The organism is Sphaerothrix gracilis Ecp01, assembly GCF_030405905.1.
GTDB classification, from domain to species: Bacteria; Cyanobacteriota; Cyanobacteriia; order Phormidesmidales; family Phormidesmidaceae; genus Sphaerothrix; species Sphaerothrix gracilis.
Genome location: NZ_JASATW010000027.1, coordinates 33,805 through 79,553, shown reverse-complemented (window position 1 = coordinate 79,553; position 45,749 = coordinate 33,805). Strand labels below are relative to the sequence as shown.

Annotated in this window: 44 protein-coding genes and 2 pseudogenes; 25 read left to right on the top strand and 21 right to left on the bottom strand. The window is 54.1% G+C overall.

Annotated elements, in window-relative coordinates:
• Nucleotides 1-291 (top strand): annotated as a pseudogene (locus tag QJQ48_RS22890) (hypothetical protein); the annotation flags it as partial.
• 119 nt (nt 292-410) lie between these two features.
• Here QJQ48_RS22890 and QJQ48_RS22885 read toward each other — a convergent pair.
• Nucleotides 411-1,709 carry an ABC transporter substrate-binding protein gene (locus QJQ48_RS22885; protein WP_346293566.1) on the bottom strand — a complete coding sequence of 433 codons (1,299 nt, stop codon included), beginning with the start codon at nt 1,707-1,709 and terminating at the stop codon, nt 411-413.
• Between the two features lie 123 nt (nt 1,710-1,832).
• A complete protein-coding gene (gene purT / locus QJQ48_RS22880; protein ID WP_346293565.1) occupies nt 1,833-3,056 on the bottom strand; it encodes a formate-dependent phosphoribosylglycinamide formyltransferase in 1,224 nt (407 codons plus the stop codon).
• Nucleotides 3,057-3,407: 351 nt separating this feature from the next.
• Between purT and pilM the strand changes: the two genes are divergently transcribed.
• The 8 genes from pilM (at nt 3,408) to QJQ48_RS22840 (ending at nt 12,813) form a co-directional block, all read left to right on the top strand.
• On the top strand, nt 3,408-4,508 hold the full coding sequence (gene pilM, locus QJQ48_RS22875) for a type IV pilus assembly protein PilM (protein WP_346293564.1): 1,101 nt from the start codon (nt 3,408-3,410) through the stop codon (nt 4,506-4,508).
• Between the two features lie 3 nt (nt 4,509-4,511).
• Nucleotides 4,512-5,285, top strand: a complete 774-nt coding sequence (locus tag QJQ48_RS22870) for a PilN domain-containing protein (RefSeq protein WP_346293563.1) — start codon at nt 4,512-4,514, stop codon at nt 5,283-5,285.
• Nucleotides 5,282-6,187 carry a hypothetical protein gene (locus QJQ48_RS22865; RefSeq protein ID WP_346293562.1) on the top strand — a complete coding sequence of 302 codons (906 nt, stop codon included), beginning with the start codon at nt 5,282-5,284 and terminating at the stop codon, nt 6,185-6,187. Before QJQ48_RS22870 ends, QJQ48_RS22865 begins: the two co-directional genes overlap by 4 nt.
• Before the next feature lie 91 nt (nt 6,188-6,278).
• Entirely contained in the window at nt 6,279-8,468 is a 2,190-nt protein-coding gene (locus QJQ48_RS22860; protein WP_346293561.1) for an AMIN domain-containing protein, read from the top strand.
• A 341-nt stretch (nt 8,469-8,809) separates the two neighbouring features.
• Nucleotides 8,810-9,088 (top strand): HU family DNA-binding protein, encoded by a 279-nt coding sequence (locus QJQ48_RS22855; protein ID WP_346293560.1) that lies wholly within the window; start codon nt 8,810-8,812, stop codon nt 9,086-9,088.
• Nucleotides 9,089-9,099: 11 nt separating this feature from the next.
• Nucleotides 9,100-10,206, top strand: coding sequence for a threonine-phosphate decarboxylase CobD (cobD, locus tag QJQ48_RS22850; protein ID WP_428843080.1), 1,107 nt, complete (start codon nt 9,100-9,102; stop codon nt 10,204-10,206).
• 321 nt (nt 10,207-10,527) lie between these two features.
• Nucleotides 10,528-11,454, top strand: coding sequence for a glycosyltransferase family 2 protein (locus QJQ48_RS22845; protein WP_346293559.1), 927 nt, complete (start codon nt 10,528-10,530; stop codon nt 11,452-11,454).
• Nucleotides 11,455-11,583: 129 nt separating this feature from the next.
• The gene (locus QJQ48_RS22840) at nt 11,584-12,813 is read left to right on the top strand and encodes an MFS transporter (protein WP_346293558.1); all 1,230 of its coding nucleotides are present in this window, start codon (nt 11,584-11,586) and stop codon (nt 12,811-12,813) included.
• Between the two features lie 122 nt (nt 12,814-12,935).
• On the opposite strand, the gene QJQ48_RS22835 is transcribed toward QJQ48_RS22840, so the two are convergent.
• Entirely contained in the window at nt 12,936-13,982 is a 1,047-nt protein-coding gene (locus tag QJQ48_RS22835) for a spore photoproduct lyase family protein (RefSeq protein ID WP_346293568.1), read from the bottom strand.
• Between the two features lie 583 nt (nt 13,983-14,565).
• On the opposite strand from QJQ48_RS22835, the gene QJQ48_RS22830 reads away from it, so the two are divergent.
• The 3 genes from QJQ48_RS22830 (at nt 14,566) to QJQ48_RS22820 (ending at nt 17,181) form a co-directional block, all read left to right on the top strand.
• Nucleotides 14,566-15,903, top strand: coding sequence for an AAA family ATPase (locus tag QJQ48_RS22830; RefSeq protein ID WP_346293557.1), 1,338 nt, complete (start codon nt 14,566-14,568; stop codon nt 15,901-15,903).
• A 2-nt stretch (nt 15,904-15,905) separates the two neighbouring features.
• Nucleotides 15,906-16,589: a Rho termination factor N-terminal domain-containing protein gene (locus QJQ48_RS22825; protein WP_346293556.1), complete on the top strand. Its 684-nt coding sequence runs from the start codon at nt 15,906-15,908 to the stop codon at nt 16,587-16,589.
• Nucleotides 16,590-16,941: 352 nt separating this feature from the next.
• Nucleotides 16,942-17,181: a hypothetical protein gene (locus tag QJQ48_RS22820; RefSeq protein WP_346293555.1), complete on the top strand. Its 240-nt coding sequence runs from the start codon at nt 16,942-16,944 to the stop codon at nt 17,179-17,181.
• Nucleotides 17,182-17,320: 139 nt separating this feature from the next.
• On the opposite strand, the gene QJQ48_RS22815 is transcribed toward QJQ48_RS22820, so the two are convergent.
• Nucleotides 17,321-18,127 carry a peptidylprolyl isomerase gene (locus tag QJQ48_RS22815; RefSeq protein ID WP_346293554.1) on the bottom strand — a complete coding sequence of 269 codons (807 nt, stop codon included), beginning with the start codon at nt 18,125-18,127 and terminating at the stop codon, nt 17,321-17,323.
• 454 nt (nt 18,128-18,581) lie between these two features.
• On the opposite strand from QJQ48_RS22815, the gene QJQ48_RS22810 reads away from it, so the two are divergent.
• From QJQ48_RS22810 to QJQ48_RS22800, 3 genes are all read left to right on the top strand, one after another.
• On the top strand, nt 18,582-18,803 hold the full coding sequence (locus QJQ48_RS22810; RefSeq protein WP_346293553.1) for a hypothetical protein: 222 nt from the start codon (nt 18,582-18,584) through the stop codon (nt 18,801-18,803).
• Between the two features lie 123 nt (nt 18,804-18,926).
• Complete coding sequence (locus QJQ48_RS22805; protein WP_346293552.1) at nt 18,927-20,621, top strand: ABC transporter permease; 1,695 nt, start codon at nt 18,927-18,929, stop codon at nt 20,619-20,621.
• Nucleotides 20,622-20,820: 199 nt separating this feature from the next.
• Nucleotides 20,821-21,015 carry a hypothetical protein gene (locus QJQ48_RS22800; RefSeq protein WP_346293551.1) on the top strand — a complete coding sequence of 65 codons (195 nt, stop codon included), beginning with the start codon at nt 20,821-20,823 and terminating at the stop codon, nt 21,013-21,015.
• 40 nt (nt 21,016-21,055) lie between these two features.
• Here QJQ48_RS22800 and QJQ48_RS22795 read toward each other — a convergent pair whose 3' ends face one another.
• From QJQ48_RS22795 to QJQ48_RS22760, 8 genes are all read right to left on the bottom strand, one after another.
• Nucleotides 21,056-21,514, bottom strand: a complete 459-nt coding sequence (locus QJQ48_RS22795) for a GatB/YqeY domain-containing protein (protein WP_346293550.1) — start codon at nt 21,512-21,514, stop codon at nt 21,056-21,058.
• A gap of 69 nt (nt 21,515-21,583) precedes the next feature.
• Entirely contained in the window at nt 21,584-21,868 is a 285-nt protein-coding gene (locus tag QJQ48_RS22790) for an MSMEG_0570 family nitrogen starvation response protein (RefSeq protein ID WP_346293549.1), read from the bottom strand.
• Nucleotides 21,869-21,876: 8 nt separating this feature from the next.
• The gene (locus tag QJQ48_RS22785; protein ID WP_346293548.1) at nt 21,877-23,040 is read right to left on the bottom strand and encodes an MSMEG_0565 family glycosyltransferase; all 1,164 of its coding nucleotides are present in this window, start codon (nt 23,038-23,040) and stop codon (nt 21,877-21,879) included.
• Nucleotides 23,033-23,998 (bottom strand): sll0787 family AIR synthase-like protein, encoded by a 966-nt coding sequence (locus QJQ48_RS22780; protein WP_346293547.1) that lies wholly within the window; start codon nt 23,996-23,998, stop codon nt 23,033-23,035. Before QJQ48_RS22780 ends, QJQ48_RS22785 begins: the two co-directional genes overlap by 8 nt.
• The gene (locus QJQ48_RS22775; RefSeq protein WP_346293546.1) at nt 23,998-24,525 is read right to left on the bottom strand and encodes an MSMEG_0567/Sll0786 family nitrogen starvation N-acetyltransferase; all 528 of its coding nucleotides are present in this window, start codon (nt 24,523-24,525) and stop codon (nt 23,998-24,000) included. Before QJQ48_RS22775 ends, QJQ48_RS22780 begins: the two co-directional genes overlap by 1 nt.
• 64 nt (nt 24,526-24,589) lie before the next feature.
• Entirely contained in the window at nt 24,590-25,687 is a 1,098-nt protein-coding gene (locus QJQ48_RS22770) for an MSMEG_0568 family radical SAM protein (RefSeq protein ID WP_346293545.1), read from the bottom strand.
• 102 nt (nt 25,688-25,789) lie between these two features.
• A complete protein-coding gene (locus QJQ48_RS22765) occupies nt 25,790-26,827 on the bottom strand; it encodes a Nit6803 family nitrilase (protein WP_346293544.1) in 1,038 nt (345 codons plus the stop codon).
• 116 nt (nt 26,828-26,943) lie between these two features.
• On the bottom strand, nt 26,944-27,426 hold the full coding sequence (locus tag QJQ48_RS22760) for an MSMEG_0572/Sll0783 family nitrogen starvation response protein (protein WP_346293543.1): 483 nt from the start codon (nt 27,424-27,426) through the stop codon (nt 26,944-26,946).
• A gap of 516 nt (nt 27,427-27,942) precedes the next feature.
• On the opposite strand from QJQ48_RS22760, the gene QJQ48_RS22755 reads away from it, so the two are divergent.
• Entirely contained in the window at nt 27,943-29,217 is a 1,275-nt protein-coding gene (locus QJQ48_RS22755; protein WP_346293542.1) for an MSMEG_0569 family flavin-dependent oxidoreductase, read from the top strand.
• 13 nt (nt 29,218-29,230) lie between these two features.
• Here QJQ48_RS22755 and QJQ48_RS22750 read toward each other — a convergent pair whose 3' ends face one another.
• From QJQ48_RS22750 to QJQ48_RS22740, 3 genes are all read right to left on the bottom strand, one after another.
• Nucleotides 29,231-30,325, bottom strand: coding sequence for a hypothetical protein (locus QJQ48_RS22750; protein ID WP_346293541.1), 1,095 nt, complete (start codon nt 30,323-30,325; stop codon nt 29,231-29,233).
• 534 nt (nt 30,326-30,859) lie between these two features.
• Nucleotides 30,860-31,333 (bottom strand): C6orf136 family protein, encoded by a 474-nt coding sequence (locus QJQ48_RS22745; RefSeq protein ID WP_346293540.1) that lies wholly within the window; start codon nt 31,331-31,333, stop codon nt 30,860-30,862.
• A gap of 33 nt (nt 31,334-31,366) precedes the next feature.
• On the bottom strand, nt 31,367-32,248 hold the full coding sequence (locus tag QJQ48_RS22740) for a tetratricopeptide repeat protein (RefSeq protein WP_346293539.1): 882 nt from the start codon (nt 32,246-32,248) through the stop codon (nt 31,367-31,369).
• Nucleotides 32,249-32,743: 495 nt separating this feature from the next.
• Between QJQ48_RS22740 and QJQ48_RS22735 the strand changes: the two genes are divergently transcribed.
• Nucleotides 32,744-33,901: a hypothetical protein gene (locus QJQ48_RS22735; protein ID WP_346293538.1), complete on the top strand. Its 1,158-nt coding sequence runs from the start codon at nt 32,744-32,746 to the stop codon at nt 33,899-33,901.
• 14 nt (nt 33,902-33,915) lie between these two features.
• On the opposite strand, the gene QJQ48_RS22730 is transcribed toward QJQ48_RS22735, so the two are convergent.
• Genes QJQ48_RS22730 through serA form a run of 4 tightly spaced genes read right to left on the bottom strand, consistent with a single transcriptional unit; the run spans nt 33,916 to nt 37,836 of the window.
• Nucleotides 33,916-35,115, bottom strand: a complete 1,200-nt coding sequence (locus tag QJQ48_RS22730) for a homocysteine biosynthesis protein (protein ID WP_346293537.1) — start codon at nt 35,113-35,115, stop codon at nt 33,916-33,918.
• 3 nt (nt 35,116-35,118) lie between these two features.
• Nucleotides 35,119-35,307, bottom strand: a complete 189-nt coding sequence (locus tag QJQ48_RS22725) for a hypothetical protein (RefSeq protein ID WP_346293536.1) — start codon at nt 35,305-35,307, stop codon at nt 35,119-35,121.
• 3 nt (nt 35,308-35,310) lie between these two features.
• A complete protein-coding gene (gene prmA / locus QJQ48_RS22720) occupies nt 35,311-36,201 on the bottom strand; it encodes a 50S ribosomal protein L11 methyltransferase (protein WP_346293535.1) in 891 nt (296 codons plus the stop codon).
• 54 nt (nt 36,202-36,255) lie between these two features.
• Complete coding sequence (gene serA, locus QJQ48_RS22715) at nt 36,256-37,836, bottom strand: phosphoglycerate dehydrogenase (protein ID WP_346293534.1); 1,581 nt, start codon at nt 37,834-37,836, stop codon at nt 36,256-36,258.
• A gap of 222 nt (nt 37,837-38,058) precedes the next feature.
• Here serA and QJQ48_RS22710 point away from each other — a divergent pair, with 222 nt between their 5' ends.
• Nucleotides 38,059-38,490 (top strand): hypothetical protein, encoded by a 432-nt coding sequence (locus tag QJQ48_RS22710; RefSeq protein WP_346293533.1) that lies wholly within the window; start codon nt 38,059-38,061, stop codon nt 38,488-38,490.
• A gap of 64 nt (nt 38,491-38,554) precedes the next feature.
• On the opposite strand, the gene QJQ48_RS22705 is transcribed toward QJQ48_RS22710, so the two are convergent.
• Together QJQ48_RS22705 and QJQ48_RS22700 are read right to left on the bottom strand one after the other, a co-directional pair.
• Entirely contained in the window at nt 38,555-39,688 is a 1,134-nt protein-coding gene (locus QJQ48_RS22705; RefSeq protein WP_346293532.1) for a geranylgeranyl reductase family protein, read from the bottom strand.
• Nucleotides 39,689-39,806: 118 nt separating this feature from the next.
• The gene (locus QJQ48_RS22700) at nt 39,807-41,048 is read right to left on the bottom strand and encodes a BaiN/RdsA family NAD(P)/FAD-dependent oxidoreductase (RefSeq protein ID WP_346293531.1); all 1,242 of its coding nucleotides are present in this window, start codon (nt 41,046-41,048) and stop codon (nt 39,807-39,809) included.
• Between the two features lie 191 nt (nt 41,049-41,239).
• On the opposite strand from QJQ48_RS22700, the gene QJQ48_RS22695 reads away from it, so the two are divergent.
• The 7 genes and pseudogenes from QJQ48_RS22695 to QJQ48_RS22665 form a co-directional block, all read left to right on the top strand.
• Nucleotides 41,240-41,374, top strand: coding sequence for a hypothetical protein (locus QJQ48_RS22695; protein WP_346293530.1), 135 nt, complete (start codon nt 41,240-41,242; stop codon nt 41,372-41,374).
• 146 nt (nt 41,375-41,520) lie between these two features.
• Complete coding sequence (gene ald / locus QJQ48_RS22690) at nt 41,521-42,603, top strand: alanine dehydrogenase (RefSeq protein ID WP_346293529.1); 1,083 nt, start codon at nt 41,521-41,523, stop codon at nt 42,601-42,603.
• An 87-nt stretch (nt 42,604-42,690) separates the two neighbouring features.
• Nucleotides 42,691-43,788, top strand: coding sequence for a TIR domain-containing protein (locus QJQ48_RS22685; RefSeq protein WP_346293528.1), 1,098 nt, complete (start codon nt 42,691-42,693; stop codon nt 43,786-43,788).
• Between the two features lie 50 nt (nt 43,789-43,838).
• On the top strand, nt 43,839-44,717 hold the full coding sequence (locus QJQ48_RS22680) for an AAA family ATPase (RefSeq protein WP_346293527.1): 879 nt from the start codon (nt 43,839-43,841) through the stop codon (nt 44,715-44,717).
• Nucleotides 44,689-44,955, top strand: a complete 267-nt coding sequence (locus tag QJQ48_RS22675) for a hypothetical protein (RefSeq protein ID WP_346293526.1) — start codon at nt 44,689-44,691, stop codon at nt 44,953-44,955. Before QJQ48_RS22680 ends, QJQ48_RS22675 begins: the two co-directional genes overlap by 29 nt.
• A gap of 9 nt (nt 44,956-44,964) precedes the next feature.
• A complete protein-coding gene (locus tag QJQ48_RS22670; RefSeq protein ID WP_346293525.1) occupies nt 44,965-45,414 on the top strand; it encodes an HNH endonuclease in 450 nt (149 codons plus the stop codon).
• A pseudogene (locus tag QJQ48_RS22665) lies at nt 45,411-45,749 on the top strand (AAA family ATPase); the annotation flags it as partial. The gene QJQ48_RS22670 and the pseudogene QJQ48_RS22665, both read left to right, overlap by 4 nt.

The window sequence follows — 45,749 nt, the reverse complement described above, 5'->3', positions numbered from 1 at the left end:
AGCGTTCCCTATGTATTCGTCTCGGCGGAGCCAGGGGGCAGCGCTGCTGACCCGCCGCCACCGCCCTCGCGAGCCACAGCATTGGGCCTGTACTACCGGGTGATTGTCGAGGCCACTGATGCTGCTACCCAGGCTCAGGTGCGATCGCTGGTACCAGATGCCTTTCGAGTTCGCTATCAGGATCGAGTCATGATGCAGGCAGGGGCTTTTGAAGACCAGGCAACCGCTGATGACATTGTCCAGATGCTGGCGAATAGCGGTCTGCGAGCCTGGGTTGACAATCTACAGTAATCCGCGCCCAAATCCGCGCCCAGGAGAAATAGCGGCCTATACGCACTGGCAGCCAGAAGTTTGTCAGTGCGTCAAACCGCTATTGCCTTAACCTCAGTCAAGCCAGTAAAAATCCGAGTCTAGCGGCTGTTATTCCACTCAGCGGCGGCATCTGTCACCGCCTGATCAACCTCTTTTTGGCCCAGCATGGCAGCCTGTAGGTTGTTGTAAATAATCTTCTGCAGGGTTTTAATATCTGCCATTGCCGGAATCAGGACTTCGGCGTCCTCCATTTGGCCGGCGCTGACAACTTTAGCGGCCTCAACCGGGCTCGCCTCAGCCGGTAGTTCGGTGAAGTAGCTATCTTCTAGCGCAGCTACCGTAGAGGGCAGCACGTTGGCGGCTTTAGCAAAAGCTAGCTGATTGGCATCATTCGTCACGTACAGAGCAAACTCTAGCGCGGCCTCCGGCTGATCGGTGGCGCGAGGAATAACCAAATTCATCACGGCTACGTTCTTTTTGCCCGTTTCTCCCGTAATTTGAGGCGCGCTGGCTGTTACCTGAGCAATTTCAGGCGCATTGGTGGCGATGGAGTCTAAGAATTCGCCGCCAGAGGTCAAAATAGCGGTTTCGCCAGCCTGATAGAGTTCAATCCCCCGTCGATGCCCCTGGGTGAGCACTTCGCGGGGTAGTAACTCCTGCTGGTAGAGATCAGTCCAGTATTGAAAGACGGCGCGCCCAGCAGGCGTATCAAAGGCCGCCTGTCCTTGCTGATCGACTAAAGGCACCCCCATTTGAATAAACGACTGCAGCACGTCAGCCGCATCTTCAGGCACAAAGGTGACGAAAAAGGCATACTTGCCGGTTTCATCCTTAACCTGTTGGGCAACTTCTGCCAGTTCCGCGTAGGTGCTGGGGGGCTGATCGATACCTGCTTGCTCAAATAAATCCTGGTTGTACAAAGTGATCCGCGTGGTCAGGTACCAGGGAATGCCAAAGCTGAGATCGTCTAAGGTGCTGGCCTGCCAGATCTTGGGTAAGTAGATCTGCTTATCGGCCTCAGAGATGCGATCGTCCAGCGGCAGCCAGGCGTTCTTGCTGGCAAGCTGAGAGGCAAAATCTGGGTTGAGATTAACCACATCCGGCGCGGTACCTGCCGACACGGCAGTCAGAATTTTCCGCTGCATATCAGCCCAGGGCACGTCTACCCACCGCACCGTCAGGTCAGGGTGTTCGGCTTCAAAACTGGCGATTAGGTCGTTGAAATAGTCGGTGAACTGAGGCTGGAGCTGCATCGTCCAAAACTCAACCTCGACCTTGCCGTCGGCAGTTGAGTTCGCGGCTGGCTCAGAGCTACAGCTCACCGACCAGCTCAGCAATAGGCCCAGTAGCGCCAGCAAGCAGAAGCGCGTCCAACGTCGCAGTTTGGGGATAGCCATTTTTAGGGAATCGGCGAGAATCAGCAGTATTCTCAACAGATTAGCGGCGATCGCGGCTTTTAGCCTATCAATCTTGAAAATTCATTTGCTCTGGTTGGGACAAAGCGAATTGAGAGACAGTTTTTACAGCATTACCTGCACCTGCTGGGCGCAGGCAGTAGCCCTTTCTCTAGCCTGTTCTACGCTGTCTCCCAGGGCCAGGGCTACCCCCATCCGCCGATTTTGATGGCAGCGGGGTTTGCCAAAGAGCCGCAGTTGGCTGGTCGGTACGGCTAGAGCCTCGGCCACGCCGGTGAATCGAGGATTTTCGCTGCTGCCAGGGGCCAGGATAACGGCCGAGGCTCCCGGCTGCAAGAGCTGAATTTCGCCAATGGGCAAGCCGGCGATCGCCCGCAGGTGTAGCTCGAATTCTGACATATTCTGGCTCACCATCGTCACCATTCCCGTGTCGTGGGGGCGAGGACTGACCTCGCTGAAGTAGACCGTTTGCGGCTGTTGGGGGGGGCCAGCAATAAACAGCTCGACCCCGAACAGCCCCCATCCGCCCAGAGCGGCGGTGATCTTTTGGGCGATCGCTTGGGCCTGCTGCAGCGTCTCAGGATGCAGCGGGCAGGGCTGCCAAGATTCCTGATAGTCGCCTCCGGCTTGGCGATGTCCAATCGGAGGGCAAAAGTGAGTGCCGTCTTTAGCCCGAACGGTGAGCAGCGTAATCTCCGTTTCAAACTCAACCAAGCCCTCTACGATAACGCTCTGAGCTTTGCCCCGCCCCCCGCTATGAGCATACTCCCAAGCGGCCTCGACATCGGCATCGCTGCGCAGCGTGCTCTGCCCTTTCCCCGAAGAACTCATTACTGGCTTGACCACGCAGGGAAAGCCTAGAGCCGCGATCGCCTGCCGATATTGCGCTAGGGTATTGGCAAAGCGATAGGGAGAGGTGCGCAAGCCCAATTCTTCTGCTGCTAGGCGACGAATCCCTTCCCGGTTCATGGTTAGACGAGTTGCCTGGGCCGTCGGAATCACTCGCCAGCCTTCCTGCTCTAAGGCCAAAAGCATATCTGTGGCGATCGCTTCCACCTCCGGCACAATCAGGCTGGGCTTCACCGTTTCGACAAGCCAACGCACCTTAGCCCCATCGAGCATATCAATCACGTGGGCCTGATGGGCTACCTGCATCGCTGGAGCATTGGCGTAGGCATCAGCAGCTACAACCTCTAGCCCCAGGCGGATAGCTTCAATCGCCACCTCTCGGCCCAGCTCGCCTGACCCCAGCAGCAATATCCGCTGAGCCGCCTCAGAAAGCGGTGCCCCCCACGATGTAAGGGTTTGAGGTGAAGAAAATGTATTCATTTGAGTGCTGTCACCCATAAATTTGAACTTTTTTTGAAAAAATCATGCTCAATTCTCTCAATTGTGTGTACCATCGCTGGTAAAAATTCATTGATTCTTCGCCCAGCCGTCAGTAGGCACTCAGTTGCAAATCCGTCAGCTAGATTTACCATCAGGTTCATATAGAGTTACGAAACCATTGATTTTCCTTAAGCTTTGTATCTTCTGAGTAGGAGTAGCCAATCTGACCTAAATTGTGTACCATGCGTTAGCACAATTTCTGAAAACTCACAATTCACCTTGGGTAATTCGCTATTTTTCTTCACTTTCAAGCCGCTTTAGACTTTCACTCATTGCGATAGCAGAACAGCCGTGGACACTCTCAAATCTCTATTTTCGCGAAAACCGCGGGGCGTTGGTGTCGAGCTAACACCGGAGCGAGTTAACGTTGCGCGTTTGCGCAAGCAAGGTCAAAAATTTCGACTGGATACTTTAGCTTCGGTGGAGGTACCTGAAGGCGCCTTTGAGGAGGGAGAGATTCGAGATTCTGCTTCTGTCGCAGAAGCTATTCAGGCAGCTTTGGTAGAAAGCAAGCTGAAGGTCAAACGAGCCACAACCGCCATTCCCGGACGGGCCGTTACGCGAGTCATCCCGGTGCCGGCTGAGCTAGACGATCAGGAACTGCGGGAGATGGTGCTAAATCAGGAAGCCAGTCTCTACCTGCCTTTCCCGCGTGAAGAAGCCGACGTGGATTATCAGAAACTTGGCTTTTTTGTCGATGAAGACGGTATTGAGAAGGTCAGGGTTTTGCTAGTGGCGATTCGCCGCGAGATTACCGATAGCTACGTTGAAACTTTTCAGCAGGCTGGGCTGGCCCTCAATGTCCTCGAAACCACCAGCTTTGCCCTCATTCGTACTATTCGCGAGCAGCTCCGGCAGTTCACGCCGCAGGAAGCCGCTGCCATCGTCGATATCGAGTTTGAGAGCACCGAAATCTCAATTGTGGTAGACGGCATTCCCCATTTTTCGCGGACAGTGCCCATCGGCACCTACCAGATTCAAAGTGCTCTCAGCCGCGCGATGAACCTGCCCCCTTCCCGCAATACGGACTTGCTGCAGGGGATGACGGTACCCGCGATTCCGATGGACAGTGTTGGAGCGCCTCAGGTGGGCGGCACCAATCCAGGAACCGCAGCGATGCTGAGAGTGTTAGGAGAGCTAGCTGATGAGCTGAGGCGATCGCTCGACTTCTACCTCAACCAGGAAGAAGACATGGAAGTGGCCCAGCTTTTGCTGGCAGGCCCCGGTGGGTCAATCGGTCAGCTAGATGAGTTCTTCTCCCAGCGGCTCAGCTTACCGGCCAGCCAGATTGATCCGATTTCAGCGCTATCGCTAGAGGTAGAAAACGACGTACCGATGACCCAGCGCCCCGGACTGGCGACGGTTCTCGGCCTAGGGTTGCGGGAGGCATAAGCTATGTATGGCATTGACATCAATTTTCTCAACGACCGCGAGGTCAGACCTGCAGAAGTCCAAACCCGATCGCCTCAGGCAACCCCGGTGGGCGATCGCCGGCCGCTCTACGTAGGGCTAGCCGTAGCTCTAGTCGCGCTGGCTGGCGTAGGGGGTTATTGGCTCGCTCTGCAGCATCAGATCCGCCAAATGCAGGCTAGAGAGGCGGAGTTAGATATTCAAATCAGCGAGCTGCAGAGTCAGGTTCAAGAGGTCAACAACATTCAGGCGCAAATTGGCATCATTGAGGCGGAAAATCAGGCCATCGTTTCTTTAATGAACGATATTGTGCCCTGGTCAGCCCTGCTGCGAGAGCTGCAAACCCGCATCCCTGAGCGCATTCAAATTGAGTCTCTCAGTCAAACAGGCGGCGTTGCCCCACCGAATCAGCCTGAGGCAACTCCCCCACCGGCTGGCGGCATCGAAATTCAGGGACAGGCTTGCTCCTTTGACGATGTCAATGATTTTGTTTTGCTGCTGCAGCGTTCTGGTTTGCTCGATGGCGAGACGGTGCAGCTAACAGGGGCCAGCCTGCAGGACGATCCGCTTCCTGCCGAGGATGGCCGCTGTCCCGGAAGTCCAGCCAACCAGAGAGAAAGCTTAGTTGACTACACGGTGCGAGGGAACATTACCTCTCTTCCGGCTGTTGAGCTAATTGAGGAATTTAACCGCAACGGCACTGTTGGCTTAGTTAGTCGCCTCAATGCCATACGAGATACAGGAGTCACCCAGCCATGACCGTCAGTGAAGACTTTATCCCAGTAGAAAATAACCAGGACTTAGAGGCTGGCCCTAGCTATCCGGTTGCGTTTGGCGTCGAGCTAAATCCTCGAATTCAGGGCATCTTGATCGCCATTTTGGGCCTCATCGGTGCCTTTGCTCTCTTTAACTATTTGGTCAAGCCTGTTCAAGAAACTAAGCAAGCTCTCCAGGCAACCATTGAAGAGAAAGAAGCGCAGCTAGCGCAGCAGCAGGCGAGTGTAGAGCAGCTAGAAGAGTTGAGAGCTGAGCTAGATCAGACGATTCAGCAGCGGGTCGAGCTCTACGGCTTGCTAGGCGATCCGGAAAGCTTAGACACCCTCCTGCTGGATACTAACCGCCTGGTCAAGGACAGCAACAGCAACCTGAACAGCATCATTGAGGACAATCTGAGGGCGCTCTATGTGCCCAACGTTCTGCAACAGTTTGGGTTCAGTCAGGGACAGATTCAGCAGGTACTCAATAAAATTCTCACCAGTCCGGGGCTGCGCTCTTGGTACGAAGCTGAGCTTTATCAGTTTGATCCCTCAGAAGCTCAAATCGTCCAAGACGAGTCCTTAGGGCCTGAACTCGCTGGCAAGCTAGAGCGACAGACGATCAACGTTGGCATCCAGGGACTTTATGGTCAGACTCAGGCTGTCATTCGCAACTTAGAGCGGTTAGAGCCGCTGGTGCTAATTCGCAACTTACAGCAGGAGATTGCCCCCCTAGATTCAGATATTTCTGAAGACGATGTTAAGGGGCTGTTTAGGCCGCTGAATACGACTTTCACCCTTGAGGTACTCGTACCTGTTGGCGATCCAACCGAGGTGCCGCCACCGCCGCCACCGCCGCCGGAAGAAGGTGAACAGCCTGCTGAGGGTGAACCTGCAGAAGGCTAGAAACTTTCAAAATCTGACGGCGGCTATCTGCCTGCTAGCTCTGATGCCCTGACCTGGCCCATGACTACCATTTTTTATGAAGGAGTGAACTGTGAAACGCCACCTTGGACTTGCCAGCTTATTATTTAGTAGCAGCGCCGTCGTTGCGATCGCCGCTCAGCCCGCTCAGGCGGCCGCTACCCTCATTACCAATGTTGAGATCAGCTCAACGGCTGACGGTGTGGCTTTGGTAATGGAAACAGAAGCGGGCAACGAGCCGCGCATCTTTACCATCAACCAGGGCAATGAGTTCCGGGCTGATTTGGTGAACACGCAGCTACGACTGCCTGAAAGCACTCGCTTCTTCCAAGACAATCCGGCGCCGGGCGTTGCTTCAGTCGATATTACCCCCCTCGATACCAATAGCGTTCGGATCACCGTTACTGGAACAGATACAGCTCCGGTGGGTGAAGTCCGACAGGCCCCCGGCGATCGCCTAGTCATCAGCCTAGCCACAGATCCAGGTGCGGCGGCTCAGCAGCCCGTCATTATTCCTACTGAAATTGAAACGGTACCGGGGCCAGTCGCTCAGCTTGAGGAAGAAATCGAAGAAGACGTTGAAGTCGAGGTTGAGCCTGAAGTTGACGTTGACGTTGAAGAAACGCCCATTCAAAGCGAACAGCGCCCTGACGTACTAGTCCCTAATCCGGAAGTGACGATTGATGGCGTTGTAGTGCCAGGGCCTGTAATTCAGGTGGCGCCGCCTTTCTTGCCTAGGGCCGTAGCCCCACCTGTCGGCGACATTGCCGTTTCGACTATCGATGCGACGCCTCCTTCAGTTGATTTAGGGACGGCTGAGCGGGTACCGCGCCTCGTGTTGCGCAATGCGCCGACGCGGGACGTCCTTTCCCTTTTAGCCCGGGCGGCTGGACTCAACCTAGCATTTACGGCGGAAGGAGACGGGCCGCGCATTTCTTTAGACATTGAAGATGAGCCGGTGCAGAATGTCTTCAACTACGTCCTGCGTCTCAGCGGCCTAGATGCCAACCGGGTCGGTCGGACTATCTTTGCCGGGCCTGATCTGCCGACGGGAGCGCGGGACATTGTCAGCCGCACCTACCGGATGAATCAAGTATCTGCCGATGCTGCTGCGGGCTTCTTAGCCACGATGGGGGCGGAAACCACTCAGACCATCACCACCGAAGAAACTGAAATCTTTCAGATCGATCAGGGGGTTGAAGGCGCGCCGCCCATCTCTAGAGCCACCACCCGAACTCAAACCACAATTCAAGAACTGACCTATACGCCGACGGAAGCCGCGCCCGTACTACAGGGGCTACAGGCGATCGCTGATAGCCGCCTCAACTCGGTCACGCTAATTGGTGAACCGAGACTGGTGGAACTGGCGTCCCGCTTTTTGGTGCAGCTAGATCTGCGCCGCCGCCAAGCTGCCATCAACGTCAAGATCGTCGATATCAATCTGCTGGCGATTGATGAGTTTGGCACTAGCTTCTCCTTTGGCGTGGATGACACCAGCGTTGTGGGTAACAGCGGCGCCGCGCTCATCAACTTTGGCAATAGAACACCCAACTCGATTCCTTCTGGCGATCTCTTTTCTCCAGGTTCAATCATTAACCCAGCCGGGGGAGGCGTACTCAACCTGCCGCTGCGCTTCTTTACGCAGCTCAGAGCGCAAATTACGAACGGCAACGCTAAAATCCTCACCGATCCGACCCTGATTGTGCAAGAGGGACAAACAGCCAGCGTCAACTTAACGGCGGATGTCGTGACCAACGTAGATATTGAAACGACCAATACCGACCCACCGACAACAAACGTCAGCGTTGAGCTAGAAGAAGCTGGCTTGATTCTGGCCTTACAGGTAGACCGGATTGACGATAACGGATTTGTCACTTTGAACGTATCCCCGTCGGTCACGGCTCCCTCTGGGCGAACGGTCAACGTACCCACAGGCCAAGGCACTGTCACCATTACCCTGCTCAATCGCCGCGAGCTGAGTTCCGGCGCTGTTCGTTTGCGAGATGGTCAAACGCTCGTCCTAGCCGGAATTATTCAGGATCAGGACACCACGAATGTCAATAAAGTGCCGATATTGGGCGATATTCCTATTATTGGAGCTTTGTTTAGGAGCACATCGCGTAACAACACGCGGGCAGAGGTGGTCGTCTTAGTGACGCCGCAAATTTTGGATGATTCGGATCAGTCAGTCTATGGCTACAGCTATACGCCGAGTGAGGAAGTCCAGGACCTGATAGAGCGTTCTCAGGTGGAAGCGCCTTAACTCAGTATTGAGTCTGGCATTTGAGTTACATAGATCACTCTTCTACAGAAAGGCTGAGGTGACTGAAAAAACGTCATTTTCGGCCTTTTTTCTTGCGTAATGTTGCGTTTTGTAAGCAGAAAGGGGATTTCTTCTTAAAAAACCCCGAAATCCATATAAATTCAAGCTTTCATCGATCCATATTGGCTAAGTACCTTCTAGAATAGGGCAGTGAAATTCTCCGATTTTCAGGGGTTTCAGCGATCGCGATTGAGGATCCTCAAACTAAGATCCAAATTCCATCGCTTCCCTACGGAGAAAGCCTATTTAGAACCCACATACTCCATGAGGAGCAAAATCATATGAACAAAGGTGAACTCGTTGATAAAGTGGCAGAAAAAGCTTCTGTAACCAAGAAGCAAGCTGATGCCGTCATCACTGCCACCATCGAATCCATTATGGAAGCCGTTTCCGACGGGGAAAAAGTTACGCTAGTTGGCTTTGGCTCTTTCGAGCCGCGTGAGCGCAAAGAGCGTGAAGGCCGTAACCCTAAAACGGGTGACACAATGGTGATTCCCGCGACGGTAGTTCCCGCTTTCTCTGCCGGAAAACTTTTCAAAGAAAAAGTTGCTCCCGACTAAATCAAACAACGTTGTCAATCGACTTTAAGACTCGACCTGTTCACGGGGGAAACTTAGCCTGGGCAGCTTCGCTGGCCGGCTGTTCCCCCGACCAGCTTTTAGATTTTTCAGCCAGCATCAATCCTTGGGGGCCACCCCAGTCGGCGATCGCGGCGATTATGGCCCACCTGGCAGATCTACGACACTACCCCGATCCAAATTATTTAGCCCTGCGATCGCGTCTAGCTCAGCTTCACGCCATTTCTGCTGACCAGGTTTTACCCGGCAACGGAGCCGCCGAACTGCTGACCTGGGCCATTCGTGACTGTTCTAGTTTAGAGGCCGTCTATTTGCCGACGCCTGCCTTTAGCGACTATCAGCGATCGCTACAAGCGGCCTCAGTGCCCTGCATAGAATGTCCGCTGGCCCTGGATCAGCCGCCAGCGATCGCCCTTGAAACTGCTCTCAGCACCGCCTTGCAGCTAGGCCCACCGCCGGAACGCTGCGCTCTGCTACTCAACAATCCCCACAATCCGACAGGCTGGCTATTTCCCCGAACAGCTTTGCGCCCTTATTTGAATCGCTTCGGGCTGGTGATCGTAGACGAGGCCTTCATGGATTTTTTGCCGCCGCTGCAGCAGCAAAGCCTGATTGCGCTGGTCGCTGACTCTGCAAATCTGGTCATCTTGCGATCGCTGACTAAGTTTTACAGCCTGCCCGGACTGCGCATTGGCTATGCAATTGCTCAGCCAGAGCGACTCCAGCGCTGGCAGCAGTGGCGCGATCCTTGGCCCGTCAACGTGCTCGCCGCCGCCGCCACGCTAGCGGTTCTAGACGATACCCCATTTCAAAACCAGACCTGGCAGTGGCTAGCGCCAGCGCGATCGCAGCTACAGCATAGTCTTGCCCAGCATTCTCAGCTCAGTCCTTTGGCCGGACAAGCGAATTTTCTGCTGGTAGCCTGCGATCGCTCGGTCACAGAGCTGCAGCTACAGCTTTTGCAACAAGCGCATATTCTAATCCGGGACTGCCTGAGCTTTAAGGAACTGGGCGATCGCTATTTTCGCATTGCCGTGCGGACGGATGACGATAACCAGCGCTTGCTCACGGCGATCGCTGCCTGCTTAGCGCAGGCATAGCCGCAACAGTTCGCCCTAAATTTCATGTCCTATTCATTTACCCAGCGCAACAGATTAAGTTTCAAGCTGACTGAGCCAGCCAGTTTATCAAAAGGAGCTGCTGGGGCTTAATAAAATAATGGGCTTAACGGCAACTTTTAAGAGACGGCCGCGTACTATTTTTGGCTGCCGTAGAATCACAGATTCTTTTGAAACGCGGTCACCCGATAATGGCGTCAGCGATTTTTAAGGGTAAACCTCGGCAGACTTCGGCTTTCACTGACAGACATTTAGCTGCTCTAAGCTAACTCAATAGGCGCTTTACCAAAGCATGAATGGGTTATGATTTCGATTTATATTCTGACTTACAACGAAGAAGTTGATATTGCCGCCTGCATTGAATCCGCTTTGCTGTCAGATGACATCATCGTTGTAGACTCTTTCAGCCGCGATCGCACCGTTGAAATTGCCTCTCAGTACCCAGTGCGGGTTGTTCAGCACGCCTTTGAGAGCCACGGCCAGCAGCGCACCTGGATGCTAGAGCAGGTGCCCACCCGCTACGAATGGGCGTATCTTTTAGAAGCAGATGAGCGGATGACGCCGGCCCTGTTTGAGGAATGTTTAGCGGCGGCGCGGTCTGGAGAACATATCGGCTACTATGTGGCCGAGCGGGTGATGTTTATGGGCCGCTGGATTCGCCACAGCACCCAGTATCCGCGCTATCAGCTTCGTTTATTGCAGAAAGGGCAGGTCTGGTTCACCGACTACGGCCATACCGAGCGCGAAGTCTGCCAGGGCAGCACCGGCTTTTTGCAAGAAACCTATCCTCACTACACCAGCGGCAAAGGACTCAGCCGCTGGATCGAAAAGCATAACCGCTACTCCACTGACGAAGCGAAGGAAACTCTGAAGCAGATTGAAAGCGGGCGAGTAGATTGGTCTTTGGTGTTGTTTGGGCAGACGGAGGTTGAGCGCCGCCGGGCCTTGAAAGACTTGTCTCTGCGTATTCCCTTTCGCCCGCTGATTCGCTGGTTTTACATGTATTTTGGTCTGCGCGGCTTTTTAGACGGTCAGGCGGGATTTGCCTGGTGTACGCTGCAGGCTTTTTATGAATATCTGATTGTGCTAAAGACGCGAGAAATGCAGGAGCAGCAGGCATCGTATGGCGCTGGCGTGTCTGCGGGCCGACAGCAGCACCCGCACTTATCCCAGTCTGATCAGCTTGAGTCTCCTAGATTTGAAGCGAGTCTGTTTGAAGACAGGGCTTGAGACAGATAGTGTAAAGTTTTGAAAAGACTTAAAATACGCAAGGATTTGAGTTGACGCCTAGAAACGGCAAAAGGCTGTTGAGAACTGCTATCAGTCAACTTTGTCCGCTGCCGTAATCACTCAGATGGAATGCTGAAACGAGATTTTCTAGGGCTACCCCTGCAGTTTTGGGTTGTGGCCCTTGTGGCCTTCATCAACGCCGTCAGCTTTACCATCATTATTCCGATTATTTATCCCTACGCCAAACAGTTTGGCCTCAGCGATTTTCAGGCAAGCCTGCTCACAACTGCTTACGCTGCGGCCCAGTTTATTGGCACACCAATTTTGGGCAGTCTCTCCGATCGCTTGGGTCGCAAGCCTCTGCTGATTTTGAGTTTGCTGGGCACCGTTGCGGCCAGTTTAGTTGCCGCTTTTGCGGGCGTAGCCTGGCTGCTATTTGCCGCTCGCATCTTAGACGGCCTCACCGGAGGCAACACCTCAATTGCCAGAGCCATCATCAGCGATACCACCACCCCAGAGCGGCGGACGAAAGCTTTCGGTATTTTTGGGGCCACTTTTCGTCTAGGGTTTGTGGCGGGCCCGCCCCTAAGCTATCTGGCCCAGACGGTACCACCGCTGCCGGGCATGACCTCGCTGGGCATGAGCTTTTTGGTGGGAGGGGCGATCGCGGCGATCGCGACGCTGCTTTGCCTGTTTGTCCTGCCCGAAACTCTCAAAGACAAAGAAGCTGGCAAGCTTCAGCTCCGGTGGCGCGACTTTGGCATCGTTAAAGTCCTTCGCTCTCTGCAGCGACCTCAGTTTGGCCGCATTTTTGTCCTCACTTTCTTTAGCGGCTTTACGTTTACAATTTTCACCTTTGCGTTTCAGCCATTCTTTCTCAACGTGCTGAATCAGGACGCCAAAGCCTTAGCGATTGTCTTCGCCGCCATCGGGGTAGTAGGCTTTGTCACTCAGGTGTTTGCGCTCAATCCGCTGAAGACGAGATTGGGCCTGATTACGCTGCTGGCCGGATCTCTGGCCGTTCGAGGCGTATTGTTTTTAGCAATTCCCACCTTTCCCGGCATTGCTGCCTTCGGCCTGATTGCCCTGCTGTTTGGGGCGGTGAACTCTTTCCCGATGCCCATTATTGACTCCATTTTGTCTCTGCGCAGCGGCGATCGCGAACAGGGCGAAGTTTTAGGGATTAACAGCTCTTATTTAAGTATGTCTAACGCCATCGGCCCGGCAGTGGCTGGCCTACTGGTCACGACCTTGGGCTACAAAGCTCCCTTTTGGATTACGGGAGTGCTAACGCTGCTGACAGCTGGATTTGCCCTCACTATTCACTGCCCGCAGCCCCAAAAAGCTAAAGCAAAATAGCCACGCCTTGCTGCATGTCGGTTTGGCAATAACGGAAAACTTAGCAGCAGCCTTGCCGCTGTTGGGTTTCGCTATGCGCAACGCCAACCTACAAAAGCTCCGATTTTAGCTATGTCACACCACTACGTCCAGTAGAGAATTTGGGCTTGGGGAAACTTCTGGGCGATCGCGCTTTCAAAGAACTGGCGCAGCTCTTTCATCGTGTCCTTATCGTAAACATACTTCACCCCGCCAAACTTATTGCGCTTGACGCTGCGATTGGCTTCATCTAAATCGAGCCTGCTGTTGGGATACCACTGCTGCAGAATACCCTTAGAACCGGGGGTGAAGCGATGGGAAATCAGTTCAAAGGTGAGATCGCAGTCGAAATTGAGGGCCGTTGCGGCTTTGTCCAACAGGGCGGTGTACGCCTCGCGCCAATTTTCAATCGGCATGATCGGTGCGATCACAAACCCTACCGGATAGCCGCCGCCCCCCTGAGCGGTCGGCAATGCCAGTTTGCACACAGCCTGCAGACGCTGCTCAACTGTGGCCGTCCCTCCTTCTAGAGTCCGGGCGATCGCGTCGGCGTTGATACTGAAGCGGCAGCGGGTGTGGCCGTTGTGGGGCAGGTTGACCAGGTCATCGACGGCGTCAAATTTGGAAACCCAGCGCAAGCGGGCGCGATCGCGGTTGCCAAAGTAGCGGATGCAGGCGGCGAGGCTGCCTGTGAGGTGCTCAATCCCCAGCGGATCGGTGTAGCAGCTTACTTCATAAGTGGTGATTTTCTCAGGATCTTCGTAGTGCTGCAGGTTGTCTAGGATTTGGGGCAGGTTGGCGTAGACCTTGATGACGGGGGGGCCTTGCAGGCTGCCTGCCAGGTAGCAGTATTGGCAGTGGGCCGGACAGCCCTGAGCAATATGGAACTGCCAGTCTGCTGAGGGGGGAATGGGGCTGAGCTTGAGCTGGCTGGCGGGGGCAGTGACGACGGCGAGGGTGCGCTTAGCAATGCCGTAGGTTTCGCGCTCGGTTTCGCCTCGCAGTCCGGTGAGACGATTTTGGGTCTTTACGGGCAGTCCCAGCGCTTCTACGCGCTGCAAAATCTGCTGGCCCCATTCTTCTTCTAGGGCGGCAGGGGTGAAGATGACCTGCTCTGGCTGCCAGGGGCGATGACGGTAGGCAGTGGCGATCGCGGCAGGCTGCGTGGTGGGTACGGTGGGGGCGGAGGATAAGGACTGAGACAAGGGATTAGGTGCGGCAGTGTGGACAGTTGCTTCCTTAGTCTGACAAACCTAAAACTGGGTTGAACTCTGCTCTATGGCAGGGATGGGTGAATCAGAAGGGATAAAGCAGGGCTGCTGTTGTATAAACCGTAGGATGGGCAAAGGATGATAATCCGTGCTCATCGACCTGCATATTTACGCGCTGATGGGCACGCTTTGCTTTACCCATCCTACAAACTCTGCTCTATGACAGGGATGGGTGAATCAGAAGAGATAAAGACAGAGCGGCTGTCGCATAGAAACTATTATTTTTACGGAATCTGGTAGGGCGGGCAATGCCCACGCTACGAGAGGTTCACTTCGCTTTTTCAAAAGTGCAAATATTGGATAGACAGCTCATTTTAACTGCAAGTTAGATCAATAAAGCATTGATAAACATTCTCTTGAATTATGTGAAATTCCGGACGTATAAACCGCAGTAGGAAGATAGAGAGTGTACCCATGTGGGCACAATTGACTAGATATTTCTCCAGGCTTTCGCCCCATTATTATGGTCATGGTCTCTCGAAGCCTCAAAACTGAATTTGCAAAGATTCCGGAAAACGCCCCTGAAGCAGTTGTGGAGCAAATGTTTGTTTCACATTTCTTGGATGCTTTAGGGTTTGAACAAGGAGCGACATATCCACAATTTGATACAGGCAATGGCCCGGTTGACTATGCCGCTCGAAAAAACACAGATGGAGAGGATGTTTTCCTGCATAATCCTCACAGTCCATGCTTGCTAATTGAGCTGAAAGGTCGAGATATCAACCTATGTGAAGATAGTTCTGCTTATCGCAAAACTGTTGCTCAATTAAAAAGATACCTGCGAGCTGCCAACTGCAAATCAGCCATGTGGGGAATTATTACTAACTCGTCTCATATTCAGCTTTTTAGAAGACATGGCAAAGTCATTCATCCAGCTACAAAATGCCTAAGCCTGCATTCTGAAAATATTGAAGACGTTGCAAACCTAATCAGACAAAAGATCAACAATCCAGAAAACGCTTTAACGGTAGCAGTCTATAACAATAAAGGAGGCGTTGGGAAGACTACCACAGTTGTCAATCTAGCTGCTTCTCTTACTCTTTTAGGAAAAAAGGTTTTAATCATAGATTTTGATCCTAATCAACAGGATTTAACAAGTTCGTTAGGTATCCCTTTAAGTGAAGATAGTCTTTACAGTACTTTACTTAATAAAAAGGTTAAAGCTGAAGCTATTAAGCCTTTTATCATAACAAGCAAATCTACGGGAAAACAGTTTTCCTTTGATATTATTCCAGCCGACAAAATGCTAGCTGATGCAGAAGACGGAGCAATTCGCAAAAGTATTTCAGTTCGCAATCTTAGTCAAATCTTAAAACCCTTAAAAGCTTTATATGACTATATAATAATTGACTCGCCTCCAAACTGGCGCTTCTTCAGTCAAAGCGCCATATATGCTTCAGATGTTGTGTTGTTTCCAACTAAACACAATAATTTGTTCTCTTTAGAAAATGCGGCAACAGCAATTAAGCAATTTATTCCTGAGATCAAATCTGTTAGAGAAGACGGTGGACCAGTGGCTTTGCCGATCTTCTTTAATGGCGAAAAAATAACTCCTGCACAGGAAGTTTCTGCACAGCAGGAAATTGATGAAATTCTCAAACGAATTAAACGAGAAGATGGGACAGATTTACTAGCATACTTCTATCCATACTACACAAACTCTAGAAAGAATCGTCGAATTTTTGAGTTGCCTAGCTATGCTCATATAGCTAATGCAGCTTTTGCTAGAATCCCTGCTGCATACAAAGACAAAACTGCTCGTGAATACTATAAGTCCTTAGTAAAGGAGTATTTTTTATAATGATGAATAGTCTGACTGACATTGGAAATTTAATGCATCTGCGGCTAGAAGATATTGAACCAGGCGAGGGTACAAATGAGCCTGATTTTTTAATTCAAGCATCTGCAAATTTGCTGCAAAAAAATGATGGACATAATTGGGTTCCTATTATTGTCAAAGAGACTGGAGAAGATCAATACGAAGTTATTAGCAATTCACTTATCTATGCAATTGCTGAAGAAGCTGGACTTGAGAGAGTGTGGTGTATCATTGCAGACGATAAGCCAGAGACTGTTGAAATCAGCAAAGTTTTAGCGGGTGAAGTTATTCCTAAGATAAATCTCTCTAAGGCTTCCAGAGACGAGATTATGTCTGCCTTAGAATACTTGAAGAACAAACCAGCGAGTCCTCTCAACCGCGTTGATGTTCTTAAAGCGGCAAATCGTATTGACGAAGCACCGCGCCGATACTGGAAAAGTTTTACCCCGGCAACTCAGCTTGGCTGCGGTATTACAAAAGGTAAAAAGTTAGATACCTTGAAATCAGTTTTTTATCTCACGCCTGAGCCAATGCCTGAAGTCATCTCAGATGCCAATATTCTCAGAACTCTAACTGCCACTGAACTAAAGAAGATGGCGAAAAAGCGAGAAATTTCAGGCTATTCAAAGATGAAAAAAGCCGATCTGGTAGAAGCTTTAAGCGCTTAAGAGCGTGGGATGGGCAAAGGATGATAATCCGTGCCCATCGGCATAATGTTTCCATTTCGGATGGGCACGCTTCGCTTTGCCCATCCTACGAAATATTACCGAGGTGCACTACGGTTGCCTCTTGGCTCTACTTCCGGTATATTCACCCATTAAGCGCTCGAACAACCCAAGCGCTCCCTAGATGTGCAGCCACACTATCTAGAGAGCTAACCCCCAACGCTGTTACCGGCAGCACGGAGGCTACGGCGATTTTACCCTGTAGCCATCCCGCATTGCCATGCAGTTGCAGCGGGGTGGCTTGTTGGTGTTTGAGCGCTCCTAATCAAACACCAACAAAACGGGAAAAAACACCATGACAGACTCCCCGCGCTCAGCTCTACAGCTCAGCCCCTTCAAGCTGCCCAGCGACGATCGCCCCGAAATTTTGCGGGTCATCGCCATCGGCTCCCTGCTCGTCGTCAACGACCACGTCCTGCAGATGTACCAGCGCCACTACGCCGCCATTCACGAATGGTCAGCGCCGCTACCCCTACCCGAATCTGACAAAATCATGCGGATCTTGACCAAGCGGGTGAATTTGGGCGATCGCTAGCATTCTCTCTATCCCAGGAGGTTGGGCGCTGCGGCGTCCAACCCTCCCCGGTTGCCATTGCACGGGCGGGGTGAGCAGTGCCTAAACTGCTAGCTCCAGATGGTATCCGGTCTGAGAGCGATCGCCGTTGACTGGTTGCTTAGTTTGCCTGCGGCAGATTCGGCTGCTTATGGTTAACCGCCTCGCTCTCACCAAGATCAGGTTCTATCCCTGTCTCCGGCGCCGGCATATTCACCGCCGTCTGCTGTAATTGCTGCTGCAACCAGGCGCTAAACAGCTCATTTAGCAACCGCTGTCGCATAGCGTCATCGAGCTGGGCTGGCAAAAACTTTTCCAACCGCACCACCACAAACCACTCGCCAATCTTAGTGGGAGGCCAAATTTGCCCCGGCTGGCTAATGGAGAGCATCCGGCCCAGCGTCGGGTGCGGCACGCTTAGCTCCACCGGGCCGACCAGTCCTCCCGTCTGCGCTTCCTGCCCTTGGGAATACCTCAGCGCTAGCTCACTGAAGGGTTCATTATCATCACGAATGCGAAAATATAGCTCCTGGGCCAGTCCGGCATCTTCAGTGCGAATCAGAGCATACAGCACCCGGTCAAGCTGGGTTTTGCGCTGCAAGAAATGGGAATCGACCTGACTACCCCAGGTTTCTGCCTTAAACTTGCTCAGCTTTTGCTCGCGGGTGATCATCGCTTCGAGTTGCTGGGATGACAGCGATCGCTGCTGCAGCCAAGCCTGGAGCTGTTCTTCAGAGGTAATCTGCTGGCGATCGCAAAATTCCTGCCGCGCCGCTGCCATTTCGTCTTCGCTCAGCGCAATCGGCTCTAAGGTTTGATCAATCACCACCTCTCGTACCAAGTTCGGCAGTAGCTGGTACTGAGACAGCAGCGGTACAAGCTCGTGGGCCGCAAAAGAGCGATCGCCAATCTGCAAAACAGAATCCATCAGCGCTGGTTCTAGCAAGTCTCTATTAGCTCATTACACACCTTATCGCCTACGAGCCGCGATCGCCACTGGTCATCATCCTTTTCCTGCAAATAATTTAGCAGCGACGAGACTCTACTGAGGTGCAGTCCGATCCTGTACCTGTAACAGATGCAGACATTGCTGATCTCAGCTTCCCAGAGAGAGCTACCGCAGCGCCGCCAAAGCCTAAAACGTACGTGCTATGACACGGGTATCAAGGTTGCGATCGCTACATTAGCAAATCAATAGACGGGTTAATTTTGTCATGCAAACATTGGATGACTCTTAGCCAGAAAAGCCATTCCACCTTCCTCGATCTCATTTATTAAGTTGGGCACGCTATTTAGAGGCAAAGTTCCGAAATCAGTTTTAACAAGCTTGTTGACAAAAGTATCCCTTTGCGCATAAACGTCCTCTATGACTGGCACCTTCAATGACACTGCTTGCTAGACTGCTACAGTTGCTGCAATTTATAGAGCTTTTTCTCGAATTTTTTGAATTTTTAGCCACGCCGACCGGACTGGCTGCGAGTGCTGGAATCTTTAGCTACGTGCCGCTGCTGCAAATGAACTGCGAGGCTCCATCCGCCGCAATCTTGGCCAGTGCGATCGCTTTGACGCTCTATTGTCTCCTAGAGCGCTTCGATTTTTCATAATCTTTTGGTTAAACCTGGCAGACTCCGTCAAGCAGTTCTGGGCCGCAGCGGGGAGAAGACTGCTGTACAGATGCGGCAGAAAGTGGCGAAACTAGAGAGACAGCCACGCCCCCATTATCTGCTATGCCTCTGCTGAAACAACCATCTTTGCAATTATCAAAATGGGTTCGAGACTGGCCTAACCTCTTCAACGGCTGGAGCCTGACGGTTTTGCTGATTGCCTGTCTGGTGGCGCTGCCGATTTTGGTCGTTTTGGGCAGCATCTTTGCCCGCACCGGGGCCATTTGGCAGCACTTGACTTCTACGGTTTTAGCCACCTACGTCACCAACTCCTTTTTGTTACTCATAGGCGTTTCGGGGGGAGTGCTGACGCTGGGGATTGGCACCGCTTGGCTGGTGACGGTCTGCCGGTTTCCGGGGCGGCGTATCTTTGAGTGGGCGCTGCTGCTGCCGCTGGCGGCTCCGGCCTATTTGCTGGCCTATACCTACACGGACTTTTTAGAGTATTTCGGCCCGGTCCAAACGGCGCTGCGATCGCTATTTGGCTGGCAAAGCGCGACAGACTACTGGTTTCCCAATGTGCGCTCGGTGGGCGGCGCGATCGCCATGCTAAGTCTGACGCTGTATCCCTATGTCTATATGCTGACGCGGGTAGCTTTTCTAGAGCAGTCTACGGTGACACTGGAGGCTAGCCGCTCTTTAGGCTGTGGGCCGTGGCGCAGCTTTTTTACGGTGGCGCTGCCCCTGGCCCGTCCGGCGATCATAACGGGACTGTCACTGGCGCTGATGGAGACGCTAAACGATTTTGGGACGGTGCAGTACTTCGGCGTCGGCACGTTCACCACGGGCATCTACCGCACCTGGTTTGGCATGGGGGAGCGGGTAGCGGCGGCGCAGCTGGCGGCGATGCTGCTGCTGTTTATTTTGGCGCTGATTTTGTTAGAGCGCTGGTCGCGGCGGCAGGCACGGTACTACCAGAGCGGCGGGCGTCACCCGCAGGCGGCGGCTCGCAGGCTACGGGGCTGGCGATCGCCTGTGGCTTTTCTGGCCTGTTTTCTGCCGATTGGGCTGGGGCTGCTGCTGCCGGGAGGGCTGCTGCTCAACATGACGGTTCGCCATGCGGCAGAAACTCTAGATGATACTTTCATTGAGCTGGCCTATCACAGCATTGTGCTGGCGGTGATGACGGCGGCGGTGGCGGTCGTTGTCTCCCTGGTGCTGGCCTATGGGGCGCGGCTACATCGCAGCCGGCTGGTGCGCTTCGGGGTGCGGGTGGCGTCAATGGGCTATGCGGTGCCGGGGTCGGTGATTGCGGTGGGAATTTTGATTCCGGTGACGCAGTTAGACAATGCGATCGCAGGCTGGATTAAAGCAGCCACCGGCAGCTCACCGGGACTCCTTTTGAGCGGCACGATCACAGCGCTAGTGTTTGCCTATCTGGTGCGGTTTCTGGCGGTTTCCTTTGGCACAGTAGAGTCCGGGCTAGCCAAGATTCGGCCCAATCTGGACAATGCAGCTCGCAGCTTAGGCTATAACCCAACCGAGACGCTGGCAGAAGTACACGCACCGCTGCTGTGGAGCAGTCTGCTGACGGCGGTGATGCTGGTGTTTGTCGACGTGATGAAGGAGCTGCCTGCCACGATTGTGATGCGGCCTTTCAACTTTGATACGCTGGCGGTGCGAGTGTATCAGTATGCGGCAGATGAGCGGCTGGTAGAAGCAGCCGCACCGGCGCTGATGATTTTGCTGGTGGGGCTGCTGCCAGTGATTTTGCTGAGCTGGCAGATTGCCCGCAGTTCAGGGCGCGATCGGGTTTAGAGACTAACCCCGATCTTTTGCTTCATCTATCTAAAGCTTTGGCAAAAACTTACGTATATTTCCTGAGACTGCTTCCCTCAGACGCATTGAGTAGATAAACAGACTGCCAAACAGTAAATTTAAACTTCCTGTCGTCTTCCTTGCCTCTGGCATAGCCGCGCGATCGCGCGGCTCAAAGTAGTTTCCCTCTGAAAAGATCATGACCTTAGGTTCTCACCATAAGCAACAGCCAAAATTTAGAAATAACAAGCTAGGGCGACTGCGGCAGATCGCGGTCGGCGGACTGGCAACGGTTTGGGTCATGCTGCTTTTATGTGCCGTGAGCAGCGAGGCCCGCAGGCTAGCGCAACAAATTTTGCCAAAAGCCCTGATGGAAACAGTTGCCAGATTTTGACCCCTCCGGCGGAAGCCCTGACAGGCCGGGCCGCCACCGTTTAATCCGCTAGCTTCGCCTTCACCAGTTCCTGCACTTTCTTGCCATCCGCCTTGCCCTTCAGCTTTTGCATCGCTGGCCCCATCACTTTGCCCATATCCTTAGGAGAACTCGCCCCCACCTCAGCAATCACCGCGTCAATCGCCGCCGCAACTTCCGCCTCTGAGAGCTGCTTTGGCAGATATTCCTCTAAAATTGCTAGCTCCTGCGCTTCCTGTTCCGCTAGCTCCTCTCGCCCAGCCTGCTGATACTGCGCGATCGAGTCGCGTCTTTGCTTCGCCAACTGGGTTAGAATCTCTAGCTCCTGGGTTTCATTGAGCGAGTCTTGCCCCTGTGCCCGCACCGTCGATTCTTTTTCAATAATTACCTTTTTAATACTGCGCACCGTTTCCAGGCGAATTTTATCCTTCGCCTTCATAGCCGCTTTGATATCTGCGGTGATCTGCTCTTTCAGGCCCATGAATTTTCTCTCCGCTCCTGCAGTGTCATGAGCCGATCCTACGAGAATTTGGGCGCGACTGGCGAACCCCTAGCGAAACTGCACCACCCGCACCTTCGGATCAGCGAGCTGCTGGTACTGGCTAGCAGTCGCTTCAATCTGCCGGAGCTGTCCCAGTGCGAGGCTGCAGGGACTGCCGTACTTAGCCAAAACGCGATCGCTAGCAATTTGCAAAGCAGCCTGTGACCGGGCCACAAAGTCAGCTAAATCGTAAGTTTTGCCGGGTTCAAAATATTCTTTCACCACCAGCGAAGGGGAATAGCAAAGCGCCTCAGCGCCGTCGGGCCATTGAATTTGAAAGCGAATTTCGGGCATTTTTGGGGCTATTTAGATAGAGCAACGGGCAGCACTTTAGCATAGGCATCGAGATGAAGCTGTGCCGATCGCTGCCAGGAATACTGCGGCCCAATACGCTGGCTGTTGCGGACGAGAAACTGGGCAGCGTGGGGCAGCAGCAACCGCAGCATAGCCTTGGCAATAGCGTCAGTCGCTTGAGGATTCACCAGGCAGGCTTGGCTGGGAGAGAGAAATTCGGTGAAGGGAGCCTGATTGGCCGTGATGACGGGCAGACCAGAGGCGATCGCCTCTAGCACTACCAGTCCCCAGCCCTCCTTAGTCGAGGGCAAGACGAACACATCGGCGCTGCGGTAGAGGTCAGGCAGGTCGGTGGCGGGAATAACGCCCGGCAGAATCAGCGATTCGCCCGTGACAATATCAAGCTGCTCGGCAAGCTGAAAAAACTGCTGCCGATAAGACTGATAGTCAAACAGGGTAGCCCCACCGGCAATTACGAGCTGAGCTGTGGGTACCTGCTGCCGCACTTGGGCAAAGGCCCGCAGCAGACGCAGTGAATTTTTACGCGGTTCAATGCCGCCAACGGTGAGAAAAGTAGGTCGCTGGGTCAGGCCATAGCGCTGACGGATGGCCGCTTCCTGACCGCTAAACTGGGGCGAAAAGCGCTGAAGATTGACGCCATTTAGCACTTTGGGCGCGTCAATCCCATAGTCCTGCCGCAGCACTTGCTGCCAGCGATCGCTGACGCACAGGCACAGATCCGGCAGCTGAATTGACTTGTGCTGACAGCTTTGTAGATACGGACTTTGAAAGTCTTCAATGTGATGCACCGTACGCACAATCGGGCCAAAGTGAGGCCGTCTCTGCCGCAGTTGGATTAGGGCATTGGCGCTGATGCAGTCTTGGGCGTGATAGAGATCGAAGCGGCGATTACCTTGCTGCAGAGCCGCTACAAACTCCTGAATTCGCTGATGGATGAGCTGATCAATAGCGATAGGAGCAGGCCGAGCCAGAATTAGACAGCACTCGCAGGCCAGTTCCTCCTCAAAGCCGCCGCCATCTTTATCGAGCGCATAGATACAGACCTCATGCCCCAGCTTGGTAATTGCATTCGCCAGTTCCAGGGTGTGCACCACGCTGCCCCTGGGCTTAGTAGAATAGGTCAGCAGCGCAATGCGGCGGCGTTCAATCATCGCTAGCAACTCCAAATCCGGTGAGGGTTTCCCAGCGCAGATCCCAAAAGCAGGCAGCTTCGTCAGCTTGGGTCAGGGTCAAAATGCGATCGCCCGTCACCGTCCCCACCTCCGCACAGATCAAAGGGTGGGGCTGAAAAAATTCCTGTACCTGCTCAACGCTGCTGGGCCGCACGCTGAGTAAAAAGCCGTAGCTGGGAAAGCTCAGCAACCAACGTTTTAGCGTCAGTTCCGGCGGACAGGGGACTCGGTCTAAGTCCAGCACCGCGCCGCAGCCGGAAGTCTCTAGGAGCATGAGCAGGGTGCCGATGAGTCCGCCCATGCTAATGTCCTTGCCCGCGTTGCAGAGACCGGCTGCCGCCAGCTGGGGCAGCAGGTTTAAGTGCGATCGCAGCTCCGTCGGATCGGCCTGAGTCGCCGCGTCCCAGAAGGGATAGTCCGGGTGCGCCTTACCGCGAAAATTACTCACCAACAGCAGCTTGTCTCCTGGCTGAGCATCAAAGCTCGTAATCAGCGCCTGCGATCGCCCTAAAATTGCCACTGACAGAGCGTTATAGGGACTTTGACAGCTCGTATGTCCACCCACAATCGGCACTGCAAACGCCTGCGCGGCCGCCACCATCCCCTCCCACAGAGGCGCGGCGGCGGCGGCTGACTGGCTCCACAGGGTATCTACGACAGCTAGCGGTTGTCCCCCCATCGCATAGATATCGCTGACATTCACCAGCACCGAACACCAGCCGGCAAACCAGGGATCTGTCTCCACCAGTTTCGGCCAGATGCCCTCTGCCGCCAGTAGCAGATAGCCCTGACCGTCTGGAATCGCGGCGCAGTCGTCTCCTAGCAAAACAGCTGACTCAGCGTTGATCCCAGCCAGCCGCCGTGCCACCGCCTGAATATCTTGTTTCTGGCGAATACCGAGCGCCTGCCGCAGTTCTATAGTCAGTGCCGCCAGCATCAGGAAACCTGACGCGATCGCAGCATTGCTGCCTGTGGCAGCGGGCGCATTTCACCGCTAGGGGGATAGTAGTTTAGGTCAGCTTCCATCAGGTGATGGGGGCGATTGCAGAGGCTAATTTCTTCTAAGGAAGTCCAGTGCAGCCGTTGGAAGAAGCGCACATTTTGCAACTGGACGGTAGCTAAAAAGCGATCGCAGCCCCAGGCATTGGCGGTTGTGACCGCTTTATGAATCAGCCCTTTGCCGATACGCCCCACGCGCCGATAATTGGGATGCACTCCCAGCCGCCCGCCATACCACTGACGCGGCCCGGTTTCGTAAATGCGAACGACGCCGACTACCTGCTGGCCGGCAATCACCTCATGCTCAACCGCGATAATCGGATAGGCGTGCTCGTCGATGTCATCTGCGTCGTGCCCGCTGAACAAACCTTGTTCTTCGCAGAAAATGGTCTGCCGTAGGTTGAAGTAGGCTCGGATCTGGCTGTGCGATCGCGCTAGTTCAAAGCTGTACCGTCTCAGGGCCATTGAATGCTTTTCCTCCGCATTGCTAAATGTCTATGCTTGATGGGCACGCTTTGCTTTGCCCATCCTACGGGTCTAAACCCTCCTCGAATGTTGATAAGGCGGAACACGCGCCGCACTTGGCGCATCCGGCTTTGATTTCGGCTACTGACATTCCTGCCTGCCGCAGCAGTGCGCCCACCTGCTGATACAGAGCAAACATAAAGTCACTGTCAGGAGCAGGATGGTTAGCCAACGGCGTATCGGTAATGGGGACAAACGGCACCACAAAGGGATAGACACCGAGAGCAATCAGGCGATCGCACGCTGCCACCAGTCCTTCTAAGCTGTCTCCCAGTCCGGCCAGCAGATAGGTACTCACCTGCCCCCGGCCAAACACGTCTACAGCAGCGGCAAAGGCCGCAAAATACTTGCTCAGGGGCACCTCAGCCTTACCGGGCATAATCCGGGCGCGGATCGCTGGGTCTATGGCTTCCAGGTGCATCCCCAAGCTGTCAATGCCCGCCGCCTGCATCCGCTCAAACCAGGTGAAATCGTCCGGCGGCTCACACTGGGCCTGAATTGGCAGATTCACTCGCGCTCGAATGGCCTTAGCACACTCAGTCAGATAGGCCGCGCCGCGATCGGGGGTATGCGGCGTTCCCGTCGTCATCACCATATGCTTCACGCCGTCGAGTCGCACTGCTGCTTCTGCCACTTCCGCAAGCTGCTCCGGCGTTTTGCGGGCCAAAGTGCGGCCCGCTTCTAAAGACTTTTCAATGGCGCAGAACTGGCAGGCAGTGGCCGGATCGCGGTAGCGCTTGCAGGTTTGCAGTACCGTCGTCGCCAGCACGTCATGGCTGTGGAGCAGGGCAATCTGCCAGTAGGGAATGCCGTCAGCAGTGCTGAGGCTGTAGAACTGAGGCTGCTGGGGAAAAGCAAGGGGGGCGATCGCGCTGCTGGCCTGTTCTAGCTGCACCGAGCGATCCGGCTGAATTTGAGCGGTGTAGGGAGACTCGGCAGCCGTTCCGGTATAGATTGGCACCATCACCGTCGTACCCTCAATGGTGACCGCCTTGTGGTCAGATGGCCCCGCCCCACCCTTCCGCCCCGCTGCCCCCACAGTGGCATCGATGAGTTTAAGGCCACGGGTTTGCAATTCTGTAATTAGGCGTTGTTTATTCATAGATGGGGAAGGGAGGGTTTTGCACGGGTCGTAGGCAGGGAAGGATTTTGCCCTAAAAATGGGGAGACAAAGCGCAGTTGCTAGCTAACTCCTCCCGCAGGGTCATTCGGCGTTATTTTCAGCCGCTTGAGATAAAGGTTCTGGGAGCGGCGATGAGAAAGGCAGGGAAGATGGTCTGCCATGATCAGCGTCGAATGAGGTCGCGTCAGCAGCCAGGGGAGACCACCGGCTAGACGTATGTTTGAGCTGCAGCAGATCAGGCCGGGCGTAGTGACCAACAGAATCCATCATGCGTTTGCGCTTGGTAATCAGAGAAAAGTCAAGATCAGCGATCGCCAAGCCTTCCCCTGCCGTAATCGGCTCACAGAGGGGGACACCTTCTGGGCTGATGATGGCCGTGTAGCAGCCGCCACTGAGGACTTTTTGCAGCTTCTCGTCAGGGACAATCTGTTGCTTCTGCTCATCAGAGAGCCAGCCCGTGGCATTCACCACAAAGCAGCCAGATTCCAAAGCGTGATGCCGCATCGTCACTTCCATTTGGTCGCTGAAGACTTGCCCCACCATCGAGCCGGGGAACTGACCGCAGTGAATCTGCTCGTGCTGAGTCATCAAGGCATAGCGGGCTAGCGGATTGTAGTGCTCCCAGCAGGCCAGCGCTCCAACCCGCCCCACAGCGGTTTCCACCACCTGTAGACCCGCGCCATCTCCCTGGCCCCACACCATACGCTCGTGAAAGGTGGGCGTAATTTTGCGTCGCTTCAGCAGCAGCGCACCGTCGGCGTCAAAGATAAGCTGGGTGTTGTAGAGGGAACCCTTGTCGCGTTCATTTATCCCTGCCACCACCACCATGCCGTAGGAACGGGCAGCGCGGCTGATGGCATCCGTCACCGGGCTGGGCACTTCTACAGCCTGCTCATAGAGCTGCATGTGGGCCTTACCCATAAGGACGGGCGGCTGCACAAAGGAGAAGTAGGGATAGTAGGGAATAAACGTTTCTGGAAAGACAATGAGCCTCACCCCAGACTCAGCCGCCGCCGCGATCGCCGCCAATACTTTTTCTGTAGTGCCGTCACGACTGTGCAACACCGGGCTGAGCTGAGCGGCAGCAACTCGAATAGTTTTGGCGTCGTCTAGGGTCATGGCTGGGAAATTGTAGGCGATCGCTCACGCAGGATGGTTAAAGCTGAAAGCATACCCACCCGATGAATATTAGCCAGAGGGGCAAAGGGCCATAGCCCGTGCCCAGTCTGCAGGGGCTACATTGTCCAGGTATCAAGGATGAAAGCACCTTCCTTGCGGTGCAGCAACACCAGATCCAGCACATCTAGCGGATTGATGGGGCGAATTCCCGGAATTAGAGAAGGTTCACCATGTCCGTAAAGCGCTTGCAGGGCAAAGCGGCAGGCATAGACCTTGCCCCCCTCTTCCATCACCTTGACGAGCTGATTGTTCATGGCCTGATGACCGGGAAAAGACTCATCCCCAATCTTGGGAAAGCCGCGCTGCACGCCCAGGGTGACGCCGGGACCATAGAGCAAAACCGAAGTCTCAAAGCCTTTGCGAATCAGGCGAGTCGCCTGCAGCAGGTTCACCAAGCCAATCGAGCCTTCAAAAGCAACCGTGTGAAATGTGACTAAAGCTTTCTCACCGGGTTCTGCTTGCACGTCGGGAAAAACTTTTTCTTCGTAATCAACAAAGAAGTCACCCGCTTTGTGAGCAGGAGTTGTTACTTCAGGCATAGTGTGAATCCCTTAGAATTTGCGCTGAGCGATTAGTTAGAATCGCTTTTCAGCCACCTTAAACGCCTGATTTTGTGTTTCCCGTATTCGCTATTACAAAATGCCAACGTCTGCCTTAATGGATAGGGCCAGTAGATTTTGAAGGGCAAAAAGGGCGATCGCTCCCAGTTACCCCTGTCGAAAGTGATAGGTCATGCAGTTTGAGCGATCAGGCTGCCGCCTGAAGCTGAACCTGCAATAGGGATGATTTAAGGTCTTGCAACGGGCAATCGCGCTTGTTCTGTAAAAGTTATGGAGGTTGTGGGCGATCACGGCCAGGTATTGACTCAGTGATTTTCGTTCACCCTAGTCAAATCAATAGGTGACAAGCAACCGATGCAGGCTTGAAACGCTGCCATAGATTAGCCCCCCTATCTTTAAGCGTAGATCCAACTGATCTGTAGCTGAACATACAAGCTTTCAGCTAGACAGCTTTTATGGTGCAGGTAATATCAGCCTTGCTCCAGGAGTTTGTCTATGGCCACGCACTATTCCGTTTTAATCGTTGGGGGCGGACAGGCGGGGCTATCGATGAGCTACTGCCTGCAAGAGCGCGGCATCGATCATCTGATATTTGAAAAGCACAAGATCGCTCACTCTTGGCGCTCTAAGCGCTGGGACACCTTTTGCTTAGTCACGCCTAACTGGCAGTGCCGTTTACCGGGCTACCCCTATTCCGGTGACGATCCAGACGGCTTTATGCAGCGGGACAAGATTGTGCAATACATCGAAGACTATGCCGCCCTGTTCAATCCGCCTGTGAAAGAAGGAGTGGAAGTGTCGCGGGTGCGGCAAAACAATCTGGGTCGCTTTGAGGTGACCACTTCTATTGGTGAATTCACCGCCGATCAGGTCGTGATGGCCGTAGGCGGCTATCACACGCCCAAAATTCCTAGAGTTGCCGAGCGGCTGTCTGCAGACATTGTGCAGATTCATTCTTCTGAGTATAAAAATCCCCAGTCGCTGCCGGATAAGGCAGTCCTGGTAGTTGGCACTGGGCAATCGGGCTGTCAGATTGCCGAGGATCTGCATTTGGCGGGGAAGCAGGTGCATCTTTGTGTGGGAGGTGCGCCGCGATCGCCCCGGCGTTATCGCGGTAGAGACGTGGTGGACTGGCTCGAAGAGATGGGCTACTACGACATCCCCATCGATCGCCATCCCCAGAAAGAGCAGGCCCGTCACAAAACCAATCATTATCTGACAGGTCGCGGCGGCGGCCGAGAAATCGATCTGCGCCAGTTTGCCCTAGAAGGAATGCAGCTACACGGCAGGCTGAAAGACGTGCAAGGCCGTCAGCTTCAGTTTCAAAACGACCTGAAACAAAACCTCGATCAGGCAGATGCAGTGGCTGAGAGCATTAAACGAACTATCGATAAATTCATTGCCCAAAATCAGATTGACGCCCCCACCGAGCCGCCCTATCAGCCGGTTTGGCAGCCTGAGGAAACCGACTTGACCCTAGATTACGCCGCCGCTGACATTGGCAGCGTCATTTGGTCAGTTGGCTACGGCACTGACTTTAGTTGGATTGAGGTACCGGTGTTTGATGGCAGAGGCTATCCCAGCCATAGGCGCGGTGTGACTACGGTAAAAGGACTGTACTTTCTGGGCCTCCCCTGGCTCTACACTTGGGGTTCAGGGCGCTTCTCTGGCATTGCCAGTGATGCTCAGTATCTAGCAGACTATATGGCACCCACTCGCCCGCGATTTGAACCCTCCGCTCACGCCATTCCCTGTCTAATCGGGTCATAGCTGCAAACCTTGCTTAAATGGCTATCGGCTCAGCAGGAATTAGATACATCACTGTGGCCTCTTGGGGCTGTGGTTCTGTCGGCGCGATCGCCTGCCACTCCTGAAAACTAAGGCCAAGCTGCGCGATCGCTTTGAGTTCCATCTGATAAGCAGCAAACCGCCGATGAGTTTCAATCAGTGATTCCATCAGGTCCATAAGCTGTGGTAACCGCTCTGTTGCCTGCACCTTTTTTTGGTTACCACCGCCCGATAGCTCTTTGCGATGGATAACTGCCGGGGGCAAAGATTTGAGCCATTTATGACCTGAATCAACTCTGCGGTATCTTTGTAAGCCATAGAAATCATCTCTCAGGCGATCGAATACGGCATTTTCACTCAGGGTAGGATCCATCCATTGATAAATTTGAGTCAACCTAGAGAGGTCAATTTCTTCTTTGAGACTGGGATGTAGATAGGCCGCAGGATTTGAGGTTAGCAGAATCTCGACATACTGCTTCAGTCGAGGCTGAAGCTCAGAAGCACCCTTTTGCAGGCGGTTTAGACTCAGTTCAGGAGCTTCGAGTTCTAGGTAACAGCGGGCCTCAGAGAGATAGGCGATCGCCAGCGTTTGCCAATACTCATCAACGGCAGGACTTTGGTGCTTTAACTCGTCATCAACCAAGCCTGTATAGATATACTGCGACTCGATGAAACGCTCTAAAGCCGCGTGTAGGCTAGCTTTTCGATCTTCTGGCGCGGGCAGCAGCATCGCGTTGTTGGCTAAATCCACAGCCGCTCTAAATTTGGCATAAAAGCCCAACTCAATTTTGCGATCAATCTTTTCTAGGACAGCCTGAGTATCTTTCAAGCTTTCCTCAAGCTGGTTAAGCTTCTGCAGAATTAGCGCGAAACCTGCCACTGAAACGCCCAAATTGAGAATACTGGCAACCGCAGTTAGCTGGGATAATCCTGGAACAATTTGAGCTGAGTTTCCAGGAACTTCCCTCAGCCAGGTCACAACCTGTTTGGTGTTAGCATTCCGCACCACGCCGCCAATTCTTTCTAAACTGCCATCGGCCAGTCCTTTTGCAATCTGAGTCGGAATATCGAAGGTGGTGTTGACTATCATGGCGATGAGGTAAGAGCGAACCGCGTTATCTCAGTATTCCCACTGCCATATTTTTTTAGCGAATCTCAGCAACCAGTTTTACCCGAACAGCCTGCTCATAATCACTCTTGATAAAGCAGTGACATGGTACAGCCAAAAGAGGGCGTAACGTGGTGGAATAACCGGCCTAAAAATGTAGGCTGGGCCAACGACGGAAGACTCAACAGAAACCTTGTCGATGTTATGTTTCGCTATGCTCAACACCAACCTACAAAAGATCAAATTTTAGATATGCTACGCCAGTAGAGTGCCGTCAGCGCAGCGTGACGCACCGAGTTCAAGAGTTTCAGCCTTTCGGGAATAAGCTGAAATCAAACGCTCCTGCTGGACTGACACAGCTAAAACAGAGCATTGAGTAGGGTGCTGTATAGCCCGAAGGGCATAGCAGAAAAGCGCAGCGTAACGCACCGAATCCAAAGGTTTGAGCCTGTTGATAAATTTGCATTATTTTAGGCATGTCGCGCCACTACAGATGTTTGCTGACCCTTTTCATTCTTAGTCAACGACTTCTTCCGGCGGCTTGGTTTGAAAAAACTGCTTCAAGATAGTGCTGGGTTTGCGATCCCAGGTGTCGATATGTTCGTAGATCAGGCCACTATCTCTGAGCTTGTAGTTAGACTGACCGTTGAAAAAAATGCGCGATCGCCAAGGCAGTCGCAGCGTTCCCCGCACCGTCCAGTCCACCTGAATCAGGTGAGATGCGGCCTGTCTGACATCGTGAACGTCAAAGTGCAGGTCGGTGAAGAACAAACCGCCGTGAAACCGCAGCGTCCAAAAGATGATGCGGTAGTTAAACTTGCCCTTAAACTTGTTGACCGGATCTCGAAAGAAAATATCCTGCGTGTAGATGTCGTAGGAAAGGTCGCGCTCAAACAGGGTGGGCAGTTCGGCTTTCAGCGTTGCGATCGCCTGCTGTACCTGTTCCGGCGGGGGAACAGCAGAGCGATCGCCTGACACAGTTTCCGTCATAGTCTCTACCGCAATCCAATAGCGATCTAAAACCTACTCTCCTACTTCAGCTTCCTCTCTAGGAGCCGCCTCTTCCTCAGTTGTAGGGGCTGCAGGCGCGGTTCCCGGCGTGGGCGTCTGGCCCTGGGCTAGCTGTTGAATCTGGTCTTTGAACTGATCGGGGGCTAGAGCTGTGGCATTGTCAAACAGCGGCTTAGCCTCGTCTTCCTTTCCCTGCTCCTGTAGCACTAAAGCTTTCGCCAAGAGCGGGCGAAAATCTTGGGCGTCTTGCTCGATCGCTTTGTCATAAATGGCGATCGCCTCATCTAAGCGATCGGCCTCAGCGTAGACCTGCCCTAGCAGTAGCTGCACTGAAGTCGTATCCACCGAGCCTGCCTGTACCTGGTTAGCCTGTTCAGCCGTTTTCAGCGTGTCTTGCAGTAGACCAATTGCCGCTTGCGGGCGCTCCTGCTGAATTAATAGAGCCACCAGACCCTGCAGCGCATTCATATTGCCGGGAGATGAAGACAGCACTGCCCGGTAAGCCTGGGCTGCTCCCTCTAAGTCACCAATTCGCTGCTTAGTTTGCCCCAGCAAGACCTGATAGTCTGGAACGTCAGGATTGAGTTCAGCCAGCTTTTCTAGCGGCTCAACCACGCCCTCCACATCCTGAAGCTGAATCCGCGCTTCTACCAGACCCCGTAGCGCGGTCTGATTGTCCGGCTCTCGCTGCAAAACCAGCTCATAGCCCTTAGCACGAGTTTCAAGTTCTTCTCGCTGCGCTGCGATCGCGTCAGCAGACTGGGCAGTTGAGCTATCCGCCTGCCGCCGTCCCGTTGTGGCGCTGAAAATAGGCAGCAGTGACAGGGCCAAAAAAGCCGCTACCGCCACCACCAGGACGCTTACAATCAGCCAGCGATTTCGTTTAATAGACACAGCAGTTCTCGTTAAACTCTATTTGCCCATATTAGCGTCATCTCACCGCCCCTCAGGGAACTTCTGCGCATCAGACGAAACGCCACAACAGCCAGCTAAAACTTCACAGAGATGTTATTACCCCGCTAAAAATACCGGGTAATTCCCAAAAAGGTTCGGATTTTGCTAAAAATTCGATGGAATAGTTTAGAGATTAGCTGAAAGTTAAGGTTTAGTGGATCCTTTTTTGGGGATTTGTTTAACCTTTTGCCATGATTGAGTAGAGTGGGGTGACGCTATTGCTTAACTCTAGTGAGTTTGGATCGTTCTCATTCCTATAGTGAGAGAAGATTTGAAGATAGAGTTCTTAACTTCAAAAGTTTCTTAAACCTTAGAATTAAGCGCAGTGACCCGACTCAAAATTAGTCAGAATGCAAAGTGCGACGTTAAATCGAAGATACGTGCATTGATGGGCAACCAGCAGGTAGGTATCTACTTTCGGAGGTTCGAGGATTTATGAGTTCAGCAGCCAGTCAGTTCCCTGAGAATTCCCAGCCAGCAGAGTCTAGTGATCAGTCCTCTGAGCAGTCCTTGGCTCGGCCTAGACTAATGGGGCCGCCCAAGCGCCGTCCGGCTCCTCCTCCCACTGAGACTCCAGCAGCCAGTCAGGATGTTCAGCCAGTTGCGGAGAACTCATCGCCTACTGCTGATGGCAGCGCCGCTACTCCGTCTGCGCCGACTCAACCGACAACCCCTACTAGCTCGGCTGCGCCTGCAGACACCGAACCGCCCGCAGATACGCCCAAGCTGCCACGTCAGCAGCCAATTTCACCGCCGAGCGAACCCATGCAGTACCGGGCAATTGGTCTGGTCAGGGGCCGTTACGAACCCTCGGAAGAGCAGTTCAACCGGGGAACACTCCACACCGCTGATGGGACTGAGATTGATACCGTCCTGCTGGGCCGTGTGACTAGCCTTGTAAAAAATCATATTGAGCTGGCTGAGCCGCATCTCTGGGTGGTCTATCCCCGTACCCGTAAGCTCAACTTTAGAGATGTCAATTCTGAGGTAATCTTGCACCTGCAAATTGTGGGCGTGTGGGAACCGGAGACGCTGAAAGCTGAACCCTCAGAGGATGAGGTAGCTGAAGACGAGGCGGCTGAGAGCGAAGCAACGGTTGCCGAGGCTGAAGCCACAGCGGCTCAGACCGATGTGAAAGAGACGCCTGAAATCGAGGCGGCGTCTTCTGCCGTAGAGGAGGTCGATACCGCAGAGGCAACAACTTCTTCAGATGCAGACGAATATTTCTCAATTCGCGGCGAGGTAGTCAAATATAACGAGAAAAACGGCGAAATCCTGGTCAATATTGTTCAGGGCATCAAGCGCCCAGACAAATCTACTAAAGATTTTCGCCTAATTCTACAAGGAGAACTCTCTGGCCGAGTAACGGGCTACTTTTGGGATCTGGAAGTCAAGCGTCAGGGCAGCGACTTGGTTGTTCAGTCAGGTTCGTCAGTCGGGATTGTGCCACCCAAAAAGCGCAAAAAAGGTGAGAAAAAGAACGCTTACACCAATCGTCGCCCAGGCAGCTCAGACAGGCCGCGATCGCCTCGCAGCGCTACGCCCAAACCCCAGAAGCCCTCGCTCCGCCGCTCGCGCTCTGAGGAAGAGTAGAGTCAGCCCATGCGCTAGCTCAGATTAACCTGAGAACCCCAGCGATCTTGAGACAGGAAGCTGCGATCGCTGGGCAGCGGCGCGATCGCAGCCGTTAGCTCAAATTTGCCAGCGCTAATCCAGTCCTTCAGGATTTGAGCCACCTGACGGGCGCGATAGAGACTAGCTAGCGGCGCAGTGCGAACAGTCTGACCGTCGATGGTGAGGCGACCAGACTTAAGCTGAGCGTAGCTAACCAGGCCAAACGTGGGCCGCACCCGCCTTGGAATGGAAAAGTCCATCACCGGAGCTACCAGCTCTGAATCCTGCACCGCACAGCCTCGCGCGATCGCTTCATTCAGGATGGGAATCGGGACACCCACGCCCAGCATCAGCGAGGGGCCATAGCCTTTGAAATAGCAGCCCCGTACCCAATCTGGATCCATTTGCTTAGCATCGCCAATCAGGGCAACCGTGGCGGCGGGGCCGATGGGGGTTTGATTAGGCAGGCGCTTTTGCAGCGGAAAGTGCTGGGTGCCCTCCCAGGCGACATACCCCACCCCACCCCCTAAAAAGATGCGGGTGCCAATGCCAATCACCTGCAAATTGGGGTCGTTCAGCAAAGGGGATAAAGCCCCAGGATTAGAGTAGACAGCATTGCCTAAACGGGGCTGCAGCGGCCCTAAGTAGGTATGCAGCAGGCGATCGCCGCCGTTGACTCCGACAATAAAGTTCTGGTAGAGGTTGCGGGGATTAAACAGATAAAACTGATTGATCGTCTCACGGGTAATCGTCGTTTCTAAACTGGCGCGGGGATAGCAGTCAGTCACCTGGCCTACAGCCCTTAGCTGAACCGGCCTGCCCGCAATCAGATCGGCAATCACGTGACCGCCACCGCGCTCGCGCACGTCTTCGGCTTCTATGCCATCGCCAAGACGGCTGCTTTCGGCAATCTGCGAAGCCCCCAGGTAGAGATCCACCGCTCCAAATCCGGCATAGGCCGCGACCCCGTCTAGCTGACAGTGACGAATCTTGATCGGCGGATCGGTGTGGCCCAGATTCAACACCGCCCCGGAAGATTCCATCGGCTCAAAGGTGCCCGTCGTTACGACGTCTGCGGCTTTGGCAGCCTGAGCAATGCCTTCTGTCTGAGCTAGCTGCTTGAACTCATCAGCCGTAAATACCTGAGCTTGCCCTTGACGAATGCGATGGTTGATTTCTTCTAGGGTGCGCATAGGCTACTCTGAAGGCTGCTGCCAAAGCCGCCAGCCCAGCAGGCCCGCCATCACCAGCGTCGGCAAAAGCACTAAGATCAGGCTGCTAAAAGCGTTAGCCGGAATGTTGAGGGCAGGAGCCACGTATTTAATCAATGCCGCCAGCCCTGCCGAGGCCACCAGCACCTTCAAAATAAAGCCGAGCTTGTCCATAACTCAGGCCCGGCGAATATTCAGACAGCACCACTCCTGACGCCGCCACAGGGTCGCCACCACCCAGCCGTTGTCTTCCAAAGTATCGGCCACAATTTTGGCCTGATCGAGCAGAATGCCGCTGAGAATGCCCCAGGTGCTGGGCTTGGCGATCGCTGTCATATCCGGAATCAGATCCACAATTACCTCAGCCAGAATGTTGCATAAAATGCCGTCCACTGGCTCCGCTAGCTGCTGCTTCAGCGTCTGCAAACTGCCCTGCTGGGCTATCAGGCGATCGCCAGAGAGCTGATTTAGCGCCCGATTTTCATCGGTGGACTTAATCGCCAGCGGATCAATATCCACAGCATAGATCTGCTTAGCCCCCAGCAGTAAAGCTCCAATCGAGAGAATGCCAGAGCCGCAGCCAATATCGGCCAGCACCTTATCTTCAGCCTGTTCACCAAGCCGCATTTCCAGCGACTCTAGGCAGAGCTGAGTGGTCGGGTGAGTGCCCGTACCAAAGGCGGCCCCCGGATCGAGCCGCAGCACCACGCGATCGCCTTCGGTTGGCTCCGGCAGCCAGGCCGGGTTAATCAAAAAGCGATCGCCAATCTTCTGCGGCTGCCAGTAAGACTTCCAGCTCTTAGACCAGTCTTCCTCGTCAATGAGCTGCCACTCTAGACGCGGCAGCGGCAGTTCGGCGCAGAGAGCATCTTGCTTCATCACCAAGGCCAGCGCTGCCAGATCCAGCATTTGAAACTGCTCCTGAGGGAAATAAGCGCGCACACAGCGATGCTGTCCCCGACGCTCACTAGAGGTGCCGCGCCCGTCGTAAGTGTCAAACCGCCAATAGACCAAATCTTCCAAGGCCGGATGACACAAGACCTGAATTTCCCACCAGCTATTGACCAAAACGAAGACGCCCCAGAAGGATATATGCAGATATTGCCAGCTTAGACGGTTTAATTAAAGGCTTACTGTGTAAGCATCCCGAATTCCCGGCACCTTGGTAATCTCCGAGAGAATGCCCTCCGGCAAGGGGTCGTCAATGCTGAGCACCATCACGGCATCGCCCCGCACAATCTTGCGCCCTACCTGCATACTGGCAATATTGACATTGAAGCTGCCCAGCAGAGAGCCGATTTTGCCAATAATGCCTGGCATATCCCGGTGCAGGGTGAACAGCATGTAGGGAGTAGGCGGTACGTTGATTGGGAAATCGTCAATGTCCGTGACCCGAATCTCGCTGCCGCCTAACAGCACCCCGGTGACTGAATGTTCACCCAGCGAGCCTTTGGCAGAAAGCTGTAAAGACCCCGTGTAGTCCTGCACGTTGGCATCGCGGGTTTCTACCACGTGAATGCCCCGCTCTTTAGCCTCGATATTGGCGTTGACGTAGTTGACCCGCTCCTGCAGCGCGTGAGACAGCAAGCCCTTCAGCGCCGCCACCACTACAGGCTGGCTGTCCGTTTGGGCTAGCTCTCCCTGCAGGCGCACATTGAGCGACTCTACCCGGCCGCCAGCGAGCTGTCCGACTAGGTTACCTAGGGTTTCGGCTAGCTGCAGGTAAGGGCGCAGCTTCTCCAGCACGTCAGGCCGCAGACCGGGAATATTCACGGCGGAGCGGGCAGGCAGGCCCAGCAGCACGTCCCGAATTTGCTCAGCTACGTCAATTGCAACGTTGACCTGAGCCTCTTCGGTAGAAGCGCCAAGGTGAGGGGTAAGAATAGCAGCCATGTCAATCTCGCGCAGAGAAGACTCCCCTAATGGCTCAGCCTCGTAAACGTCTAGGGCAGCGCCGGCAATTTGCCCCGACTTGATGGCCGCTGCCAGCGCCTCTTCATCAATAATGCCGCCGCGAGCACAGTTGACGATGCGGGCAGTGGGCTTCATGGTTGCCAGGGTTTCGGCATTGATCAGATGGGTGGTTTCCGGCGTTTTGGGCAGGTGCAGGGTGATATAATCTGCTTCCCGCAGCAGCAGATCGAGATCGACTAGGCGGCAGCCAATTTGCTCAGCTCGCTCACTAGAGATAAAGGGATCGTAGGCCAGCAGCTTCATGCCCAGGGCGCGGGCTACCGTAGCGACATGGGAGCCAATCTTACCTAAACCGACAACGCCTAAAGTCTTCTTGTAAACTTCGACCCCTAAGAAACGCTTGCGATCCCAGTTGCCTCCCTTCACAGACTGATCGGCAGCAGGAATGTAGCGAGACAGCGACAGCATCATAGCTAAGGCGTGTTCAGCCGCAGCAATGGTATTGCCTTCGGGAGAGTTCACTACCACAATGCCGCGCCGGGTAGCGGCAGGCACGTCAATATTGTCAACACCGACGCCGGCCCGGCCAATAATCTTGAGCTGTTTGCCAGCTTCAATCACGTCCTGGGTAACGCGGGTACCAGAGCGCACCATCAGCGCGTCGTAGTTAGGAATAATTTTAATCAGCTCCTCTGGCGGCAGCTTGGTCTTTACATCAACCTGGGCCACCTGGGAGAGAATATCTAGTCCAGCTTGATCGATTGGGTCAGAGACGAGAACCTTAGGCATAGCTCAGCAACGGGTTTTCACAAGCTGCCATTTTACTGCAAAGCTGAGCGGCTACTGCGGGGAATTGGCAAAGAGCTTTAGGTTTTGGAGAAGAAATATAGGGCTGCTTAATGTTTTGTAATCTGGAGCCCGGTGATGAAGCTTTGGCGATCGCGATCATTCCGGTCAGGCTTCATGCTAAGACGAAAGAAGGTTTATAAGAGTGTTCCAATTTTTCTAACTATGGGCGCAAAAGCTGTTGCGATCGCCTTACCCGCTATTTTGGCTACGTGCCTAGCCACAACCGCTAAAGCCGACTACGAAACCTTTGAACTGTCCCCCAACTTCACGCCCAACCCAGTCCAGGGGCAGGGACAGTCAGGCGGCAGCGTTTGGCATGACGACTGCGGCTACATCAACACAAATGATGCGCCAGATCACATTCTGGAGCTGAGGGCAGACTTTAGCGCCCTGCGGGTCAGGGTTGAGTCCGCAGGCGATGTCACCCTGTTTATGCGGCGGCAGCGAACGGGGGAAACCAAGTGCGTAGACGACTCCAACGGCACCCTGCAGCCAGAATTTGTCGGCAACTGGCCTGCGGGGATCTATCACCTCTGGATTGGGGACTGGGACGGCGAATTTTATCCCTATGAGATTTTTATCTCGCGGGATTAGCGGGCTGTAGTCACCGGGCAGTCGGGAGCGGCTCGGCATAGCCGTAACGCCCCCTTCTCTAAACTCAAGCGCCTGAGATTAAGCCCATACTCAGCCGCCGAATTGCCCTTTGGGCCACATCGGCGTAGCTCAAGTCGCCGCAGAACAGCTTCACCATTTTCTCGGTGCTAGAAGGTCGCCTGACCCCCACCTTGTAGGCCAGCTTCGGGGCTTGGTAAAACGCCTGGGCCAGTCGCCGCGCCCAGCGCATATCGCCGCCCCACTCTTCGTTGATGATGCGGGTATAGTCAGCCAGCGCGTCAGCTTTCCCGCCAAGGGCCTGATCAATCGCCTGAGCCGCTTTGAGACCGCTAAAGATAGACGGGCGAATCCCCTCTGCTGTGAAGGGATCAACTACGCAGGCAGATTCGCCTGCCAGTACCGCGTTTTGAGTGTGCAGCGTCTGCTCACCATCCCAAATAAACAGGGGATGTCCGTGCTGCTTTACCTGGGTGGCATCGACGCCGAATCCAGCCGAATAGTCCGTTAGCGGCGGGCGCAGGTCATATTTGCGCTGGCGACCGGAGCGAAAGACACCGCCCCCAATCGAGTAGCCATCGGCTTTGGGGAAATTCCAGGCATAGCCGTTTTTCAGCAGGCCAAACTCGAAATGAACGACAGGTTCGCTAGGAACTTCTAAGCGAGGCTCAGCTTCCAGGGCAGCGCCTAAGAGATAGCGGCGGTTAGTAAAGCCTAACCACTTGGCTAAAGATCCTCTAGCGCCATCTGCCGCAATCAGGTAGCGACCTTCTACCGGAGCCTGGGGCGTATTAATCTGCCAGCGATCGCTCTTAAACTCAATCCCGGTCACTTTCGTCCCGTCCTGCAGCCGTGCCCCCTGCTTTTGGGCCTGCTGCACAATGAAGTGATCAAAGTGATCCCGCCGCACCATCCACAGCGGCTCTGAGGTATCTACCTCCATTTCCACCGGGTCATCCATCTGCCAGGTATAGCGGACTTTGCTCACCTTCACCGAAATCGCTGGCGTAAAGTCAAAGTCAAACCACTGAGCAATCTGAGGCGATACGCCACCGCCGCAGGGCTTATAGCGCGGCAGCGTCGCTCGTTCCAGCAGCAGGACAGCGCGCCCGGCCTTAGCTAAATGGTAAGCAGCGGTGCTACCTGCCGGGCCAGCGCCCACAATCACGCAGTCGTACATAGGGTTGACTCAGCCAAGAGGCGGTTAGGATTTTTGCAAGTTGATCTTACAGACTTAGTCGGTCACTGGCTACAGGAATGTTACCGGCAGACTGACCGAGAACTATGCTTTTTTACTGCTAATGGGCTGACGGCTGCGCCATTGCCTGCCCGGCCAGCCAGCTCGTGGTCCAGGCGCTTTGAAAGTTAAAGCCGCCGGTAATGCCGTCGATGTCTAGAATTTCGCCAGCAAAATAGAGGCCCGGACACAGACGACTGGCCATCGTCTTGAAATCAACCTCCTTCAGCCGCACCCCGCCGCAGGTCACAAACTCGTCTTTGAAAACCCCTTTGCCGCTGATAGCGTAGTGACCCTGAGTCAGCTCCTGCCCCAGCTTGTTGACCGCTTTTTTAGAAAATCCAGCCCAGGTGGTTTCAGGGGCCACACCCGATCGCTGGACAAGATACTGCCAGAGACGACGGGGCAGAGAAAACGGATCGTAGTTGGCGATCGCCCGTTTGGGCATTTCTGCTTTAGCCACCATCAGCTGCTGCTGTATCTGCTCTAGCTTGAGCTGGGGCAGCCAGTTAATTCGCAGTTCCGCCTGGTAATGGGCATCGTGCAAGGCTCTCGCTCCCCAAGCCGACAGCTTCAGCACAGCCGGACCGCTCAGGCCCCAATGGGTAATCAGCAGGGGGCCAGTTTGGCTCAGCGGCTTGGTTGCAGGCAGCGTCAGCTTTAGGGCGACAGGCTCAACGGTAATGCCCGCTAGCGATCGCAGTGGGGCATCAGCAATATTAAACGTGAACAGCGAAGGCACCGGCGGTTCAATCGTGTGGCCCAGAGACTGAGCAAAGCGAATGCCCTGGGGGCTGCTGCCAGTAGCCAGCAGGAGGCGATCGCAGCTAAAGGTCGTGCCTGATTTAAGCATCAGCTCAAAGGTATTTTTCTGGCGCTGTACCGCCTTCACCGCTGTTTGGGTCTTTAGCTCCACGCCTGCTTCTTGGGCCGCCTGCCACAGACAGGCCACAATTGTCTCCGAGTCATCCGTCACCGGAAACATGCGGCCATCGGCCTCGGTTTTGAGCTTGACGCCCTGCTGGGCAAACCAGGCGATCGTGTCTTGGGGCTGAAACCGGCTGAAGGCGCCCCGCAAGGCTCTACCGCCGCGCGGATAGTGCTGCACCAGCAGCGCCGGATCAAAGCAGTGGTGAGTGACATTGCAGCGCCCGCCGCCGGAAATACGCACCTTTGCCAAAGGCGATCGCCCCCCTTCAAACAGGACGACTCGCGCTTGCGGGTTTGCCCTGGCACAGGCGATCGCGCCAAAGAAGCCCGCCGCACCGCCACCAACCACCGCAATCTTTAAATATTCGCTCATTCCTTAAGATTTATTTTTCTTTGCCGTATATTATTAATAAGTATGAAGTTGCAGGCAGGGTTGATTGAACCTGTCTCCCAACTTTCATAGTGATGATTGCCGCGCTTGGGTATGCCTCATCTGAACATATTGAGGAATACCTGAGCCTTTTCCATCTTTAACACTCTGAACGACGTAACTAGGTAAAGCTCATGGCCGACAAAGCTCAAATTAAGCGTCATATTTCTATGACCACAGGCATCGATTTTAAGATTACGCCTCCGGCGAAGGGTGACGAGGCTCGTAAAAACCGCATTATGGAACACGTGAAAAAGAGCAAGGGATAGCTCTCCCTTAGCCTCTGAGAATCAATTAGACCTTCTCCTGTTTGCCACTGGTTTAGCAGACAGGAGATTTTTCATGAGGGCGATCGCTTAGCTTCAACGCCACAACCGCCGCCTAAGCTAGAAATAAAGGGACGAGGAGAATTTTTATGGAAATTGGTGTACCCAAAGAAATTAAAGATCAGGAATTTCGGGTCGGGCTAAGCCCCAATAGCGTCCACGTGCTGAACGAGCAGGGGCATACGGTGTTTGTGCAGGCAGGAGCGGGGACGGGAGCAGGCTTCAGCGATGCTGACTATGAGCAGGCCGGAGCGCAGGTCGTAGCGACAGCGGGCGAAGCCTGGAGCAAAGAAATGGTGGTAAAGGTGAAAGAGCCGCTGCCGCCGGAGTATGACCTGATTCAGAAAGAGCAGATTTTGTTTACCTATTTGCACTTAGCCGCGGCGCGATCGCTGACCGAGCGGCTCATGCAGAGCGGGGTGAATGCGATCGCCTATGAGACAGTTGAGTTCAACAATATTCGTCCTTTGCTAACCCCCATGAGCATCATTGCCGGGCGGCTCTCGGTGCAGTTTGGGGCGCGCTACCTGGAGCGGCAGCAGGGCGGGCGCGGCGTTTTGCTAGGGGGCGTGCCGGGGGTGCGTCCGGGACGAGTGGTGATTCTGGGCGGCGGCGTCGTGGGCACTGAGGCGGCTCGCATGGCAGTGGGCATGGGAGCGCGGGTGCAAATTTTTGATATCAGCCTCGATCAGCTTGCCTATTTAGAAACCCTGTTTGGCTCCCGCGTAGAGCTGATTTATAGCAGCACTCCAGAAATTCATCGGGCTGTGCCTCAAGCAGATTTGCTCATTGGAGCGGTGCTGGTGCCGGGACGGCGTCCGCCAGTTTTGGTACCGCGATCGCTAGTGGCGCAGATGCGGCCTGGCTCAGTCATTGTAGACGTGGCGGTAGATCAAGGGGGCTGCATTGAAACGCTCCATCCCACCTCACACACAGAACCGACCTACCTAGAGGAAGGCGTCCTGCACTACGGCGTCCCCAACATGCCGGGGGCAGTTCCCTGGACGGCAACTCAGGCGCTCAACAATAGCACCCTGCCCTACGTACTGAAGCTGGCGAGCTTTGGCATGGCAGCGCTGAAGAAGGACAAGTCGCTGGCAGAAGGACTAAACGTGACCCAGGGACGGCTGGTGCATCCGGCGGTGCAGCAGGTATTTCCGGACCTAGCCTAAGCGCTGATTTTTAAGAACGATAGAGATCACAGGCGTTTCCTGTTTAGCGGGCGATAATGAAGTCGCCGTTAGATCCTAATCTCGCTCATGTCCGCTGCTAGCTCGGATGCGCAGACAATTCTTTTCTTCGCCGCCAATCCTAAAGATACGGGGCGTTTACGGTTAGATCAGGAGCTGCGGGATATTGCAGAAGGGCTGCAGCGGGCCCAGAAGCGCGATCGCTTTCGGCTAGAGCAGCAGTGGGCGGTGCGTCCGCGTGACCTGCAGCGGGCCATGCTGGATATGACGCCGCAGATTGTTCACTTTTCTGGGCACGGCAGCGGTGAGGCAGGGCTGGTGTTTGAGGATGAGGTAGGTCAGGCCAAGCTGGTAGACGGTGAAGCGCTAGCAGGGTTGTTTGGGCTGTTTGCCGATCGGGTTCGCTGCGTGGTGCTCAACGGCTGCTATTCAGAAGTGCAGGCAAAAGCGATCGCCCAGCATATTCCCTACGTCATCGGCATGAGTCAGGCGATTGGGGATGAGGCGGCGATCGCCTTTGCGGTGGGTTTTTACGATGCTTTAGGTGCCGGGCGCGATGTAGAGTTTGCCTACAAGCTGGGCTGCGCGGCGATTCGGCTGGAGGGGATTGCCGAACAGCTTACACCAGTGCTGTTGCAACAGTCTGGAACAGCCCCAATGTCGCCGCCAGCAAACTCTGTGCCTCCTGCAGCCAAACCAGTCACTCCCTCTATCAGCTCTCCCATTGAAGTGTTTATCTCCTACTCCCACAAAGACGAGGAGCTGAAGGATGAACTCTATATTCACCTGTCGAATCTGACCCGGCAGGACAAGATTAAGCCCTGGCAGGACCGGGCGATCGAGGCGGGCGCCGAGTGGGATACGGAAATCAAGGCGCGGCTGGAATCGGCGGGCCTCATTTTGCTGCTGATTACGCCCCGGTTTATTGCCTCAGAATACTGCTTTGACAAGGAAATGCAGCGGGCGATGGAACGCCATGAAGAAGGCACCGCGCGGGTGATTCCAATCATTATGAAGCCCTGCGACTGGCAGGAAACCCCTTTCAGCAAGCTCCAGGTTTTGCCCAAAGATGCCAAACCCGTCACGGCCTGGAATGATCTCGATGAAGCCCTGCTGAACGTGGTACAGGGAATTCGGCGGGCGGTGGAAACTCTGACAAAAAAGTAGCGCGTTCTCTGCCCAATCCTGGCACCCAAGTAGGGGACGCAGCGCCGTCAGTGCCGTTCAAGCCGATTGATTCGCCTTTCATTATCGGCACGCCGATTTTACAGCCGCGCCACTTTTTTGGGCGGCAGCGAATCCTCAAGCGGCTATTCAACCTGCTGAAAACCCATCCCTTGCAAAATGCGGCGATTATTGGGCAGCGGCGATCGGGGAAGACTTCGCTGCTGCACTATTTGCAGCAGATTACAACAGTGCCTGCGAGTCAGCTTCGGCCCCATCAGCACAGGGACTGGCTAGCGCAGCCGGAAGCCTACCGCTGGATTTTTGTCGATTTTCAGGATGCTCGCATGGCCCAGCGGCAGCGCTTACTGCGGTATCTGCTGGAGTCGATGCAGCTACCTGTGCCAGAGCCGTGCGATTTGGATCGGTTTATGGAGCAGGTAAGCGGGCGGGTGCAGCGGCCAACGGTGATTTTGATGGATGAGATTGGGGTGGGGCTGCAGCGCTGCCCGGAGCTAGACGATGGCTTTTGGGAGAGCTTGCGGGCGTTGGCGACGAATCAAACTGACGGGAATTTGGCCTTTGTGCTAGCGACACCGGAAAGCCCAATGGATTTAGCTCGCCACACAGGACACAGCTCACCGTTTTTCAACATTTTTGGCTATACCACGACGCTGGGGCCGTTGACGGAGGGGGCAGCGCGGGAGCTGATTGCTAGTTCGCCGATTTTGTTTGCCGAAGAAGATATCGCCTGGATTTGGCAGCAGAGTGGCGGCTGGCCGATTTTGTTACAGATTCTCTGCCGTGAGCGATTGTTTAGCCTGGAGGAGGGAGATGTGAGCGATGATTGGCGGCAGGAGAGCTTAGAACAAATTCAACCTTTTGTTTATTTGCGGAGGCGCGATGACGGCCTATTTACCACCCAAGCTTGACTATTTGCCGAACAGTCTGCCGTTGGAGGGGGCTGTTCGGCTCGAATTAGTAGACGGCATTCCTATCTTTCGAGCGTCTAGCCAGGTTCAAACTCGGATTGAGGTTTTACTGGACAAACAAAAGGACGTGCCGTTGGATTCAGATGAAGAAGAAGAACTAGATACTTATGAAGAACTGGATGACTATCTTAGCCTAGTTAATCGCACGGTTCGTAATCTTTATCTGCAACAGCGCTAGAGTGTCATTTTGTCAGCAAGTCGTTATCTCAGCGAAGAGACTCGTCAGCAAGTCCGTCAGCGGGCTGAACACCTATGCGAGTATTGTCATGCTTCAGAACAGTGGCAATATGTCAGCTTCACAGTCGATCACGTGATTCCGCTTACTAAGGGCGGTTCAAACACTTTAGACAACTTGGCTCTAGCTTGTTTCCACTGTAATCGGAGAAAGTCGAACAAAGTTTCAACAATCGATGCTTTGTCCAATGTCGAAGTCGCTTTGTTCAATCCTCGTCTCGATCTTTGGCCAGAAAACTTTATCTGGTCTGTAGATAAGCTTGTAATTGTGGGTATCACTCCAATCGGACGGACTACAGTGATTGCTTTGGCATTCAATCGACCCAGAATTGTCCATATTCGCGCGGCTGACCTAGAGATTGGCCGCCATCCACCTCCGAACGATCCAATCACCACCCCATGACGCCGCCCAGCATTCCTAAAAATGCCTACACCTATGCCCCAGAGCAGCATCCCAATCTGATTTTGGGCAGCTTACAACTGCTGTTTTGGCTAGTGTTTCGGCCCTCTGCCTGGGAGAACCATATTCACCGACTTGATCCGTCGCTGGATAAAGATTTCTCGCTGCTAAAACTGTTTGCCCGGCAGCGGTGGCGGCAAGGCCAGTTCTGGCGATTCGGGCTGCAGGGGTTCATTTTATTGCCAATTCTAGCCAGTCTCATTGTAGGTCTCGTTTCGTTCAGCTTAGGCACTCCTTTAGAGGATGTGGCGGGAGGCGTGGCGGGAGGCGTGGCGTTA

Excerpts from the sequence above, each read along its gene's own strand:
- QJQ48_RS22705 (WP_346293532.1), bottom strand. The coding sequence starts at position 39,688 with ATGTACGACTGCGTGATTGTGGGCGCTGGCCCGGCAGGTAGCACCGCT.
- QJQ48_RS22700 (WP_346293531.1), bottom strand. The coding sequence starts at position 41,048 with ATGAGCGAATATTTAAAGATTGCGGTGGTTGGTGGCGGTGCGGCGGGC.
- QJQ48_RS22790 (WP_346293549.1), bottom strand. The coding sequence starts at position 21,868 with ATGCCCGAAATTCGCTTTCAAATTCAATGGCCCGACGGCGCTGAGGCG.
- QJQ48_RS22840 (WP_346293558.1), top strand. The coding sequence starts at position 11,584 with ATGCTGAAACGAGATTTTCTAGGGCTACCCCTGCAGTTTTGGGTTGTG.
- QJQ48_RS22765 (WP_346293544.1), bottom strand. The coding sequence starts at position 26,827 with ATGACCCTAGACGACGCCAAAACTATTCGAGTTGCTGCCGCTCAGCTC.
- QJQ48_RS22785 (WP_346293548.1), bottom strand. The coding sequence starts at position 23,040 with ATGATTGAACGCCGCCGCATTGCGCTGCTGACCTATTCTACTAAGCCC.
- QJQ48_RS22760 (WP_346293543.1), bottom strand. The coding sequence starts at position 27,426 with ATGCCTGAAGTAACAACTCCTGCTCACAAAGCGGGTGACTTCTTTGTT.
- QJQ48_RS22780 (WP_346293547.1), bottom strand. The coding sequence starts at position 23,998 with ATGCTGGCGGCACTGACTATAGAACTGCGGCAGGCGCTCGGTATTCGC.
- QJQ48_RS22815 (WP_346293554.1), bottom strand. The coding sequence starts at position 18,127 with ATGGATTCTGTTTTGCAGATTGGCGATCGCTCTTTTGCGGCCCACGAG.
- QJQ48_RS22735 (WP_346293538.1), top strand. The coding sequence starts at position 32,744 with ATGAGTTCAGCAGCCAGTCAGTTCCCTGAGAATTCCCAGCCAGCAGAG.
- QJQ48_RS22755 (WP_346293542.1), top strand. The coding sequence starts at position 27,943 with ATGGCCACGCACTATTCCGTTTTAATCGTTGGGGGCGGACAGGCGGGG.
- QJQ48_RS22775 (WP_346293546.1), bottom strand. The coding sequence starts at position 24,525 with ATGGCCCTGAGACGGTACAGCTTTGAACTAGCGCGATCGCACAGCCAG.
- QJQ48_RS22675 (WP_346293526.1), top strand. The coding sequence starts at position 44,689 with ATGACGGCCTATTTACCACCCAAGCTTGACTATTTGCCGAACAGTCTG.
- QJQ48_RS22830 (WP_346293557.1), top strand. The coding sequence starts at position 14,566 with ATGGTCATGGTCTCTCGAAGCCTCAAAACTGAATTTGCAAAGATTCCG.
- QJQ48_RS22795 (WP_346293550.1), bottom strand. The coding sequence starts at position 21,514 with ATGGGCCTGAAAGAGCAGATCACCGCAGATATCAAAGCGGCTATGAAG.
- serA (WP_346293534.1), bottom strand. The coding sequence starts at position 37,836 with ATGCCTAAGGTTCTCGTCTCTGACCCAATCGATCAAGCTGGACTAGAT.
- QJQ48_RS22710 (WP_346293533.1), top strand. The coding sequence starts at position 38,059 with ATGGGCGCAAAAGCTGTTGCGATCGCCTTACCCGCTATTTTGGCTACG.
- QJQ48_RS22695 (WP_346293530.1), top strand. The coding sequence starts at position 41,240 with ATGGCCGACAAAGCTCAAATTAAGCGTCATATTTCTATGACCACAGGC.
- QJQ48_RS22885 (WP_346293566.1), bottom strand. The coding sequence starts at position 1,709 with ATGGCTATCCCCAAACTGCGACGTTGGACGCGCTTCTGCTTGCTGGCG.
- QJQ48_RS22685 (WP_346293528.1), top strand. The coding sequence starts at position 42,691 with ATGTCCGCTGCTAGCTCGGATGCGCAGACAATTCTTTTCTTCGCCGCC.
- QJQ48_RS22800 (WP_346293551.1), top strand. The coding sequence starts at position 20,821 with ATGACCTTAGGTTCTCACCATAAGCAACAGCCAAAATTTAGAAATAAC.
- QJQ48_RS22820 (WP_346293555.1), top strand. The coding sequence starts at position 16,942 with ATGACAGACTCCCCGCGCTCAGCTCTACAGCTCAGCCCCTTCAAGCTG.
- ald (WP_346293529.1), top strand. The coding sequence starts at position 41,521 with ATGGAAATTGGTGTACCCAAAGAAATTAAAGATCAGGAATTTCGGGTC.
- QJQ48_RS22855 (WP_346293560.1), top strand. The coding sequence starts at position 8,810 with ATGAACAAAGGTGAACTCGTTGATAAAGTGGCAGAAAAAGCTTCTGTA.
- QJQ48_RS22745 (WP_346293540.1), bottom strand. The coding sequence starts at position 31,333 with ATGACGGAAACTGTGTCAGGCGATCGCTCTGCTGTTCCCCCGCCGGAA.
- QJQ48_RS22725 (WP_346293536.1), bottom strand. The coding sequence starts at position 35,307 with ATGGACAAGCTCGGCTTTATTTTGAAGGTGCTGGTGGCCTCGGCAGGG.
- QJQ48_RS22805 (WP_346293552.1), top strand. The coding sequence starts at position 18,927 with ATGCCTCTGCTGAAACAACCATCTTTGCAATTATCAAAATGGGTTCGA.
- QJQ48_RS22870 (WP_346293563.1), top strand. The coding sequence starts at position 4,512 with ATGTATGGCATTGACATCAATTTTCTCAACGACCGCGAGGTCAGACCT.
- QJQ48_RS22810 (WP_346293553.1), top strand. The coding sequence starts at position 18,582 with ATGACACTGCTTGCTAGACTGCTACAGTTGCTGCAATTTATAGAGCTT.
- QJQ48_RS22865 (WP_346293562.1), top strand. The coding sequence starts at position 5,282 with ATGACCGTCAGTGAAGACTTTATCCCAGTAGAAAATAACCAGGACTTA.
- QJQ48_RS22845 (WP_346293559.1), top strand. The coding sequence starts at position 10,528 with ATGATTTCGATTTATATTCTGACTTACAACGAAGAAGTTGATATTGCC.
- QJQ48_RS22750 (WP_346293541.1), bottom strand. The coding sequence starts at position 30,325 with ATGATAGTCAACACCACCTTCGATATTCCGACTCAGATTGCAAAAGGA.
- purT (WP_346293565.1), bottom strand. The coding sequence starts at position 3,056 with ATGAATACATTTTCTTCACCTCAAACCCTTACATCGTGGGGGGCACCG.
- QJQ48_RS22770 (WP_346293545.1), bottom strand. The coding sequence starts at position 25,687 with ATGAATAAACAACGCCTAATTACAGAATTGCAAACCCGTGGCCTTAAA.
- QJQ48_RS22825 (WP_346293556.1), top strand. The coding sequence starts at position 15,906 with ATGAATAGTCTGACTGACATTGGAAATTTAATGCATCTGCGGCTAGAA.
- QJQ48_RS22730 (WP_346293537.1), bottom strand. The coding sequence starts at position 35,115 with ATGCGCACCCTAGAAGAAATCAACCATCGCATTCGTCAAGGGCAAGCT.